This window comes from Enterococcus sp. DIV0167 (assembly GCF_050541555.1).
GTDB classification, from domain to species: domain Bacteria; phylum Bacillota; class Bacilli; order Lactobacillales; family Enterococcaceae; genus Enterococcus; species Enterococcus faecalis.
Map to the genome: position 1 here is coordinate 1715073 of NZ_CP172933.1, position 57671 is coordinate 1772743.

49 protein-coding genes and 1 other RNA gene (2 of these 50 cut by a window edge) are annotated in these 57671 nt (G+C 36.4%); 4 read left to right on the forward strand and 46 right to left on the reverse strand.

Features of this window, described 5'->3' with window-relative positions:
* The 29 genes from IGM09_RS08320 to IGM09_RS08460 form a co-directional block, all read right to left on the reverse strand.
* Positions 1-187, reverse strand: the start of a protein-coding gene (locus IGM09_RS08320) for an ABC transporter ATP-binding protein (protein WP_033625046.1). Its footprint begins 1520 nt before the window's first position; the window shows 187 of its 1707 coding nt (coding positions 1-187); the start codon lies at positions 185-187; its stop codon lies off the left edge, out of view.
* 100 nt (positions 188-287) lie between these two features.
* Complete coding sequence (locus IGM09_RS08325) at positions 288-839, reverse strand: ECF-type riboflavin transporter substrate-binding protein (RefSeq protein ID WP_002356937.1); 552 nt, start codon at positions 837-839, stop codon at positions 288-290.
* Between the two features lie 229 nt (positions 840-1068).
* A complete protein-coding gene (glmM, locus tag IGM09_RS08330) occupies positions 1069-2424 on the reverse strand; it encodes a phosphoglucosamine mutase (protein ID WP_002356936.1) in 1356 nt (451 codons plus the stop codon).
* The gene (locus tag IGM09_RS08335) at positions 2417-3580 is read right to left on the reverse strand and encodes a CdaR family protein (protein ID WP_002374494.1); all 1164 of its coding nucleotides are present in this window, start codon (positions 3578-3580) and stop codon (positions 2417-2419) included. The genes glmM and IGM09_RS08335 overlap by 8 nt, the downstream gene beginning before the upstream one ends.
* Entirely contained in the window at positions 3577-4461 is an 885-nt protein-coding gene (gene cdaA / locus IGM09_RS08340; RefSeq protein ID WP_002389035.1) for a diadenylate cyclase CdaA, read from the reverse strand. The genes IGM09_RS08335 and cdaA overlap by 4 nt, the downstream gene beginning before the upstream one ends.
* Before the next feature lie 196 nt (positions 4462-4657).
* A complete protein-coding gene (nifJ, locus tag IGM09_RS08345; RefSeq protein WP_025190559.1) occupies positions 4658-8389 on the reverse strand; it encodes a pyruvate:ferredoxin (flavodoxin) oxidoreductase in 3732 nt (1243 codons plus the stop codon).
* 257 nt (positions 8390-8646) lie between these two features.
* The gene (gene glnA, locus IGM09_RS08350) at positions 8647-9987 is read right to left on the reverse strand and encodes a type I glutamate--ammonia ligase (protein WP_002356929.1); all 1341 of its coding nucleotides are present in this window, start codon (positions 9985-9987) and stop codon (positions 8647-8649) included.
* Positions 9988-10029: 42 nt separating this feature from the next.
* The gene (locus IGM09_RS08355; RefSeq protein WP_002388239.1) at positions 10030-10413 is read right to left on the reverse strand and encodes a MerR family transcriptional regulator; all 384 of its coding nucleotides are present in this window, start codon (positions 10411-10413) and stop codon (positions 10030-10032) included.
* Positions 10414-10615: 202 nt separating this feature from the next.
* Complete coding sequence (hflX, locus tag IGM09_RS08360) at positions 10616-11857, reverse strand: GTPase HflX (protein WP_002356926.1); 1242 nt, start codon at positions 11855-11857, stop codon at positions 10616-10618.
* Between the two features lie 3 nt (positions 11858-11860).
* Entirely contained in the window at positions 11861-12790 is a 930-nt protein-coding gene (gene miaA, locus IGM09_RS08365) for a tRNA (adenosine(37)-N6)-dimethylallyltransferase MiaA (RefSeq protein ID WP_002362093.1), read from the reverse strand.
* A complete protein-coding gene (locus tag IGM09_RS08370; RefSeq protein WP_010713262.1) occupies positions 12791-13537 on the reverse strand; it encodes a glycerophosphodiester phosphodiesterase in 747 nt (248 codons plus the stop codon).
* A gap of 157 nt (positions 13538-13694) precedes the next feature.
* Positions 13695-14654, reverse strand: coding sequence for a GDP-mannose 4,6-dehydratase (locus tag IGM09_RS08375; RefSeq protein WP_029644919.1), 960 nt, complete (start codon positions 14652-14654; stop codon positions 13695-13697).
* A 92-nt stretch (positions 14655-14746) separates the two neighbouring features.
* Complete coding sequence (locus IGM09_RS08380; RefSeq protein WP_002401292.1) at positions 14747-16168, reverse strand: lipopolysaccharide biosynthesis protein; 1422 nt, start codon at positions 16166-16168, stop codon at positions 14747-14749.
* 72 nt (positions 16169-16240) lie between these two features.
* Positions 16241-17158: a hypothetical protein gene (locus IGM09_RS08385; protein WP_010707341.1), complete on the reverse strand. Its 918-nt coding sequence runs from the start codon at positions 17156-17158 to the stop codon at positions 16241-16243.
* Between the two features lie 22 nt (positions 17159-17180).
* Positions 17181-18005: a LicD family protein gene (locus IGM09_RS08390; protein WP_033625050.1), complete on the reverse strand. Its 825-nt coding sequence runs from the start codon at positions 18003-18005 to the stop codon at positions 17181-17183.
* Between the two features lie 2 nt (positions 18006-18007).
* A complete protein-coding gene (locus IGM09_RS08395) occupies positions 18008-19402 on the reverse strand; it encodes an O-antigen ligase family protein (RefSeq protein WP_002401289.1) in 1395 nt (464 codons plus the stop codon).
* Between the two features lie 15 nt (positions 19403-19417).
* A complete protein-coding gene (locus IGM09_RS08400; RefSeq protein WP_010713260.1) occupies positions 19418-20398 on the reverse strand; it encodes a glycosyltransferase family 2 protein in 981 nt (326 codons plus the stop codon).
* 1 nt (position 20399) lies between these two features.
* Positions 20400-21458, reverse strand: a complete 1059-nt coding sequence (locus IGM09_RS08405; protein ID WP_002378507.1) for an NAD-dependent epimerase/dehydratase family protein — start codon at positions 21456-21458, stop codon at positions 20400-20402.
* Between the two features lie 12 nt (positions 21459-21470).
* Positions 21471-22175: an IspD/TarI family cytidylyltransferase gene (locus IGM09_RS08410; protein WP_002378508.1), complete on the reverse strand. Its 705-nt coding sequence runs from the start codon at positions 22173-22175 to the stop codon at positions 21471-21473.
* Positions 22176-23312: 1137 nt separating this feature from the next.
* On the reverse strand, positions 23313-26972 hold the full coding sequence (locus IGM09_RS08415) for a GW dipeptide domain-containing protein (RefSeq protein ID WP_430619669.1): 3660 nt from the start codon (positions 26970-26972) through the stop codon (positions 23313-23315).
* Positions 26973-27291: 319 nt separating this feature from the next.
* The gene (locus IGM09_RS08420; protein WP_033625052.1) at positions 27292-28134 is read right to left on the reverse strand and encodes a LicD family protein; all 843 of its coding nucleotides are present in this window, start codon (positions 28132-28134) and stop codon (positions 27292-27294) included.
* Between the two features lie 15 nt (positions 28135-28149).
* Positions 28150-28908 carry a glycosyltransferase family 2 protein gene (locus IGM09_RS08425; protein WP_033625053.1) on the reverse strand — a complete coding sequence of 253 codons (759 nt, stop codon included), beginning with the start codon at positions 28906-28908 and terminating at the stop codon, positions 28150-28152.
* Between the two features lie 134 nt (positions 28909-29042).
* The gene (locus IGM09_RS08430; protein WP_002356909.1) at positions 29043-30440 is read right to left on the reverse strand and encodes a sugar transferase; all 1398 of its coding nucleotides are present in this window, start codon (positions 30438-30440) and stop codon (positions 29043-29045) included.
* A 105-nt stretch (positions 30441-30545) separates the two neighbouring features.
* Positions 30546-31847, reverse strand: a complete 1302-nt coding sequence (locus tag IGM09_RS08435; RefSeq protein WP_113826058.1) for an EpaQ family protein — start codon at positions 31845-31847, stop codon at positions 30546-30548.
* Between the two features lie 28 nt (positions 31848-31875).
* Positions 31876-33879, reverse strand: a complete 2004-nt coding sequence (locus tag IGM09_RS08440; protein ID WP_002383759.1) for a DUF7657 domain-containing protein — start codon at positions 33877-33879, stop codon at positions 31876-31878.
* Positions 33880-36021, reverse strand: coding sequence for a glycosyltransferase family 2 protein (locus IGM09_RS08445; RefSeq protein WP_033625054.1), 2142 nt, complete (start codon positions 36019-36021; stop codon positions 33880-33882).
* 11 nt (positions 36022-36032) lie between these two features.
* On the reverse strand, positions 36033-39176 hold the full coding sequence (locus tag IGM09_RS08450) for a glycosyltransferase (RefSeq protein WP_033625055.1): 3144 nt from the start codon (positions 39174-39176) through the stop codon (positions 36033-36035).
* Positions 39166-40383 carry an ABC transporter ATP-binding protein gene (locus IGM09_RS08455; RefSeq protein WP_002356901.1) on the reverse strand — a complete coding sequence of 406 codons (1218 nt, stop codon included), beginning with the start codon at positions 40381-40383 and terminating at the stop codon, positions 39166-39168. The genes IGM09_RS08450 and IGM09_RS08455 overlap by 11 nt, the downstream gene beginning before the upstream one ends.
* 12 nt (positions 40384-40395) lie before the next feature.
* On the reverse strand, positions 40396-41190 hold the full coding sequence (locus tag IGM09_RS08460) for an ABC transporter permease (protein ID WP_002356900.1): 795 nt from the start codon (positions 41188-41190) through the stop codon (positions 40396-40398).
* A gap of 246 nt (positions 41191-41436) precedes the next feature.
* Between IGM09_RS08460 and IGM09_RS08465 the strand changes: the two genes are divergently transcribed.
* Positions 41437-41778 carry an EamA family transporter gene (locus IGM09_RS08465; protein WP_002356899.1) on the forward strand — a complete coding sequence of 114 codons (342 nt, stop codon included), beginning with the start codon at positions 41437-41439 and terminating at the stop codon, positions 41776-41778.
* A gap of 73 nt (positions 41779-41851) precedes the next feature.
* Here the strand turns inward: IGM09_RS08465 and IGM09_RS08470 are convergent, their stop codons facing one another.
* From IGM09_RS08470 to map, 12 genes are all read right to left on the reverse strand, one after another.
* A complete protein-coding gene (locus IGM09_RS08470; RefSeq protein ID WP_010713253.1) occupies positions 41852-42202 on the reverse strand; it encodes a DUF2304 domain-containing protein in 351 nt (116 codons plus the stop codon).
* On the reverse strand, positions 42202-42927 hold the full coding sequence (locus tag IGM09_RS08475; RefSeq protein ID WP_010713252.1) for a glycosyltransferase family 2 protein: 726 nt from the start codon (positions 42925-42927) through the stop codon (positions 42202-42204). The genes IGM09_RS08470 and IGM09_RS08475 overlap by 1 nt, the downstream gene beginning before the upstream one ends.
* Before the next feature lie 53 nt (positions 42928-42980).
* Complete coding sequence (gene rfbD, locus IGM09_RS08480; protein WP_002356895.1) at positions 42981-43823, reverse strand: dTDP-4-dehydrorhamnose reductase; 843 nt, start codon at positions 43821-43823, stop codon at positions 42981-42983.
* A 92-nt stretch (positions 43824-43915) separates the two neighbouring features.
* A complete protein-coding gene (gene rfbB / locus IGM09_RS08485; protein ID WP_002359895.1) occupies positions 43916-44944 on the reverse strand; it encodes a dTDP-glucose 4,6-dehydratase in 1029 nt (342 codons plus the stop codon).
* Positions 44945-44968: 24 nt separating this feature from the next.
* Positions 44969-45541, reverse strand: coding sequence for a dTDP-4-dehydrorhamnose 3,5-epimerase (gene rfbC, locus IGM09_RS08490; protein ID WP_002356893.1), 573 nt, complete (start codon positions 45539-45541; stop codon positions 44969-44971).
* Between the two features lie 12 nt (positions 45542-45553).
* Positions 45554-46420 carry a glucose-1-phosphate thymidylyltransferase RfbA gene (gene rfbA, locus IGM09_RS08495; protein ID WP_002364387.1) on the reverse strand — a complete coding sequence of 289 codons (867 nt, stop codon included), beginning with the start codon at positions 46418-46420 and terminating at the stop codon, positions 45554-45556.
* A gap of 121 nt (positions 46421-46541) precedes the next feature.
* Positions 46542-47255 carry a glycosyltransferase family 2 protein gene (locus IGM09_RS08500; protein ID WP_033625056.1) on the reverse strand — a complete coding sequence of 238 codons (714 nt, stop codon included), beginning with the start codon at positions 47253-47255 and terminating at the stop codon, positions 46542-46544.
* A gap of 3 nt (positions 47256-47258) precedes the next feature.
* A complete protein-coding gene (locus tag IGM09_RS08505; RefSeq protein WP_033625057.1) occupies positions 47259-48086 on the reverse strand; it encodes a glycosyltransferase in 828 nt (275 codons plus the stop codon).
* Positions 48086-48874: a glycosyltransferase family 2 protein gene (locus IGM09_RS08510; protein ID WP_002359892.1), complete on the reverse strand. Its 789-nt coding sequence runs from the start codon at positions 48872-48874 to the stop codon at positions 48086-48088. The genes IGM09_RS08505 and IGM09_RS08510 overlap by 1 nt, the downstream gene beginning before the upstream one ends.
* Before the next feature lie 121 nt (positions 48875-48995).
* On the reverse strand, positions 48996-50132 hold the full coding sequence (locus IGM09_RS08515; RefSeq protein WP_002366956.1) for an MraY family glycosyltransferase: 1137 nt from the start codon (positions 50130-50132) through the stop codon (positions 48996-48998).
* A 110-nt stretch (positions 50133-50242) separates the two neighbouring features.
* Positions 50243-51151 (reverse strand): YihY/virulence factor BrkB family protein, encoded by a 909-nt coding sequence (locus tag IGM09_RS08520; RefSeq protein ID WP_010713249.1) that lies wholly within the window; start codon positions 51149-51151, stop codon positions 50243-50245.
* Between the two features lie 15 nt (positions 51152-51166).
* Entirely contained in the window at positions 51167-51931 is a 765-nt protein-coding gene (gene map, locus IGM09_RS08525; RefSeq protein ID WP_002389095.1) for a type I methionyl aminopeptidase, read from the reverse strand.
* 174 nt (positions 51932-52105) lie between these two features.
* Between map and IGM09_RS08530 the strand changes: the two genes are divergently transcribed.
* The gene (locus IGM09_RS08530; RefSeq protein ID WP_002356885.1) at positions 52106-52549 is read left to right on the forward strand and encodes a flavodoxin; all 444 of its coding nucleotides are present in this window, start codon (positions 52106-52108) and stop codon (positions 52547-52549) included.
* Between the two features lie 78 nt (positions 52550-52627).
* On the opposite strand, the gene IGM09_RS08535 is transcribed toward IGM09_RS08530, so the two are convergent.
* Both IGM09_RS08535 and IGM09_RS08540 read right to left on the reverse strand, forming a co-directional pair.
* Complete coding sequence (locus IGM09_RS08535; RefSeq protein ID WP_002356884.1) at positions 52628-53101, reverse strand: TspO/MBR family protein; 474 nt, start codon at positions 53099-53101, stop codon at positions 52628-52630.
* Between the two features lie 157 nt (positions 53102-53258).
* The gene (locus IGM09_RS08540) at positions 53259-53831 is read right to left on the reverse strand and encodes a TetR/AcrR family transcriptional regulator (RefSeq protein WP_002356883.1); all 573 of its coding nucleotides are present in this window, start codon (positions 53829-53831) and stop codon (positions 53259-53261) included.
* 250 nt (positions 53832-54081) lie between these two features.
* On the opposite strand from IGM09_RS08540, the gene IGM09_RS08545 reads away from it, so the two are divergent.
* Complete coding sequence (locus IGM09_RS08545) at positions 54082-55320, forward strand: aminopeptidase (protein WP_002362125.1); 1239 nt, start codon at positions 54082-54084, stop codon at positions 55318-55320.
* 71 nt (positions 55321-55391) lie between these two features.
* On the opposite strand, the gene IGM09_RS08550 is transcribed toward IGM09_RS08545, so the two are convergent.
* The 3 genes from IGM09_RS08550 to tadA form a co-directional block, all read right to left on the reverse strand.
* A protein-coding gene (locus IGM09_RS08550; RefSeq protein WP_113826046.1) for an IS3 family transposase occupies positions 55392-56536 on the reverse strand; the annotation gives its coding sequence in 2 pieces (ribosomal slippage) (positions 55392-56263 and positions 56263-56536; 1146 coding nt in all).
* A gap of 153 nt (positions 56537-56689) precedes the next feature.
* Positions 56690-56776, reverse strand: an RNA gene (ffs, locus tag IGM09_RS08555) — signal recognition particle sRNA small type.
* Positions 56777-56815: 39 nt separating this feature from the next.
* Complete coding sequence (gene tadA, locus IGM09_RS08560; RefSeq protein ID WP_002384292.1) at positions 56816-57337, reverse strand: tRNA adenosine(34) deaminase TadA; 522 nt, start codon at positions 57335-57337, stop codon at positions 56816-56818.
* A 77-nt stretch (positions 57338-57414) separates the two neighbouring features.
* On the opposite strand from tadA, the gene IGM09_RS08565 reads away from it, so the two are divergent.
* Positions 57415-57671, forward strand: partial view of a PucR family transcriptional regulator gene (locus IGM09_RS08565; protein ID WP_033625058.1) — the 5' end (the start) only. The gene runs 595 nt beyond the window's last position; 257 of the gene's 852 nt are visible here — the first part of the coding sequence; its start codon is at positions 57415-57417; the stop codon falls past the right edge of the window.

Sequence of the window (57671 nt, forward strand, 5' to 3'; positions counted from 1 at the left end):
CTTCATAAATATTGGGAATTAACCCGTTGATACATTGCGCCAATGTTGATTTACCACTACCACTAGGCCCAACGATTAAAACCTTTTCTCCTTCATAGATGGTTAATTGAATCCCCTTTAATGTCGGTTCAGATTGGCTATGATATTGAAAGGAAAAATTATTAAAAGTAATGATTGGTTTTTTCATTCGGCCTCACCTCAGTTTCTCCATAAAAGAAAGGGTCTGAGCATTAGCAAAGTAATTACTAGGGCAGACCCTTAACCATTTAAATTATTTCGACAGTTTCTTAATCTTTCGATAAACTGCCTTTCTTTGTTCTTGTTGATGCATAAGCTTTCATCAACAATGTTCCAATAATCCCCACAGCGACAATATTTGAAACAGTCGCGAATACGCCTTGTGTAAATACTTTACTTGCGGGTTCACTATAAATCAAAATATCCAAACTAGGCGCGATTAAGCCCCAAACGACGATATTGCCAAAGGCTTGGAAAATATTGAAACGCACCATGTCATTTGTTGTAAATTCACCATGTTGAAGATCCATTTTACGACCAGCGAAGCCAAAAATAATACCAATAATTCCTGAACAAATAATCCAGCTCCACCAAGCGCTACCATACGTGGTAAAATCTTTTAATGTGTGACCGATCAAACCAATTAGCCCTCCAGCTACTGGTCCAAAAACAACTGACATTAAAGCAAGAAATGGATACGACGTTTCTAAGTTCGTATTAGGAATCCCAGTTGGAATCACAACGAATCGACCTAAAATAACAAAAACTGCAGAGCCAATTCCAATTGCTACAATTGTCTTGACGGACATTTTTTCTTTCATTTCGCTCCTCCATTCTATAACTCCATTGATTTACAGCCGCTCCCTTCTTGATTTTATCAAATAAAAAAAGAAGATACGCGGTGCATCTTACTTCTAAAATAGTACCCTTTTAACCGCTCTATGTCAATGATAGACGGAGCTTATTAGCTATTTTCTTTTTTTGATTTCCAACAAAGAAACCAGACACTTAACGCAAGCTAGCATTAAGTGTCTGGTTTCTAATTGGTTCTTATTCAACGCCGATTTCTGCACGTACTACTTCAGCAATTTTATCAACGTAATAATCAACTTTTTCTTGTGTTGGCGCTTCGGCCATCACACGTAACAATGGTTCTGTTCCAGAAGGACGAACTAAAATACGACCTTCGCCATTCATTTCTGCTTCTGCTTGTTCGACAACTGCTTTGATTGCCGGAACTTCCATTGCACCATTTTTATCTGTGACACGAATATTGACTAATTTTTGTGGATAAATCGTCACTTCATCCGCTAATTCAGATAATTTTTTGCCCGTTTGCTTCATAACATTCAACAATTGAATCCCTGACAGCATGCCATCACCTGTTGTGTTGTAATCTAAAAAGATCATGTGACCAGATTGTTCGCCACCAAAATTGTAATCATTTTTACGCATTTCTTCTACAACATAGCGATCACCCACTTGCGTTACCACATCTTTTAAGCCAATTTCTTCTACAGCTTTATGGAAACCTAGATTACTCATCACTGTTGTAACAATTGTATCTTTTTTCAAACGTTTTTTCTCAGCTAAATATTTGGCACAAATATACATGATTTTATCACCATCGATAATTCGTCCTAATTCATCGACTGCAATAATTCTATCACCGTCGCCATCGAAAGCCAAACCAGCATCTGCGCCTTTTTCAACAACCATTTCTGCCAAAGCTTCAGGGTGAGTGGAACCCACACCATCATTGATATTCAATCCATTAGGACTTGTTCCCATTGTATAGAAATCTGTCTCTAAATCCGCGAACACACGATTGACTGCTGTTGCAGTTGCTCCGTTGGCAGCATCTAAACAAACAGTCATATCTGCTAAATCGCCAGGAATACTTTGAACTAAAAATTGCGAATATTTTAGTAAGCCTTCTGGAAATTCATCTAATGAGCCTAAGCCTTCTGCAGAAGGTCTTGGCAGGGTGTCTTCTTCTGCGTCTAACAATGCTTCAATTTCTGCTTCTTGATCGTCTACTAATTTGAAGCCATCTGCCCCAAAGAACTTAATCCCATTGTCTTCCGCAGGATTATGTGAAGCTGAAATCATTACGCCAGCGGATGCTTTTTGTAAACGAGTAAGATATGCTACACCAGGTGTTGAAATCACCCCTAATTGGAAAACTTCAATTCCGACTGATAATAATCCAGCAATCAATGCTTGTTCCAACATCTCACCTGAAATACGTGTATCGCGGCCTACGAGAACACGAGGTTTTCTTGAACTATCTTCATGTTGACTCAACACATAACCACCGTAACGCCCTAATTTAAAAGCTAATTCAGGTGTTAACTCCTTATTTGCAATTCCTCTTACACCATCTGTTCCAAAATATTTACCCATTTTGATTCTCCTTAGTCACTTGATTCTCTGTATTTTCAGTTGAACCAGCAGTTGTACTTTCTACTGTTGATCCCTCACTTGTTGTTTCAGAAGTATTTGATTCTACTTGACTGGATGTACTTGGTTGTACTGCTTGGCTACCTGAGCCAACCGTTGTTGAACTTGCAGGTTCCCCTGAAGTTTCATTTGTATTTGATGACTGTTGTTGATTGTACACGGGGCTCAAAGAAACGTCAACCTCATCTGGTGTAACTACGTATTCTCCATTAACGGGAATAGTCACTGATTGTTTTGTTTCTTTGCGAATATCAGAAATATCTACCGGTACTTCAATTGATTCTAGCGTATCTAAAATTGATTGCGGGCCACTGACCCTAACTTGGTACGTTGATAAACTATAATTGTAATGAGCGATCCCAGCTGGTGGCGTACCTGTCATACTAACATTCAGTGGTACATCTTTTGTTGGCGCAGTTAAGCCTACTGTTACTTTGACTTGTGGTGCTGGATTTTCGATACTTAGGACTTGACCTTTGGCATCTAGCGCTTGGACATTTACCGTTTGTTTAATCGTATCAATTGTTTGTTTGGCACTTGAGACTGGCGCAATCACTTTGTCAATTGCTTTCGCTGTTTCTTCTCCAGTTGTTACTTCTACAGTTTTTGGATCTACAGAAATATTTTTTACTTTGTAGCCTTCTTTTTCAATGTTATCAGAAAGTTGTGCTTCTACATCGAATTTTTTTGTTACTCTCTTTTCAATCGTTACAGTCACTGTTTTCGGTTCAATTTCAGCTGTAACAGCTGAACTTAGTCCCCGAACTGTCAAAGGCACTTCCGAAGTCCCTAATGGCAATTTGGTTAAGTCTGCGACCACTTGGAAATTTCGTGTGTCAGCATTTGATTCCATATTTAATTGAATGCGGTTCGCACTACGTAAATGAACATTTACACTCTCTTCAAATCCAGAGACATAATATTTGTCTTTATCGTATTGGACTTGGACCGGAATATTATTCAATGTTTCACTATACGTTTGGCTTGAACCTGAATTGGAGGGATTATTGCCTGTTGCATTGGCATTAAAAAATAACAACAATGCAAACAGCAATGAAAGCAAACCATTAAACCAGCTTTTTTGGGAGGCTTTTCTCATTTGCGTTTAACCCCCTTTGTTACATCATCGATAAAATGCTGCAAAGCACTTTTTTTATCTTCCGATGATTCCGAAATTAACTCCTTACGCAAAATTGTTAAATACTCTTCTTGCGTTAGACCAGGAATTAATTCATTGTTCAACGTCAAACTAACGTCACCAGTTTCTTCAGAAACAACAATCGTAATGGCATCACTGACTTCACTGATACCGACTGCGGCTCTATGGCGCGTTCCAAATTCTTTTGGAATTAAATTGCTTTCTGATAGCGGTAAATACGCACTAGCAACAGCAATTTTTTCATTTTTGATAATCACTGCACCATCATGTAGTGGTGTATTTGGAATGAAAATATTAATCAGTAATTCACCAGTAATATCGGCATCCAAATCAATACCTGTCTCAATGTATTCATCTAAACCAGTATTGCGTTCAATGGTTATCAAAGCACCAATTTTCCGTTTTGACATGTACTGAATGGCTTTGTCAAAGGCCTGAATAATACGCTCATCTTCTTGTTGCGCACCTTTATTCGGGCGGAAAAACGAACTTCTCCCTAGATGTTCCAGCCCTCTTCGCACTTCTGGTTGAAAAATAACAACCGCGGCGATTACACCATACATGATGACTTGATTCATTAACCAAGATAATGTATGTAGACCAATTATCTCACTTAGAATGCGGATAATGATAAAAACAGCGACACCTTTTAATAGTTGGACTGCTTTTGTTCCACGAACAAGCATGATTAATTTGTAAACGAGGTACCATACGACTAGGATATCTATGATATTGATAACAAAATCCTTAGATAAGAAATCCGTTGAGATGACTTGCTGCCAATAATTCAAATCTAATAATTGATTCAATTGAAACGACATCATACCCCTCACTTCTCTCTCAAGATTTCCTAACAAGTATACCACATTATTTTCTTTCATCACAGAACGCAAGCGTAAACATCAAAAAAATTTAGGAACTTTTTCAAATAACTTGAAATTTTTCATCAAAAAATCGCATTTCTAACTAAAAAACGTGTCCAAGCAAAAAGCTCAGACACGTTTTTTTGATTTCTATTTAATCTTGCTCACGTTGTTTTCTCTTGGCTGCTCGTTCTGCGCGGCGGGCAGCCCTTCTTGCTTCCGCTTCCGGATCAACTACGCGTTCTTTTTTCACTCGTGGCTTCTCGTTCTCTAGCGCAGTTATTTCTGGTTCACTTTGTTTTTCTAGTTTTGCTCGAATTTTTTCTTCTTGACCAGCTAAACGAGCATAATTATAGAACCGTCTCTTAGCATCATTAATTGTTTTATTAAATAACAATTCCGCTGTATCTGGTTGACTAGATTCTAAGGACGCAAAGCGAACTTGTTGGCGCATAAACTCTTTCATTAATGAAAAATCTGGTTTTTTGAAATCCAGTGTCATTGGTTCTTTGCCTTTTTCTCGCAATAATGGATTATAGCGATATAAAGACCAGTAACCTGAATGAACTGCGTCTTTCGCTTCTTTCAACGTTTGACTCATCCCACCTGCTAAACCATGTGTAATACATGGTGTATAAGCAATAATAATCGATGGTCCAGGGAATTTTTCCGCTTCTTCAAAAGCTTTAATCGTCTGCATTTGGTTTGCACCTGAGGCAATTTGAGCGACATAGACATTTTCATAAGTCATTGCCATCATCCCTAAATCTTTTTTAGAGGCATATTTCCCACTGGCAGCAAATTTCGCAATCGCTGATGCAGGAGTTGCTTTGGAAGTTTGGCCACCTGTATTGGAATAGACTTCATTATCTAAAACTAACATATTTACATCCGCGCCACTAGCTAACACGTGGTCAATACCGCCGTAGCCAATATCGTAAGCCCAGCCGTCCCCACCAATCATCCACTGACTTGGTTTGACAAAAAGATCTTGATCGTCATAAATTGCTTCCAATAAAGGTTGATTTGTTTTTTCTTCAAGCAAAGCTGCACGTAATTTAGCTGCACGTTGTTGCGTACCTTCACTTTCGGACAGATGTGCTATCCAATCTTCCATCAATAAACGTAAAGAATCACTGGCTACAGAAAAAGCTTCGGTCATTTTACTAGCTAAACGTTCGCGACGCGCTTGCGTTGCTAACAACATGCCGTAACCAAACTCGGCATTATCCTCTAAAAGAGAATTTGACCAAGCTGGACCTTGTCCTTGTTCATTAGTAGTGTAAGGTGTCACACCCGCTGCAGCACCCCAAATCGATGAGCAACCTGTTGCATTAGCAATCAGCATTCGGTCACCAAACATTTGCGTCAATAATTTAACATAAGGCGTTTCGCCGCAACCAGAACAAGCACCAGAAAACTCTAATAAAGGTTTATTAAATTGCGAACCTAAAACAGTATTCGGTTTTGCTGGGTTTTCCTTTTGACGTAACGTCATAGCAAACGCCCAGTTCATAGCCTGCTCTTTTTCTTCTTCATAAGGTTTCATTACTAAAGCTTTGCCTTTAGCTGGACAGGCTTCAACACAAAGTCCACAGCCAGTACAATCTTTGACTGAGACTTGGATACGATATTTCAAGCCGTCGGCACCACGTAGATCACGCACAATGAATCCTTCTGGCGCTTCAGTCATTTCTTCTTCATCGGCTAAGAATGGTCGTATCGCCGCATGGGGACATACAAAGGCACACTCATTACACATGGTACACCGATCGCTAATCCATTCAGGTACTTCTAATGCCACCCCACGTTTTTCAACTGCCGCAGTTCCCAAAGGCATCCGCCCATCTGTCATCCCATTTTTCGCTAGTGTCGCAACAGATAACGCATTGCCTTCTTGACGATTAATCGGTTCAACAATTTCATGAACAAAATCACTAACATTTTCTGAACGTTTTCGCGGTTGAACTTCAAGCGTTCTCCACTCTGCTGGAACAGGTACCTGATGCAACAATTCAACGGTCTTATCGATTGCTTGAATATTTTTTTCGACAACTTTCATAGACTTATGACCATAACTTTTCAGTGCTTCTTCTTTTAAAATTGGTAACACTTGCTCAAAAGGCATAATTTGCGCTAATTTGAAGAAAGCTGTTTCCATTGCGGTATTAATTCGCCCGCCTAGTCCGACTTCACTAGCTAATTTCACTGCATTGATTGTATAAAACTGAATCTCATTTTCAGCTAGATACCGTTTTAATTGATTGGGTAAAAATCGTGCTAGTTGTTCATCATTCCAAATGGTATTTAAGAGGAAAGTACCGCCTTTTTTTAACCCTTTTACTAAATCATAAGTATGCAAATAAGCGGCTGTATGACAAGCCACAAAATCAGAATGTTCAATGAGGTACGTTGAACGAATAGGCGTCTCGCCAAAACGTAAATGAGAAACGGTCAACCCGCCTGATTTTTTTGAATCATAATAGAAAAAGCCTTGTGCATACTTGTCTGTATGATCACCGATAATCTTAATTGCTGACTTGTTCGCCCCTACTGTCCCATCAGAACCAAAGCCCCAAAATTTAGCTTGATAGGTTTTCGGATTCGTCAAATCAAGTGGTTTGCCAACTTCTAATGAAGTATAAGTTAAATCATCATCAATCCCAATTGTAAAACGCTTCTTCATGGCAGAACGTTCTTTCATTAATTCATCAAAAACCGCAACAATTTGATTTGGCAGCACATCTTTAGAACCTAAACCATAGCGCCCACCAATAATTGTTGGGCGAATGTCCGCTTCATACATCGCGCTTTGGACATCCAATAATAACGGTTCGCCACCAGCACCGGGCTCTTTCGTCCGATCCAAGACAGCAATTGCTTTAACTGATTGTGGTATTTTTTCAAGAAATGTTTCAACTGGAAATGGCCGATAAAGATGGACATTAAGAAAACCAACTTTTCTTCCTTGTTCTTGTAAATAATCAACCGTCTGTTCAATTGTTTGTGCAACTGAACCCATTGTGACAATCACTTCTTCTGCATCTTCTGCGCCATAATACGTCACCAAATCATAATTGGTTCCCCGTAACCGGTTAATTTCTGTCATATATTTTTGAACAATACCAGGTAATTTTTCATAATAAGGATTTATTGTTTCTCGTTGTTGAAAGTGAATATCTGGATTTTGGTTCATTCCACTAACGGAAGGGTGATTCGGATTCATGCTCCGACGACGGAATTCGGCTAATTTTTCTTGGTTTACTAAGGGTGCTAATTCTTCATAGTCAAGAACTGCCACTTTTTGAATTTCATGACTTGTTCTAAAGCCATCAAAAAAGTTCATAAATGGAACACTCGCTTCAATCGAAGCCAAGTGAGCCACTGGTGCCAAATCCATCACTTCTTGCACACTGCTTTCTGACAACATAGCAAAGCCTGTTTGGCGTGCGGCCATTACGTCTCCTTGATCACCAAAAATATTTAAAGCATTCGTGGTTAAAGCTCGGCTCGCCACATGAAAAACAGATGGTAATAGTTCTCCAGCTATTTTGTACATATTAGGAATCATTAAAAGTAACCCTTGTGAAGCCGTATAGGTCGTGGTAAGCGCGCCTGTTTTTAAAGAGCCATGGACCACGCCGGCAGCACCAGCTTCCGATTGCATTTCGACTACTTTCACAGGTTGACCAAAGATATTTTTCTTACCTTCGGCCGACCACTGATCAACAAGTTCAGCCATTGTTGAACTTGGTGTTATTGGATAAATGGCTGCTAATTCTGTAAAGGCGTAGGAAATATAAGCTGCTGCAGCATTCCCATCCATTGTTTTCATTTTCCGCATGTTTTTCTCATCCTTTATATCTAAAAAATAGAATAGTTGCACGCATATTCTTGTTTATTATAGCGGAATTTCACAAATTATGAAAGATTTTGTCAATTTTTTTGCTTAAAAATAAAAGAGAAATTGAGAAAAAACCACTTTATCCCCTATAAACAAACTATTTAACTGAATTAAAATTACTTTATTTTGTGAAATAGAAATTATCCATTCGTTCACAAACTAAAGAATGAAAGAGGGAGATAAGCGTTTCGACTTATCTCCCTCTTTCTAAACATTAAGATTATTAAAAGTAACAGCTTTTAGTACAACTCCAAATATTGTTCTCTTTCCCATTCAGAAACGGTTTGACGGAAGGCTGCCCATTCCATTCGTTTTGCTTCTACAAAATTGGCAAAAATGTGACGACCTAATGCATCAATCATTACTTGATCTTTACGTAATTCTTTGATGGCATTGTGTAAGGTTGATGGCAAATCTTCAATTTGTGCATGTTGACGTTCTTCCTCATTCATCACATAAATGTTACGATCAACCGCTGGCGGTGGCGTAAGTTCATTACGAATACCATCCAAACCTGCTTGTAATAAGACTGCCATTGTTAAATACGGATTCGCTGAAGGATCGACAGAACGTAACTCTAAACGAGTCGATAAACCACGAGACTCAGGAACTCGAATGAGTGGTGAACGATTTCTGCCGCTCCAAGCTACATAAACAGGTGCTTCATAACCTGGTACCAAGCGTTTATAAGAGTTCACTGTTGGGTTACATACCGCAGTATAGGCACGGGCATGTTTTAATAAACCACCTAAGAAATGATACGCAGTTTGGCTTAAGCCCATCTCTCCTGACTCGTCATAAAAAACATTACCTTCTTCATTAAATAATGACATATTGCAGTGCATACCAGAACCATTAATTCCAAACAAAGGTTTTGGCATAAATGTTGCATGCAAGCCATGTTTGCGCGCAATAGTTTTCACAACTAATTTGAACGTTTGAATATTGTCACAAGCATCAACTACATCAGCATATTTAAAGTCAATTTCATGTTGACCTGGTGCTACTTCATGATGCGAAGCTTCCACTTCAAAGCCTAAACTTTCTAACTCTAAAACAATATCACGGCGACAATTTTCACCTAAATCGGTTGGCGCAAAATCAAAATAGCCACCTTTATCATTCAAATCAGTGGTAATTTCACCATTCTCATCTAATTTAAATAGGAAAAATTCTGGTTCTGGTCCTAAGTTAAAAGAAGTAAAGCCTAATTCTTTCATATCTGCTAAGGCGCGTTTTAAATTACCGCGGGGATCTCCGGCAAAAGGGGTACCATCAGGATTGTAAATATCACAAATTAAGCGCGCAACTTTTCCATGGTCGCTTTCCCACGGAAAAATCATCCATGTAGATAGATCAGGGTATAAATACATGTCACTTTCTTCGATACGAACGAATCCTTCGATGGATGACCCATCAAACATCATTTTATTATCTAATACTTTATCTAGCTGACTCACAGGAACTTCAACATTTTTAATTGTTCCCATAATGTCGGTAAACATTAGTCGTAAAAAACGTACGTTTTCTTCTTCTGCAATATGTTTAATCTCTTCTGCCGTTTTGGCTTTTCTTGTCATCGGTCTGATCCCCATCCTTCATTTTTATTGGCTGCTGAAACGTTAAAGCCTTGGTACATTCGATTGGAACGGATTTTGCTGAGTAAGTCCTCCTTGCGAAAGGATTTCGTCGTATAAAATCTGACGAACATCTGCATCGGTTAACGGACGAGTCGCCTCGGCGGTGTTTTTTTGTTCCTCTAATTTCATTTCATACACACGCTTAATCCCTGCCATGTTCAATCCATCAGATAAATAATCTTTAATTTCTAACAAAACATCAATATCATTTAAAGAATACATGCGTCGGTTGCCCTCACTACGTTCTGGATGAATCAATCCCTGTTCTTCATAGTAGCGAATTTGTCGAGCGGTCAAATCCGTTAGTTTCATAACTGTACCAATTGGAAAAACTGACATGGAACGGCGTAACTCTTTTTCTCTCATCTCCATCCTCCTCTCTTAGTTATTTCTTAGAATAACAATAGAATGACAAATTGTCAAGAACTTATGTTAGATTTTCTAACATAAAACAAAAAACCTGATAAATATGGACTTTTCCATCTTTTCATGGCTGATTTTCTCCTGCTAACCAAAAAAATAGAAATGATTTGTTTTTACAAATCATTTCTAATCAACTTATCATTTTTTATTCTTTTTCGGATTCAGCCAACCATTTAGACTCTTTTTTCGCAAAACCTTTCACGATATACCGATTTTCATTTTCAGCATATTCTTCTGAAATCATTAGTGTCATCCGGCGAAGTTCACTTAATAGTTGTCCGTCAGTTGGGCTAATTTCTAATTGATAAGGCTCGAGTAATTCCATCATTTGGGCACGGATAGCTTGAACCAGTCGTTCTTTATCTTCAGAAATTTTAGTTGAGATCAATACATTGGGAAATAAGGTTGGGACAAATTCTTTGCTGTCCACTTGATCTCTTTTATTATAAACCGTCAAGCACGGAATATTTTCCAACGCTAATTCTTTAATCAATGTTTGAACTGTGCGTTCATGTTGTAACCGATCTGGCGCACTTGCATCCACCACATGGAGCAGTAAATCCATCGTCCGACTTTCTTCCAATGTCGACTGAAAGGCTTCAATCAGTTGTGTTGGTAAATCTTGAATGAAGCCAACCGTATCGGTCAGCGTAACTTCCATGCCTTGAGGCAATTGCCATTTTTTAGTTAAAGGATCTAACGTTGCAAACAATTGATCCTCTGAATAAGTTCCTGCTGTCGTCAACATGTTGAGAATGGTTGATTTGCCAGCATTGGTATAACCAATCAAGCCAATTTGAAATAGTTCTGAATTTTGTCTTTTTTGGCGGCTTCGTTCACGATGAGCAGTGACTTCTTTTAACTCACGACGGATGCCTAAGATTTTATTCCGAATGTGTCGGCGGTCCGACTCTAATTTCGTTTCACCAGGTCCACGTGTCCCAATACCTCCTCCAAGTCGGGACAACTGTTTTCCTTGACCAGCCAAGCGAGGCAATAAATAATCCAATTGTGCTAATTCAACTTGTAACTTTCCTTCTTTGGAGCGCGCACGCAAAGCAAAGATATCCAAAATTAATTGTACACGATCAATTACTCGCACAGCTAACGCTTCAGATAACAGTTGATTTTGACGCGGTGTGAGCTCATGATTAAAAATCACAAGATCCGCTTCATAGGCATCTGTTAATTGAATTAATTCTTCCAATTTCCCCTTACCGATTACGGTTTGTCGATCGACTTGTGGTCGTTTTTGCGTTAAAACAAACACCACTTCGCCATTAGCGGTTTCCGTTAAATTCGCCAGTTCTTCCATTGATGCAGAAAATGTCTGATAATTTTTTTCCGTCTCAACTCCTACTAGAATCACTTTTTCATGAGTGGTCATCGCCTACTCACTCTCCTTCTGTTGTAGCCATTCCGCTACTTCTTTTTCCAACTTGGGCAAATCTGTTGGCTGCTGAACCAAATCCCACCAATGCGCAGCCATTCGATTTCTAAACCAAGTCAATTGACGTTTGGCATATCGCCGCGATTGCTGTTTGACTGTTTCAACCGCCATCTCTAATGATTGTTCACCGGAAAAATACGGGAAAAATTCTTTATAGCCAATACCTTGAGCTGCTTGTGCATGTGGTTGCTGAAACATCTGTTTTGCTTCTTCCAACAGCCCTTCTGTCATCATTTGATCCACCCGCTGATTAATACGTTCATATAATAAAGCGCGGTCTGTTTCCAAACCTAACAAATAATAATCATAGAGACGAGCTGGTTTTTCCTTCGGGGTCAAAATACTATAACCGGTTTTATCAAAGACCTCTAACGCACGAATCACTTTTTTGCGATTATTAAAATGAATGCTGTCAGCCGCTAGAGGATCCTTTTGTTGTAATAACTGCCATAAAGCTTGGTTCCCTTTTTCTTCCGCAAATAAATTGTACGTTTCTCTAATTTCAGGCGAGTCATCTATCTCACGACTTCCTAGTTGAAAATCATAAAGGAGTGATTGAATATACAAACCTGTTCCTCCAACGATAATTGGTAGTTTCCCTTTTTCAGTAATTTCTTTGATTTTTTGACGACCCTCTTTCTGAAAATCAGCGGCAGAATATGTTTCGCTGACTTCACGGCAATCAATTAAATAGTGAGGAATTCCTTCTTTTTCTGTTTCTGTGACTTTAGCGGTGCCAATGTCTAACGAGCGATAAACTTGCATGGAGTCACCGCTAATAATTTCACCATTAAATTTTTTTGCTAAAGCAATACTTAATGCTGTTTTCCCCACCGCAGTGGGTCCTACAATAACTAATACTTTCTCCAATTATGTTTCTCCTTCTTCTTGCCAATTTTGACGAGCAAATTTTGCTTCTTCAGGAAAATCCGTATGAACACCCGCCAATTTTAGCTGAAAACAATTTTCCGTTTCTTCCATCCGATTAACAGTCCACGGCCGCAGCGGTTTGCCAATTGTGATAAGTTCTTTTTCATGAGCCAACACCCAAGACATTTTTGGATGTAAACTATCGACAAGCGCGAATGCCGGTCCCGCTTGACTTAAATCCTCTGCAGATTCATAAATAAAGGCAATTTCTGTCTTAGGATCAGCTTTTTTTAATTTAACTAAACTCGGAAAATAAAAACTAGAATATAAATAACGAAACGGCCAGTTTTTTCGCTTCATTTGTTGGACGACTTTTTTCTCAATTCCTTCATAATGGATAATGTCCGTTTTAAGTTCAATATTCAAAAAACCATTGAATTGTTCTTCTACAAGACAATTTAAAACATCTTCCAATGTTGGAACACATTGAACAGAAGGATTTTTCTGAAACCAGCTTCCAGCATCTAGTTGTTTTAATTCGTTTAATGTTAACTGTTGGATTTCACCATGACCATCTGTCGTACGATCCACCGTTTCATCATGCATAACGATTAAATAACCATCTTTAGATAAGTGAACGTCTAATTCAATTCCTTCAGCACCAACACGAACAGCCTCTCTGAAAGCAATACACGTATTTTCAGGATGGGTGCCTTTACTTCCTCGATGTGCAATAATATCTGTCATGCTCTCACTCCAATCTTGTTTATTGTACCATTGGAGTGAGGTGGGTTCAAATATAGGAAAAAGAAAAGAAAGAGCAAGACATCAATCAAAGCGACTGATGATGTCCCACTCTCTAAGTCTTATAAACAATTTAGTCTCAAATCCGTCTTTTATTCTCTTAATCTTTTAGTTCATACTTAACATATTTATCCAAACCGGATTGAATACTATAGTTCGGTTCATAACCAATGGCACGTAATTTAGATATATCCGCTAAGGAATCTTTGATGTCCCCAGCTCGCGCTTCTTTGTATGCAACTGGCAAAGTGACTTTCATAATATCATTTAAAGAAGAAATTAACTCATTTAAATCGGTTGCTTTTCCAGTCCCGACATTATACACTTCCCCAAGTGATTGGTCAGAATGAGCGACAAGATTCAATGCTTGAACCACGTCCTCAACAAAGACAAAATCACGGGATTGTTTTCCATCGCCAAAGATATTGAATGTCACTTCTTGATTGGCCAATAAGCGTTTGTAAGAGTCCATCACAATCGAAATAACGCCAGAATAAGGCGAATTAGGGTTTTGGTTTGGCCCATAAACGTTAAAGAAGCGAACAGCGCTTGTTGGAACATCATATAAATGACAATAGTTTAAAACATATTTTTCAGAAGCAAATTTATCGACTGCATAAGGCGTTAATGGACGAATTACTGATTCTTCCTGTTTTGGTAAAGTTGGCTCATCACCATAAACCGCTGCAGAAGAAGCAAACACCAAACGTTTTAAATCTTTCTGGTATTTCCGAATTAATTCCAGTAATTGTAACACACTCTCAAAATTCACTTGGTGTGTTTCCACTGGACGTGCTACTGAATCTGCTACACTAGCAATCGCTGCTAAGTGAAAAATGTAATCGAACTGATACTCTTGTAGTACTTTTTCCATTAATTGTTGATCAGTCACGCTACCTTCAATGAACGTGATGTTTTCAGATGCGTTTAAATTTTCAGTTTGGCCCATTGATAAATCATCAACGACCACAACTTGATTGTCTTTACTATAATAATTTGCTAAGGTTGAGCCGATAAAGCCGGCGCCGCCTGTGATTAAAAAGTTCCTCAAGTTTCCCACTCCAATTAAAATAATACATTAATTTTACCATTTTTAGGTGTCAAAGACTACAGTTTGTTTTTTTCAATAAAAAAGGAGAGAAAATAACTTTCTCAACCTTTTACTAAATATTTTAAATTCTTTGCGTTATTCACAAAACTCTTATGAATGAATAAGAAATAGATAATGTACACAATTCCATAAGAAATGAAACTATAAATACTACCGCCAAACCAAAGATTACTAAAGATAAACAATAATGTAACCAACGTTTCCAATACAGTACTATTACCTATTTTAACGTTCATATCTTTGCATAGAAAAATTTCCGCTAAATTACAACGAAATGCTAAACTTACTAATATCAACCCAACAGTTAAATTCAAGTTCCCAACAACGAAAATCACAAACAGCGACAGGATTAACGACAAGGCAAGTGTCAATACGTTAACAAATAAAATTGTTTTTTCTTTTCTCAACGTTTTTAAATACGTATTAATTAGTAAAGACATCCGACCTTCATAAATAACTATAGGAAATAGAATTCCCATAAATTTCAAACTCTCGCTATATTCGGGTAACCACATACCTAAAACAAATTTGACGGGTACATATAACAGCAGAATTGCATACGTCAACGGAACAAAAACACCTCTTAATGTGACAAATAAAGACGGCAATCGCTCTTTATTTGTCCGTCTTAACAACGGAAACATTACAATTCCAACAGCATTAATAAAAGTTAAAAACATATTTGATAAACTTAAAGTAAAGGACAATTTACCAAAGGTTTCGATAGTCCAACGCTGTTGAACAAAAAAGCGAATGGTTCCCATTATTAGCATACTTGCTATACTACTGAGCATTAGTTTACTACCTATGTTAATATTATCAACTATTTCAGGAGTAACTTCCTTCAAACTCATCATGTTCACACGCAACATGTCTTTAACTCTAAACATTCCCCAAACCGTAATAATCAGTTTAGAAAGTATATCCATAATGATTAGCCAATAAAAATCTCGTCCTCCTAATGCAAAGTAAATTGCAATGAACAGGACATATAAATAGCGATCATTTCTGGATAATTGAGCATATTCCTTAATACGATTTGTTGACTGAAAAACATACAGAATAAACGTTTTTGCAATTGTAATTACTGAAACAATGGCCGTCAATATCAAAATAATCCCTTGATATTCTTTCGGCATGAAAAAGTAAGCCCAAAGAATGACAAAAGCAGAAATACAACATTCAAAAATCGCTAAATACCAGAATTGAGAACCGAGATTTCTTTTATCTAAATTTTCGTATTCTTCTCCCCCGATTTTTAAATAGATACCATCAATCCAGCCTAAGTGAAAAAAACCAACATAGGAAGCATAGAAAACATATAATTGCCAATAACTATATTCTCTAACCCCCAGCAATTTTGGAACAAATAAGTTTAATAAAACGGATATCCCCAGGGTAGCAAAATTAGCAGCGACTGTATAGTATAGATTTTTTACAACTGATTTAGCTTTCTCATTCATTTATTGTACCTCTTATTCTTTTATAAGTTTAAATCAAAAAAATATTCATCAAAGATTTTCATTTTTCGTACTTTAAATAAAAAAATTATTTAACCAACCTTTGAATGAATACTTCTCTTTAACAGTTTCAGCAACTGGTTTCATAGGTACCTTTAAAAACGTTAATATCTCAGACATATTTTGTTTATTTAGTAAGAATATATTTTCTTTTTCATAGAAATCCATGTTTAAAACTGTGCGATTATTCGTAATTAACTTTTTATTAAGAAATAATGCCTCTAAAGGTCTTAATGATATTCCATGTTGATTTTCCTGTACAACATCTAGAATAGCCGATGTATTTGCTTCATACTTAATGAGTTCACTATAAGAGATAGGCTTCTTATAGTCATAGTTTGAATAAGAATTTTTCGAAGAATCTACTACATAGATAAAAGGATTCAAATTACACTCTACAAAGTACGCTTCTAACTCTAATAAATAAGAGAGACGCTGTTTATCTACACCAATAAAACAAACATCAGATTGATACTTTGGATCTTCCTGACTAGCAACAACCTTTGTCTCGTCTATAAATTGGTTATTAAAATGCATTTGGTATTTTTCACAATCACCTATATCAAAGGACCAAAGCTCACAGTTTAAATCAGCGTAATAAGAAACCGGTGTATCTTTTTCAACAGGATTACTATACCATATAGCAATCCTGATATGCGGATATTTACGATTTAAATATTTAATTACCGGTCGTGAAAAGTAATGAGAATTCAACAAAATAAAATCTATTTCAGAGAGATTATTTTTCCACTCTCCATAAAAAAATCTTGCAAATGTAGTGTCTATTCTTTTATCTAATTGATTTAATAATTTAACAATAAAAGGACGTTTAGAAAAATATTTTTCTACATGTACACCTAATTTTTGCGCATCAGTTGAAAACAGAACTGATTTTTCATCTAAAGTAATAATCATCATGCGATTATAATCCATTATTTTTCCTACCTTTTTTACTTTATTTCCAATAAAAAGTATACGGATGGTGCGTTACTTGTTCAGACATAGGTGGTAATTCCATATAATTTCCATAACGTAATGATAAAAATAGTTTTCTGTCTTTGATTGCTCGAACTTTATTGCCAGCAAATAACACATCTTCATAATGATCAAACCATTCTTTTGGAAAAACACCCCATTCTTCGTTGATAAATTCAATATAACCACATTCGATAGATGATTCAATCGGATAAGTAGTTACTTTATCCATAAATTTACGTTTCCAAAAATCATAATCTCCCTGTTTAAGTAATTTTCGGTACCTTGGATATAGAAGTACTCGTTTTAAGTATGCTTTCCATCGAGATTTAGAAATGGCATAAGAATTATTTAAGGTAGCTAACATATTTTCTCTATATGACTCGCATTGACGACCAAAATCTAAACGTTCAGAAGATGTGGTTGGAAAACCATCAATCGGAAAAATATCGACAAACACACCTAATTCTGGGTCCTCACTATTATAAAATTGCTTCGATTTAACACATGTTCTAGTATCAACTAATTTTGCAAACGTATAGCGATAGTTCTTTCTTGTTTCCAAGCTCAATAATAGATAATTTTTATCTTTAGATAATATATTAATTAGATGATCATAATTAGGTCTCGTTAAGACAATATCCAAGTCATCATCCCAAGGGATGTATCCTTGGTGCCTTTCAACACCAATTAAACTACCGTAGTAAATAGAATATTCAATATTATTTTGACGACATATATTATCAATATATACTAATATTTCTGTGCTCGTTTCTTGTATTTCTTTAATCGTTAATGGTTTCATTTTTATCTCCAAAATAAGAATTTATTATTGTTTTTTACTAATTGACTAGATACAGAACCTAAATATAGCCAAAATAAAAAGGTACCAATTTTATTAACTAAAATTAATTCTGTTAGAAACATTGCCGAAACTAAAATAGTCAGTACAATTAAGACATTTCTCAAAAAATTATCATTAAAAATATTGATTTTTTTTGAAAATAAAACTTGCAATGTTGTTAGGATTTTATTAATTAAAAACAGAATTAACGGAATAGTCCCTGCCAGCCCCGTTGTCGCTAAGGTATAAAAGAAAAAATTATGCGAAGTTTGTTGTTTAACCGCAATCAAAGTATTAGGTAAATAGTGTTGGGCATATGTTACCAAATTTCTAGGAGAGGTACCAAACCAGATATTTGACTGAAATATCTCAAACGAACTTTTCCAAAGTCCAAAACGATTATTAGAAATATCTGTCTTGTTTTCTACGTCTGGTCTATCCAAAGAAACATCTGGTCGATTTTTTGAAACGTTCGTTGTAGATTTGTATTCTACGTTATTCCACAAATCTAAAATAGCTAACATTCCTCTTTCAATTAGCTTCGTTGCTATATAGGCAAAAAAGACCATACCAATACTTGTAATAATAGAATATAAAAGTTGTAAACCTAATTTTTTTTCAGTCGTTTTTTGATACACCACAAAAAACGAACCCACAAAAATAATTACCATTAGCTCTACAAAAGCCGTCCTTGATCCAGATAAAGTTATATATATCCATTGTATCAAAGTATTCATTATCAATAACCATTTCCACTTTTTCAAAGTAGTTTGAAAAAGCAATGACACCGATAAAATTATTGAAACAACAGAAATGGTAGCTGCAAAGTTAGGGTCGGCAAATACCCCATATAAACGATTTTCAAAAAAGCCAATTCTTAAGCCATTATAAATTTTATCCAAAGGCGCTGTATATGAATACTGTATAAAAAACATACAAATAGCGATAACTACTAACAATCCCCAAACTATTAAAAGAATTTTTTCTAATACTTTAAATGTTTTTTTATCTTGTTCTTTACCAATTTGATAAATAACTAATAAAAAAATAGCCTGCCATATAACTAATTTTAGGTTAGCTATAAAATACGTTTGGTAATGAATGAGTGTTACAAAAAAAAGCATGACTATAAAAATGACTAACATCGGATCAAATTGTTTAAATCTTTTATTTTTTAGAATAAAAAACATCTGATTTAGAATATAAACCATCGCCCAAATTGATATCAACCCAAACACCAGAGTATCTACCTTACTTGGTAACAAGCTATAAAGACTAATTGTTCTTAATAAAAGCATAAATTCAAAAATTATTAAAAACGGTAATTTCGTTTTTTCCAAAAAGTTATTTACCCACATAATACTACTCCTAATTTATTCATTTTTTGTTTTCCTATGTTTTTCTTCCAATATAGCAATCATCTTATAATATGGTACTCCGATTTGAAGTGCGATTGCTCCGACTTTTCTAGGCATAGTAAAATATTGATTTTTCATTATAAATTTAAAATTTTTTCGTAAAAAAGTAACAATTTCTTTTTGAACTTTTTTTTCTTCATTATTTAACTTACTATTCATCATTTTATCTAATACTATAAAATTTGCCCAACATACACGTGTATGAACAACATTAGATAATTCAGGATACCAGTCTAAGATATAATTTTCATTTTCTTTCCAAACATTGATTGTATCTAAATCTTTCTTAGAAAAAAGATTGCTTGAAATACTATTGGCACGGTGAAAATAATAATATTTTTGTTGCGTATCAATAACAATTTTCTCTGTATGCTCTAGGATAGATAAAATAACTGCACCGTCTTCTGTAATCATGCCTACAGGGTATCGGATATCTTCAAAAATTTCTTTTTTATATAACTTATTCACAGCATGAACAGATACAACTTTAGCTTCTAAAATCATTTTCATTGCTGCTACTTTATCTAGTACTATATATTGCTGTTGTTTTTCTACAGGTTCTTTTCCCTCATAAACATCATAAATACCACAGATTGATAAATCGGCATCTTCTTTTACGATATTTGTATATAATAGTTCATACATATCATCTGCAATGTAATCATCACTGTCTACGAAACCTAAATACTCACCTGTCGCTATTTCAATTCCAGCATTACGAGCATCGCTCAGCCCTCCATTTTCTTTATGGATAACTTTTACCCGTTGATCTTGTTCAGCAAACTGATCACACATTGCTCCAGAACTGTCTGGAGAGCCATCGTCCACCAGAATTAATTCGAAGTCAGTAAACGTTTGAGCTAAAATAGAGCGTACACATTTTTCTAAATATTTTTCTACATTGTATACAGGAACAATAATACTAATTTTGGGCATATCAATTTCCGCTACCTTCTAAAATTTTAATTGTATGTTTTAATGGTTCTTCCATACTGTCGTACAGAGGCCGCCAACCTAATGCGTAGATTTTTTGATTGTCTAGTAGTGCTTTTGTTGCTTTAGAAAATCCTTGTTTTTCTTGGGCGGTGGCTTCACCATGAATCACTTTTGTTCCAGCCACATTGGCTAATGTTTCCGCAAAAGTACGTAACGTAATATCGCAATGTTCGTTTGAAACATTGTAAGCTTCCCCCTTTTGCCCTTTAACTAATAAAAATAAAAGAGCAGATACAATATCTGCAACGTATGCATAAGAGTATAGTTGGGTCCCTGCGCTTTTTAACACAATGTTTTCTTTATGAACTGCATTCATAATAAATTGAGAAGAAGCTTTACTATCCGAAAGTAACATCGTAGGCCCGAAAGTACGACTAATTCTTGGAATAACAACATCAATACCATATTTCTGAATATAGGCTTGACATAATGATTCACTTGCTCTTTTTCCTTCGGGATAACCGGCCCGTAGCGTGTTACAGTCAATATAGCCGCAATAGTCTTCCGTAAATTTATCAAGATCTCCACGATTTTCTCCATAGATTTCAACAGTTGATAAAAATAACACTTTTTCACTATTCGCTTTGACCGCATAATCTAAAATATGCTGCGTACCAGCAATATTGGTCATAATCGTTCCAATTGGATCACTGGCATATGATTTAGGATGTGTATTACTAGCACAATGCAACACATAGTCACAAGCTTCTGCTATCTGAATTTCTTCTGTGACATCTCCGATAACTATATGGAATAACGGATCTTCTAGATAACTAGTAAATCGCTCTTCTAAACGCGACAATGTTCGTCCCATCGCCCAGATCGAAATATTCGCATTTCTCGTTTTATTTTGGTACATAAGCACATCAATTAAAAAGGTCCCAATCATGCCTGAAGCACCAGTTATAAAAACAGATTTATTAGTTACTTTCGTCCAATCTGGTGTCTTCTCTAAAACTCGTTCAACGTCTGATAAATAATTATCGTCTGTAAATAACATGGTATCCCTCCACTACTCTTCTTTCATTTTCAAGAAGCCTTTAAATAACTGTAAGTCATCTTGTGTGGTTAACTTAATGTTTTTATCTGAGCCTAAAGCAAAATACAATGTTTCGCCTAAATCCACCATCATAGTATTTGTGTATGACGATTCAGAAATACCAATATTCTCACGGAATGCTTTTTCGTAAGCCCAAGTTAATTTTTCAAATTTATAGGCTTGTGGTGTTGACACGCGACGTAATGTTTCACGATTAATATATTGTCGAGTTGTTTCCTCAGTTTCTTTTACAAAAATTTGTTCATTATATGGCAACGAAGTCACTGCATTTCCATATTCTTGACACTTAACAATTACATCAGATAAAACTAATTCATCAACTAATGGGCGAATCCCGTCATGGATAACAATAGTATCTTCTGGATTTGAATGTTCTTTTAAGAAATTAACCCCATTGTTAATTGATTCTTGACCAGAATTTCCTCCTGGAATAATCCATTGTAATTTGTCAATATGGTACTCTTTTGCATAGGCATCTAGTGTTTGTTCCCAACCTTTTTTACACACAACTAAGATTCGATCAATGAGTGGATGCTTTTGAAAAGATTCCAATGTGTAGATAATTATCGGTTTTTCCTCTACCATAATAAATTGTTTAGGAATCTCCTGCCCCATTCGTTTACCGACCCCACCGGCAATAATTAAAGCTGTAATCATTTGATACAAAATCCTTTCTCTAACTAGTCAACAACTAGTTTTATTTCAATTTTGTTTAACTTATATATTCATCAACACAGCCAAAACTGCATTCAATCTTTTACATTTTCTCATAACTAACAGTAAGTTTCAATAATTTATCGTAGACCTTAATCGAACTGTAAATATTTGATTAAGAAAAAACTCATTGATGAATATAAATCTGGACAGGTTTCGGAAAGTTTGACTTTTTATTAAGTGTATTTTCCACTTTATTTTTAATTGTTGTTCTTGACAAAAATTGATAGGAATTGCCAAACCAAGTGTTTCTTTACTTCGATGATCGTTATACTAATAAATGTAGCTCCCAATGATCTTCTTCAATTATTGTTAACTTTCAAAAATAGTATTTTCTTTAAGAGCCTGTCCATAATACATTCTTTAACAAACCCTACCTTAGTTGAAATAAAAGATACGACGATAAGAATACTCCTTGATTCATTGACTTTATGTTTTAAACTAGTCGTATAATTCCAATTGTTATACAAGTCCACAACTAATATGAATTAAATTTTCAGATAATAACTTTCCTTGAAATATTTTCAAAATAAAGGAATTCAATAGTACATATTATTGCTTTTTGATGAGGAACCAACGTATGAGATAGTCGCTAAATAAATTTTTTAATCTATGTTTCCATTGTCTCTCTAATAGTCTCACTTTGTTAGGGAAATCTGCCATTAAAACCTACTCTCTTGCATGAATTTCAAAAGAGTACTCCTTAAATTTGCGACTACGGCGCACTTCCCTTTCCAAAATTCTTTAGAAGAATAAGAAGGACCTTCACCGAATTCTTCAATCTCTTAGTCCTTTAAGACTTAGAAATTGAAGAGATCGAAACGAAGTGTAGTGTACGATGATTTCATCTATTCATGCTTCACAGTGAAACATTGCAACTTTTAGCGCTTTAGCTCTTTTGACGGCCGGACTGTGACGAGACGTATGTCGAGAAAACACCATAGAAGTTGTTGAGAACAATGCAACGCATAGTGTTGCTACTGTTTCCGCCGTTTATCAATTTTTAAGCCTGGGACAAAAATCTGAAGTGATTTTTGTCCCAGGCTCTTTCTGTGTGTGATTCAATAAGTATTTTCACTATTATTTTTTTAATGCTCGACTATCTACCCAGCCGATTGTTTTGCCATTCAATTGAAATTGGTATGCGGTCAGACCATTAGATAATTTTGCAGACTGGATAATGGTTACGACTTGGTTGGCATATTGAGAAGCACGTCCTAAGTTCTCGCCATCTTCGGCAGTATTGTTCGCTTTACTAAAGACCCCATGTCCATTAGAAATTGACGCGTCTGCGATAATGCCTTGTTTGTTCATTTTCGTGTAAGTCGCTGTATTGAGAGTAGGGGTAAACGCCTGCTTATTCATCCAGCCAATTGTTTTGCCTCCAATCGCAAATCGCAAAAATTCTGCACGGCTAGTTTTCGCATACCCTGTAATATGGGCGGATTGACCTGCGTATATGTCCCCTTTACCCATACTAGAAACTCCTGGACCGACATTGTAAATTCCGTTGTATACATCATGTTTTTTTGCTTCACTCGCTACTTTTACTTTTGCGTTGTAATCGTAGTTTTTTTGACTAATTAAATCATCAAAGATTGTTCCAAATGCTCGACTATCTACCCAGCCGATTGTTTTGCCATTCAATTGAAATTGGTATGCGGTCAGACCATTAGATAATTTTGCAGACTGGATAATGGTTACGACTTGGTTGGCATATTGAGAAGCACGTCCTAAGTTCTCGCCATCTTCGGCAGTATTGTTCGCTTTACTAAAGACCCCATGTCCATTAGAAATTGACGCGTCTGCGATAATGCCTTGTTTGTTCATTTTCGTGTAAGTCGCTGTATTGAGAGTAGGGGTAAACGCCTGCTTATTCATCCAGCCAATTGTTTTGCCTCCAATCGCAAATCGCAAAAATTCTGCACGGCTAGTTTTCGCATACCCTGTAATATGGGCGGCTTGACCTGCGTATATGTCTCCTTTGCCCATACTAGAAACTCCTGGACCGACATTGTAAATTCCATTGTATACATCATGTTTTTTTGCTTCACTCGCTACTTTTACTTTTGCGTTGTAATCGTAGTTTTTTTGACTAATTAAATCATCAAAGATTGTTCCAAATGCTCGACTATCTACCCAGCCGATTGTTTTGCCATTCAATTGAAATTGGTATGTGGTCAGACCATTAGATAATTTTGCAGACTGGATAATAGTTACGACTTGGTTGGCATATTGAGAAGCACGTCCCAAGTTCTCGCCATCTTCGGCAGTATTGTTCGCTTTACTAAAGACCCCATGTCCATTAGAAATTGATGCGTCTGCGATAATGCCTTGTTTGTTCATTTTCGTGTAAGTCGCTGTATTGAGAGCAGGGGTAAACGCCTGCTTATTCATCCAGCCAATCGTTTTGCCTCCAATCGCAAATCGCAAAAACTCTGCACGGCTAGTCTTCGCATACCCTGTAATATGGGCGGATTGACCTGCGTATATGTCCCCTTTACCCATACTAGAAACTCCTGGACCGACATTGTAAATTCCATTGTATACATCATGTTTTTTTGCTTCACTCGCTACTTTTACTTTTGCGTTATAATCGTAGTTTTTTTGACTAATTAAATCATCAAAGATTGTTCCAAATGCTCGACTATCTACCCAGCCGATTGTTTTGCCATTCAATTGAAATTGGTATGCGGTCAGACCATTAGATAATTTTGCAGACTGGATAATGGTTACGACTTGGTTGGCATATTGAGAAGCACGTCCTAAGTTCTCGCCATCTTCGGCAGTATTGTTCGCTTTACTAAAGACCCCATGTCCATTAGAAATTGACGCGTCTGCGATAATGCCTTGTTTGTTCATTTTCGTGTAAGTCGCTGTATTGAGAGTAGGGGTAAACGCCTGCTTATTCATCCAGCCAATTGTTTTGCCTCCAATCGCAAATCGCAAAAATTCTGCACGGCTAGTTTTCGCATACCCTGTAATATGGGCGGATTGACCTGCGTATATGTCCCCTTTACCCATACTAGAAACTCCTGGACCGACATTGTAAATTCCATTGTATACATCATGTTTTTTTGCTTCACTCGCTACTTTTACTTTTGCGTTGTAATCGTAGTTTTTTTGACTAATTAAATCATCAAAGATTGTTCCAAATGCTCGACTATCTACCCAGCCGATTGTTTTGCCATTCAATTGAAATTGGTATGTGGTCAGACCATTAGATAATTTTGCAGACTGGATAATGGTTACGACTTGGTTGGCATATTGAGAAGCACGTCCCAAGTTCTCGCCATCTTCGGCAGTATTGTTCGCTTTACTAAAGACCCCATGTCCATTAGAAATTGATGCATCTGCGATAATGCCTTGTTTGTTCATTTTCGTGTAAGTCGCTGTATTGAGAGTAGGGGTAAACGCCTGCTTATTCATCCAGCCAATTGTTTTGCCTCCAATCGCAAATCGCAAAAATTCTGCACGGCTAGTTTTCGCATACCCTGTAATATGGGCGGCTTGCCCTGCGTATATGTCCCCTTTACCCATACTAGAAACTCCTGGACCGACATTGTAAATTCCATTGTATACATCATGTTTTTTTGCTTCACTCGCTACTTTTACTTTTGCGTTATAATCGTAGTTTTTTTGGCTAATTAAATCATCATACTGTTTTCCACCACTAGATGTAAATCGTCCAGTGTAATCAGCATTAATATCAAACACACCTACGCCGATATCAACACCTGGAATCGTTAATAATGAAGACCATTGCCATGCCGCATAACCTTCATTTTTGTGCCATAACTGATCTGCAGTCGGTTCAAAAGGATACTGAGCAATCCAAATATTTTCAGTCCCTAGTTGTGTAGGCGATAAAACTCCTTCTGTAAACCATGCTGCCATTGAATAATGTAATACATTCGTAAAACCTCTTGCTTTTAATTGATTAGCAAAAGCAATTGAATTAGCTGTCAATTGTCCATTATTCATGCTACCTTCTTCTGCATCATTAATCATTAAAGTGTCTTTTGGTAATCCAGTATTAATTGCTGTATCGGCAAAGTAGTTTGCTTCTTTTATTGCCTGATCTTTTGTTGTAAAGTGACTATAGTGATAGGCGGATACTTTTATTCCCACTGCATTTGCATTTTGAACTTGTGCAAATCTTTCTGGATTTTGATAAGTTGTCGCTTCGGTCATTTTAACGACCACTCCGCCTATCCCATAACTTTTCATAGTTTGATAATTTGCTACACTTAAACTACCATTCCAAGAAGATACATCGATAAAGTTTTTAGGCGGACGATTTGCCTCTGTTATGCTAATAGGATCACCATAGGCATATGCGGCTCTTTTTCTTCTCGTTCCTTTCATTCCTGATCCCATAGGTTTGTTCATATCCTCTGTTATTACGATTTCGTCTTCATCTTTATTATTAGCTTCTGAAGAACTAGTCGTTTCCGAAGTTTCTTCAGCATCTTTTGATTGCCAAGTGTCTTTAGCATCACTCGTGTCCAAACTATTTTTTGTTTCCGAAGGAACTGAAGATGAGGTGCTAGAAGAACTTTCTGTCGAAGTTTCCCCGCTAGATGACGTAGAGTTTAGTGTTTCTGCTGTATCCGTAGAAATTACTTCTTCTGCACTTTCACTACTTGATGCATCGATTGCATACACTATTGATGAACTAGGAACCAATGCTGTCAACATTAGCATTGTAATAACAGATATTTTATTTATTCTCTTCATTATTTATTTAACCCTTCTTTTTGCGTATTGTTTACAATTAATCCTCATTTAATTATAGTATGTAAATTTTACTTGAAACCAACAATTTTTTACTTTTCAAATTGAAATTTCTCAAAACTGATTAGAATGAGCACTAGTTTCAAATAATTTTCTAATAAATTTTAGCTTACGTCAAGAAAATCTTGCTAACTTTTTTTTACTATTTTATTTCTAAACTTTATCTTTTTATTACATTGATTATGTTATTTATTTTTTTACAACAAAATGCTGAACGCTATTTATAGATAACGTTCAGCCTCAGTATAAATAATTGAAGTTTTTAAAGATATTCTGTGTACGATTTTTTAGTATCAACAATTAGCGCTTCATGATGAGGTTGACGATCTTCCTCTGGTGGCAATTGCATATAATCCCCAAAAACCTGTGTTAAGTAGCGCTTGTAGCCCACTGGTATTGGCATTTTTGTATCTTCAAACGGAACAAAAATAGCAGATTTAAAATCTTCCAAATGATAAATATTACCCATGTAGCGTGGTCCGACACATAATTCTGTAACATAAGGAGTGGAGCCGAAGGAATACTTAGTCATTCTTTTTTCAGCAAAGCGCCAAATATGATAGCGAACCTTTTTCGATGGAAAGATATTCAATAATACCCGACTCCCCGTTGCTAAAATGCCACCATGTTTTTCTGGTACCACTTGTGAACAGAATAAAGCATAAATTAATGCCCAAATTTTTTGTTTCTTCCTTTGAAAATTTCCTTTTGGCGCACCATCTAAAGGAAAAATATCGATAGGAATACCATGAGGAATCGCTAATCCATCTTGATAGGTTTTAATAAACGTTGTCTGTGCATCCCTAATTGTCATAAATGAATTATGATCATTATAAGTTTTTGAAGCAACTAACAATGGATAACGTTCTGTATCTGCATATTTAGGCCAAAGCACTTTTAATTTTTCATAATCTGGTCTTGGCATAAAGAAATCTAAGTCATCATCCCATGGAATAAAACCTTGACTGCGGATTGCTCCAATACAACCGCCTCCACAAAAATAACAGGTTAGATTATGTTCTTCACAAAAAGCCACAAAATATTTTGACATGCGTAAAACGACTTGTTGAATTTCTACTAATTGCGTCTGTGTTGTTTGTTCCACTTTTCCTTTTCCTCCCTATTCATTCTTTGCATATTTAAATGTTGTATAGAATAAAAAACGCATTAAGTAGAATGAACTTTTAATAACTGAAAATTGTTCATTTTGACGCAAAATTTTCCAAACCCAACTGATTGTATTCCATTTGTTAGAAGATGTAGAGGTGGTTAGCTTACGATAAATGGCTAATTTTTCGTTAATAAAATAGACCGTATTTATTTCTTTCAAAATGTTTAACCAAGTAGCATAGTCTTCATGTTTTAAATCCGGCATTAAATGGCGTTTAAGCAGATTAGATTCGACTACGACCGTTAAGCAGCCGATAGTATTTGTTTTTAAAAGATCTTGATAGGTTTGTGGTCCCTCACTAAAATTACGATCATGAGTAATGTTGCCATTTTCATTACATACAAAATAAGAACTACATGTAAATAAAAGTTTTTTTTCTTCCATCCACTTGATTTGAACTTCTAATTTATTAGGAAGCCATAAATCATCACTATCTAAAAAGGCAATATATTGTCCCTTTGAAGCTTCAATTCCTTTATTTCTGGTCTTTGCAATGCCCATGTTCTGTTCATTTTTCAGTAAAAAGATTCTTGAATCTTTTTCCATAAAGGCAAGTGCAATATCAATAGAATCATCTTTACTTCCATCATCAATGAGTAATAATTCCCACTTCTGGTAGGTTTGTTCCAGAACGCTTTCAATAGATTTTGATAAAAATTTGCCCGCGTTGTACATAGGCATAATAATTGAAACAAGTGCTGTTTCCATTTGTTCACTCCTCGTTGCATTTTATGTAAGAATGTAACAGTTTATATTATCGCATAGCTCTTTTATTATTTCAACGTTCCTTGTTTCCAAAAAAAGTTTGAGACATAAGCTTAAATAACTTATGTCTCAAACTTTTAACGGTAAATTCTAATAGCATTCTCTTTACAATAATCCATCGTCAATTCTTCACGTTCTTCAGACTCATCCAATCCTCTTGATGATACTTTATCAAAGAGAATTTTGATGGTTTGAAGCAGAATTTTCATATCCAACAGTAATGAATAATTCTTGATGTACAGTAAATCAAAGTTCAATTTACTATTGTAGTCAGAAGCATACTTCCCATAAACTTGGGCATAGCCGGTAATCCCCGCACGTACATTGTGACGTAAATAGTAATTCGGGTTTTCCTGATTAAATTGATCAACAAAGAATGGTCGTTCAGGACGTGGTCCGACAATGGACATATCTCCGCGAATAACATTGATTAGTTGTGGCAACTCATCAATACGTAAAGCACGCAAGTATTTACCAACTGTAGTGACGCGACTGTCGTTACTTGTAGATAAGACTGGACCTGATTTTGCTTCCGCTGTTGCCGACATCGTTCTAAATTTTAAAATCGAGAACTCACGTTGATCTAATGTAATCCGAGTTTGTTTGTAAATCACTGGTCCCGGTGAGGTTGCTTTGACTAAAATCGCTGCAATAAGCATTAAGGGGGAGGTAATCACAAATAGGCAAACAGAGACTAAAATATCGAATAAACGTTTAATAAAATTCTCTTCTGGTTGGATTTCAAAATTTGAGACTTCGATAATACTTTCATCTTCAAAGTTCATCATGTTTGGTTTTAACATAATTAGATTTTCAAAACTTGTATCTAAAAAGATTTTTTTCTTGTGTTTGACAATTAATTGATACAATTTTACTTTTTCGTTCTCATCAACATTACTTGAAATATAAACAATATCGATTTCATCGATAATTTTTTTTAAGTTTTCATAGTAATTGCTGACAACAACACTCGTTACTTTATGCTTGTTATTTTTATCAGACATAAAGTTTTGAATTGACCGCATAACTTGATTTTCTTTACCTAGTAAAACAACTTTTCGCTCATTGCTGACCTTTAAGTAAAGATAATAAACAAGAATTCGCCAAAGACTTAGAACAATAATTCCGATTATAAAGGAATATCCTAAAACAGAACGCGGGAACGTAAACCAACGTCCGGCAAATGTCACAATCATAATCGTTAAAGTCATTAAAATTTGACCAATCACCGTGACAAAAATGATGTCACTAATTTTGCGATTATAAAAAATATACGCACCTAACAACAAATTCAAAAAGATAAAAAAGATTGAAATGTAAATTGCAGATTTTTCATAAGCCACAAAGTTAAATGAAGGAATTTCTCGGCCAAATTTCACCATAAACCCTAAGATGATTGATAAATTATAGAGCAAAACGTCTGCTAAAATAATTACAATTCGTCTTGCATTACTCCATTCACTTTTTGATGTCATTAAAAACTTCCTCTCTTCACTTCCAGTAATTACATTATTTGTAATAACATGCAACCCCTATATTACCATAATGTCAGCGGACAAGAAAGTTCTATAGGATGAAAATTATCTGCGATGTCTTTGGACACGACTTAATTCTTCAGGTTGGTCCCAGCCCTCTTCGTCAACAGGTGCTATCGGGCGCTCTTCATTGCTAACAGGACTTGTTTGTTTCACTCGTTTTCTTCTTTTAGGTGTCGTTGGTCTTTCATGTCTTCCTCGTTTTTTCTCTGGCCGGAAGTAGAAGGCTAGCCCAAGGAAACTATAAACTATCGGCATCCAATGAGGCGCTAATAAAATATCTTCCATAAATGAATGAATCCAGATTAAAAGGAAGCCTAAAAGTAAACTAACTTGCAAACGATCCAATGTTTTTTTGCGGAAACCAATCAATAAAATCATACTGACTAAAAAACCAAATAAAATCAGATAGCCAATGACACCGAAATTACTTAACGTAAATAGAAAAGCATTATGTGTCCCCAGCGGTTTCCATGAGGCCACAAAAGGCTCCATACCGACTTTAATATGTTGAGGATCAGATAACCATTTAGCAAAAAACTCATGCCAAATTCGTTCTCTTCCTGTAAATAAATCAACAGTATCCGATTCCGCACATAAGTAAAACAACAATGGTCCCAATGCAACTACTCCGACAAAACCAAACAGCCAAACTTTCGAACGTTGCAAGAAACGTTTTGGTAAAAGATTGTCCACCAGAATAAAACCAACTAAAATGGCAAACGAGGTTTTGGATTGACTGACCCATGTACCTAAAACACCACCAATGTATACAGGTAAAAGCAGCAGGTTAAAAACCTTGTTTCTGTATGCTTTGATCAAACTACTGGCCATCATTGTTGAAAACATCAACGTTGCACCAATCGTATTGGTATTAATCCAAATACTTTCTAGTTTATTTGATTCTTTAAAAATTTCGTCTGCTGGAATCAACTGAGGCAACTCCACGGATATCCGATACAAAGTCGCACTCAAAGCAACTAAAGAGACAATTAATAAAAGCGTTTGATCCACACGGTCAAAGACACAAACTTTAAAACAAAGGACCAACAAAATAATTAAAGGAATCATTGTATCTGTTTGCATTGTGCTATGACGGATTGATTCCGTAAAGTGAAACAAGAGCCAGGTGGCTAACGCCAACGCAACGGTTAGCCAGTCAATAAATTTTAATTTCGTACAATTTAATAGCAGTACAAGTATTACTGCTATTAATAATAAAATTGAACTATTGGCATACATATATTTTGTGACTGGCGCATCAATTCCTACGACCCACATCGTATACGAGCCGATCATTGTAACTAATAAAATAAGTCGACCGATTCTATTCAATACTTTTCCCATATTCAAACCTCATTCCATGAATGAATCACTAGTCGTTTATTCGATAAATATATGCCCCGTTCTGATCAGGTCCATATAATTTTTCAAAATGAATCGTTGGTGTGTCTAACGGTTCTAATGGTTTATAAACGACCGCATATTTAATCCCATATTCTTTTAATTTTTCTGGAGATAAACGAGCAATAATCGCATCTTTTTGCATCAACTCTAAAACAGGGGTCTGATTTCCTACTTCAACATTGATGTGCGCATAGCGATTATAAATAAATGTGTCTTTTCCTTTTGGATCTAATGGTTTCCAAGCCTCTAAGTCAGGTGTAAAAGCAACACCGTTAAATGTATGCACACCTAACATTGGCAAATAGCCATACATCAAGCGTTCGCCCACCCACAATTGGTTGGGGTCTTTTTTGTTAATTTCTTCCACTTCTACCGCTAATTTTTTTCCATAGACAGCAGAAACGCCACGAGAAATTGGATTTACAAAGGCTCCAGAAACCATAATGATTCCTAATAAGACAAGGACAAATAACGTGCGCCAACGTTTAAATAAAGCAACAATTAAAACGGTAGCGACAACCAAGACACCAATGATGTCCATTCGTGTAACATATAACCGTAAATTGCCCGTATATAAAACAAAGAAATACAGAACAACATTTAATCCTAGCGCCCCTAACCAGGCCATCATTGGAATTTTTGCTTGGCGATTCCATAAATAATCGATGAACCATAAACTCAATAACACAGCGGCAAACCCAAAGGATAACATCGCCCGTTGTTCTGGCACATAAGACCACAATGTCAACTTAGCAAAAATTGTTGGAAATTGCACGCTCATCCAAACTAAGTTAAATAAACAATACACGAATAAGACAAAACCGTAAATGTTTTCTTTGATTTTTTTATAAAAAATAAATGGTGAGAGCGGCAAAATAACAAAAAATAATTGATAAAAACTACTGATTTCCGAATTATTTGAATATGGAACATCTTGAAACGGCATTTTCCAATTTGTTAAAAATAACAAAATATCGCGTTTAGGCATATCGCCACCTAAACTTACCCGTTTTCCTGGATAAGCGGTATCCATTACTGCTTTTAAGGAATCCAATGAGCCATATAGCGATCCGCCAACAATAATCGCCGTCATCAAGAGTGCCCCACCTATCAGGACCCCATCCCACTTATCCAACTTAATTTTTTTACGAAATTCTAAAAAGAATAAAATTAAAAATAATAAAATCAAATAACCAAGTGGTACTTGTAACGCAGGATAAATAACTAAAACAAATCCTGAGGCCATAATAACAGCCGTTATCGCACAAATGACACGACGTCGAACACTACTATGATAATAGAAATAATTATAAATTCCCACTAAAAAACCTAAGCCAAAAAATACTAAATCTCCAACTGGCGAGACAAACCACCATTGAAGGGCCGAAGAAAACGGAATCCAAACACTTGCTAACAAAGCTAAATATTTATTCCGCCGTGTGACGATCAAGCCAATTTCAAAAGAAAATAAAATTAAGCCAATTAATTTAAGATTCCAATACCATGATAAGCCATATTCTTTGCCTAATAGTACATAGCCCCACGTAAAAGGTTTCGCTAACGTGGCCAGATTCCACGCTGGTGAATTATAGCCTACCACCATGTCTTGCCCATTTAACGTAATCACATCATTATGTGTTTTCAAACCTGTTTGTGTTTGTGAGAGGCTAAATGGGGTTTGAACGAGCCATTCATCCGAGCGAACACCTCTTGGTTCACCAGCAATTAATGAACTTTTTTGACCATCCGCATATTCAGAAACATACGCATCCCACATGTTTAATGAACTACCATGGACTTTAAAGGCTACCAGTAAAATAAAAATGACTGCCGCTAGCAGATAGCGCCAGCGTAACAAATGATCAACCAAGCGAGCGCTCTGCTCAGCTTGGTTGCGTAATGGTTGTTTTTCTTTTCTTGTAGTTAGTTGTTGTTCCATCTTTTCGCTCCATTTCGTCATCCGCAATTGCATCTAGTCAATTCGTAATGAAAAGTTGGGAATATCCCTTGTCAGATTAGGATTATAAAATGGATCATTTTCAATTGAAGGTCCCCATTTTTCTTCCATCATCACTTTTTCTTGTTCAAAACGTTTTTTCTTTTTGCCTTTATCATCATATCCACGAGTTTGAGATTCAAAATGATAAAGCTCTGCTTCATGAAGCCAGACATTGTCACGTCCTAAAGCTTGGACTTTCAAGCATAAATCAACATCATTGAAAGCTACGGTAAACGCTTCTTCAAAACCACCAACTGCATCAAAATCTGCTTTTTTCATAAGTAAGCATGCGGCAGTTACTGCTGAATAATTAACATTAATAGCTAACCGACCAAAATAGCCTAAGTCACCATGGGGATAACCATAATGACCATGTCCAGCGACACCACCTAATCCTAAAATAACGCCTGCGTGTTGGACCGTATTATTTGGATACAATAATTTCGCACCTACACAGCCAATCCGTTCTTGCTGAGCAAATGAAACCATCAAGGTTAACCAATTCTCTGTAATCACTTCGGTATCATTATTTAAAAATAATAAATACTCTCCGTGCGCTTTTTTCGCTGCACGATTGTTAATAGTTGAGAAATTGAATGGAATATCGATTGATTCAACGAAAAAGCGACCAGGTAATTGTTGTTCAAATTCTGCATATAATTCGTGCATTTTTGGATCTGTACTTCCATTGTCAGCCATAATAATCTCGTAATTTTGGTAGGTTGTTTTTTCAATAATCGATGAAACACAACGTTGTACGTCTTTATAGCCATTTTTAGTTGGAATAATAATTGAGACTAACTTTTCAGATTCAATGTCATAATAAATATCGTATAAGCCATTCGCCGCCCCATGCGTTGCATGACCATTAATACCTCGACGAACGAGCGCATCTTGCACGGCTCTTAGCCCCGCTTCAAAAGCATAACCTTTTGAGCCCTGATCCACTGCTGTTGAGGTTGGCAGCATCCGCCAATAGTAAAGAACTTTTGGAATATGTGTGATGCGTTCTTTTGTCGTTTTTTCAGTAAATCTTAAAACTAAATCGTAGTCTTGAGAACCTTCGTAACCTTTTCGAAAGCCGCCAATTTCTTCTAGAATACTCCGACGATACACACCTAAATGCGAAATGTAATTGGTTCCTAAAAGTAAATCAGGTGACCAATCTGGTTTAAAGGCTGGATCAGAACGATTTCCATCCATGTCAATCTTATCTTCATCACTATAAATTAAGTCTAGTTCTGGGTTTTCATTAAGCACTTTAACCACTTCATAAAAAGCATTGATTGCTAATTCATCATCGTTGTCTAGTAAGGCGACAAATTCTCCGGTAGCAATCGCTAAAGCAGAGTTGGTCGCTTCGGAAATATGACCATTTTGTTCACGAAAGACGACCCGAATTCGCTCATCCAATTGTTGGTACTCTGTTAAAATCTTTTTGACATTGGGATCTGTTGAGGCGTCATCGGCCATACATAATTCCCAATTAGTATAGACTTGATTCAAAATAGAATCAATGCACAACCGAAGCCATTTTTCTTCAACATTATACACTGGCATCGCAATGGAAATTTTAGGTTGGTAATGAAATGTTGCGATTTCTTGTGTCATCGCTTCTATGTCAAGTACTTCATTTCTAGCTAACCAGTTAGGATACGAAGCTTGATTTCTCAGTTTCTCAATTTTCGCTCGTTGAATGGTATGAGAAATACCATTTTTAGCCATATACTTAAATCCTTTTTTGGCTTTTATCCAAAGACGAGTCACTTTATCTTCTGTCCCTGGAATCACTGGATATTTTTTATTCAAGGGGAAATCCACCGTTACAACATGTGCTGATGATTGAAAATTAAAAGGGAGTACTTTTTTTTGTTTAATTCCTTCAAGTGTAACAACAAAGCCAGCTTCAATCGCAGGCTCTGTTTGATAAATTTGATTAACATCTTCACGTAAAACGCGCTGAATGTTATAAGCGGACACTTGGTTTTCATTATTAATTGTGAAAGTTGGGCTTTCTTTAGTGATTGTATCTAACGCCCAACCTGTAATGGTTAAATTATTTGTTGTTTTGTCGCGATAGATACTATCAAAGATCACCTTAATGTCTTCATTCATGTGCATTCTCCTTATAGATGTTTCGGATTTCGGTAGGGATCAACTAAAGCTTCCGCGGTCCATTTTTCCGCAAGTTCTTTATAAGATCCTTTTTTATCATGGTTTTGCATTTTTTCGTCTGCTTTCAAAATTGCATAGGACACATATACATTTCGTTTACCAGCGCTAGCAAATTGTAACGATAAATCGACACCCATCCATTCTTTTCCTAAGCTTTCGTTAATTCCTTCTAAATTTAGGTAAAGTTGTTTGTTGAATAGTAAGCAGTCTTCAGTTGCTGCTTGAATATTTCTTGGTAAAGCAATTCTGTAATAGTAACCTAAGCTTTTACCAGGGGTGCCTTTTTCAGGATAAAGTAATCGACCTTTGTCTGTATCAACTGATACTCCCACCGTTTCCACGCGATAGCGTGCGTCAACTACGCGGCCAGTCACTAAACCAGAGGTCTCTTGTTGACCAATGTTCATTAACTCTTTTAACCAATCATTTTTCGTTGGTACCAATCCAGCATTTAATAAAGCCACATATTCTCCCTTAGCAGCTTGAATCATGCCATGACGAGTTTCTGTTGAAACATAACGAAGACGGTCATTTTGGATATTTATTTGATTCTCGAAGCGTGCAGGCAATAGAATTTCATAATTTGTATAGGCAGTTTTTTCTAATAATTGACGTAAGTAACTACTCATATTCTCTGTATCATTCGTAATAATCAATGATACCATCGGCACATGATCATAAAGATAGTTAATTTTATAGGAACCATAAAATTCGGCAATCTCTACTTGTGCTTTTAAGCCACGGCGTTCCGTCGCCGCTTGGACCGCTTTTTGACCAGCTACATAGGCGTAACCTTTGCTTTCAGGGTTTAGAGCAGTCGATGATTCAATGGCACGCCAATGATACATCATACCAGGAATATGCTTGATTTTCGTTGCTTGTTCCGTTGCTCGTAATACGAAATCATAGTCTTGAGCACCGTTATATGCTGAGTTCAATCCGCCTACTTTTTCTAATAAATCACGTTTCACAACAACAAAGTGTGTAATGTAATTATGGTTTAAAATCAGTTCTGGATTCCAGTCCGATTTGTAAAACGCGTTGAAGCGACGACCATTTTCTGTAATTTTATCTTCATCAGTATAAAGAAAATCAATCGTTGGGTCTGTATTTAAAGCTTTGACCACTTCATATAATGCTTGTGGCGCTAATTCATCATCGTTATCCATGAAACCAACAAAATCGCCAGTAGCAATCGACAAAGCTGAGTTAGTTGCTTCTGAAATATGTCCGTTTTCTTCGCGATAAATAACTTTAATTCGTTGATCTAGTTCTTTATATTTTTCTAGCATGGGCTTAATATGTTCGCTTGGCGATGCATCATCTGCTAAACATAACTCCCAATTTTCATAGTACTGACTTTGTAAAGAAGAGACACATGCTGCAAGCCATTTTTCTTCGACATTATAAACAGGCACAGCGACAGAAATTTTAGGCTGAAATTGGAACGTTTTAATTTCCGCTAAAACTGCCTCCACGTCAACAGGGGCTTCTGCTTTTTCTTGTCGTTTAAAGTACCACTTCACTGAGCCCATCAAACCACGTGTTTGAATCGAACGCCATGCTCGATCAAATTTCGTACCTGGTTGAACCATGTTTGGACGCTCCACCACGTATTGAACCTTCTGACCTGATTTGGTGTCAATGTTTAACGTGTAGGCTGGTAAATCTTCTGGATCTTTAATCGTAATGACAAAACCATAATCTTGATCGCCTTCTAATTCAAACATATCAATAACATCCCGACGATATTCTGTTTCCACCGTATAAGTGACTGATTCACTAGCTTCTGCAATGCTGAATCTTAGCGGATAATTTGTTTGTTTGTCATACGCCCACCCTCTGATAACAGAAACGTTATTTTCTACATCGCGAGCAATATCATCGATGGTTAAATTAATCATTTTATCAAATTTAGTTAACGTGATTCGTTTATATTTTCCAGTAGGCATAGGGGCAGTCTCCGTCTGTTTATTCATTTCTTCTAAAAATTGATTTCTTTCATCTAACAGTGCATGAATAAAGGTATTTTCACGTTCTGAATAATTGCCTTCAAAGAAATAATCAATGGCCACTGTCAGGTCTTTGCCTGCCATTTGTGCATCGGTTACTTCGATTACAGGTACTTGCGTATCTAAGAAATAATAGATATTCTCTTGTACCAGAAAAGCATTCGTGGCTGCGACTGGGACTGTCTCGCCGTCTATCGTCATGGATAATTTGACAATTGCCCCCGTTAAACTTGGGAATAATTTTATCAGTTGGACGTCTTCTGGTATCTTCAGTTGGAACTGTTTTGTTTCAGGTTTTTGTAAATCAACTGGTTGATCCAACTCAGTCTCTTTTTCTTCGCCGCAATTAATTAAAATATGAACGTTTTTTTCATTGTATGAATTTACTGGTGTCACTCGCTCTGGCTGTTCTACTGGTTCAGCAGTCAAGGCAAAAAAGTACTGATACACTTCGCCAAAGGGACGCGCTTTAAAAGCTGCTTGTACTTCTACAGGTAACGCTTCATACGTCGTAGGAATTTCGTTGTAGCCAACTTGATTAAATGTAAAATCTTCTTTGGCAATGTATAAACCTACTTCTGCAAAAACTTTTTCAAATCCTTCTTGTAAATAGAATGATTTATGCGTAGCATCCAACAGCCCAGTTTCATTCCACGTTAAACGATTATTAAATAAATCAATTAAGACCGAATTATGCGCCAAATTAGGGAACGTGATTAAAATTTGACCACCTGGTTTTAAAAATGGTTTGACTTTTGCTAAGGCGCTTTGAGGATTCATTAAATGTTCCAACACATCTGCAAAAACGATATAATCAAACGTCTTACCAGCAAAGTATTCGACCCAATCATTTTCATCAATATTGCCATAAAAGGCATCTGTTGAAAATTGACTGACATGATCATAAAGTTCTTTGTCTAATTCAACAATTGAGACCTGGCACTTTTTTTCTTCCATCAAATAGCTAGTCATTCGCCCATTACCTGGACCAAATTCCAAGACATCACTATTTTCTTTGATTTGTGCTACGATTTTCCCAACACTGGTACTCTCGTCTGTTTCCATTTCAAAATCATACTTCATCTTTTGTCGTATCCTTCCATTTATGATCTAAGATGACAATTCCTTCTCCGGCATAACGACCGGTAATAAACATCGTCACGTATTTTGTTTTGTAGACTAATGGGACTGTTGCATGTTCCTCAAAGAAAGCAATATCAAAATAATATTCACCTGTTAATAATGACATTTTTTCATATTCTAAATAAAAAACATTCCGTCCTTTTTTCCAAGGAATTTGCACGCCATCTAATAACGTATTTAAGCCACAGACATAATGGTTGTCCACTGTTCGAATAGCGACCCCACAAACAGGCTTCTTAATTTGGTCATTTTTGACAGTATATTCAATTTTTACAATCACTTTTTCATCTTGCGTTACCATTTCTAAGGGTTCATAATCCGCGTTTAAAAGTTCCGCATGATCCACTTCAATAATATCTGGCGTTGGGGTTTCATCTTTCATGGTCGCTTCGCGGTCAACTGTTTTAATTGATTTCTTTTTCAAAAAGTTTTCGTAATTGGTAGTCACGTCCATCGTATCTCCATATTCAACGACTTTCCCGTGTTGCAACCAAAAAGTTCTATCACAAAAACGGCGGATGGAGTTTACATCGTGAGAAACAAATAAAATTGTTTTACCAGAATTTTTAATTTCTGTAAATTTTTCCATACATTTTAATTGAAACTCTAAATCCCCGACAGCCAACGCTTCATCGACAATTAAAATATCGGGATCCACGTTAATGGCTACCGCAAAAGCCAAGCGGACAAACATACCACTAGAGTATGTCTTAACTGGTTGATACAAATGATCGCCGATGTCAGCAAAATCAATGACATCTTGGACACGCTCTTCCATCTCTTCTCGGGAAAAACCCAAGACCATTCCATTTAAGAAAATATTTTCATATCCTGAATATTCAGGGTTAAAACCTGAACCTAATTCAAGCAACGCTGAAATTTTCCCATTAATCACCATGGACCCGGAGGTTGGCGTTAATACTCCTGTAATAATTTTTAACATGGTTGATTTTCCAGAACCATTTTCGCCGACAAAGCCAATCATCTCGCCTTTTTTAATTTGCATCGTGACATCGTCTAACGCATAAAACAAATCGTGGTAAGATTTTTTGGTTGGACTAAGCGCTTCTTTAAACCGATCGGACGGCTTTTTATACATGTTGTATGTTTTGGTAATATGTTGGATATCGATTGCATATTCTGACATGTCGTTCTCTCCTTATAGTACATCTGAAAAATGTGGTTTTAAGCGTCTAAACACGGTTGAGCCAATTAATAGTAAAACAATAGTAACTCCCCAGAAATATAAGCTATATTGCCAATGTTCCCAGAACCATGCACCGCCTAAATAAGATTCGCGGTATCCTTGAACAATATAATATAATGGATTGATTTTTAAGATTGTCGCAATCATTCCAGTTGGTTGCCATAAAATTGGCAATGTCCACATAACTGTTTGCATAATGATATTGATAAATTGCATAATATCAGGTAAAAATGGTTGTGTTGAAGCAGTAATCCACGTAATTGCTGTTAAAAAGACTAATAAACAAGCTAAGTAGTAAATTAATTGCAAACTGTACAAACTTGGATAATAACCGTTAGCTGTAGTAATTACAAAACCAATTAGAATGAAAAACAAGTGGGTGTACAAGTTCGATAAAATTTTAGACGTTGGTAAAATTTGTACATTAAACACGACTTTTTTAACTAAATAACTATATTCACGAAACACATTCGTGGCTGATAATAACGAATCTGAAAAGAAGAACCAAGGTACCATCCCTGTTACTAAATAGACAATGAATGGCATATTGTCGCCAGCTCTAGAACGAAGGCCTACAGAAAAGACAAACCAATACGTCAAAACAGTTACTAATGGCGTTAAAAACGCCCAGACAATTCCTAGTGCTGAACCAGCATACTTGGCCTTAAAATCATTAAATGAAAATTGTAATAACAATTTTTTGTTCTGAAAAATATTCTTGAAAATTGAAAATGTTTCTTTAAACATATACTTATTCCTTCCGTAATAAACTATTTTTATCTAAAATTTTTGGATACAAAAATGCCATTTTAAACAACATTTCTATTTTATCGATAAACGCCTAGCTTTTCAATAGTAGACCCCTTTTTATAAAGAAAAATTTAACTGATTTCGCTATATTAAAAAATCTTGTCCAATTTTTAGGAGATTATGCTACAATAATGGAGGTCTTGCATTTTTTGCACGGAAACTATTTTTGAGAGAAGGGAAATTATGGTTCTTTTTATTATTTACGTATTTCTGTCTTCTGCTGGTCTGGTCTTATTTAAACTAGGTTCTAGCAGTTTGAACATCCAACTCCAACAAACAATCTTTTCAATGAATATCTCACTTATTTCTTTATTAGGTTTATTTTGTTATTTAATTAGTTTTATTTTATGGATGTTAATTATTAGTCGTTCCGATGTTTCTTACATTGTTCCTTTAGGCGTTGCCTGTACAAACATTGCTATTTTAATCGCTTCAAATCTGATTCTAAAAGAGACGATCACAACGAACGCCCTTATTGGTGCTGTGGTTATTATTGTCGGCATTGTGATTATGAATCTTAAATAAAAAAGATCGCTATTCATTGAGCTGACCCTTAAAAATTAGACTTTCAGGTCCAACTTTTAAGGGTCACTACACATTAGCGATCTTTTTTATTTTCTTCAGATTTCATGATAGATAATTCCTGCAATAATGTTTTAATGCGATTTTCGTGTTTTGAAATCAACACAGAATTTTTAATTTCCATAATTAAAAGGACAATCACTGCAGCTGATAATAAAAAGTTTGACGTTGTTTCAAACCCAACGGCCATTGCTAACCATTCTGCCAAATGCGGGAAAATAGCAAAAATAATTAAGACAATTGAGATTAATAACCAAATCAAAGCATTTTTTAGGAGAAAAATATTTTTATTAATTCCTCGAATAATGTATAAGAAAAAGCCAATTGCAAATAAAAATAAAGCTAGCCATAACACGGTTGGTAGCATTAATCTCCCTCCTTCATAAAGGCAGCAATCAGAATTGCTGAGCCGACTTCCAGCATATACTTCACAGAAGCCAATGCACGAATCGAAGAAACACCACCAAGCCGTTCCATCATATTGACAGGTCTTTCAACAATCACAAAGTGTTTTTTTATTAAGTGAACAATCGATTCTGGCTCAGGATAATTTGTCGGATAACGCTTTGCAAAAAAAGCAATCACTTTCCGATTTCCCGCTCGATAACCAGAAGTCACATCATAAATTGTTTTACCAGAAGCCATTCGAATACAAAAGGATAACAAACGAATACCAAAACGGCGCATTTTCGTACTTTGAAAAGCCGCTTCGTTTCCAGGAAGGAAACGAGAGCCAATCGAAAAATCGCATTTACCCTCTGCTAATGGTTCCAGTAAGACAGGTAAACTATTGATATCATGTTGACCATCACCATCAAACTGAACCGCCACATCATACTCATTTTCTAAGGCGTATTTATAGCCTGTCTGTACTGCCCCGCCAATACCTAAATTCAACACTAAATGAATGGCATTAATTTGGTTGGCTTCTAAAATTTGTTTGGTTCTATCTGTCGAACCATCATTGATTACCACATAATCCAATTCATGTTGAAAATGCGTAACTTCCTGTTTAAATGTTTCAATGGAAGCAATCGTCCGCAAAATATTTTCTTCCTCATTGTAAGCAGGAATGATTAAAAGAACTTTCATAGAAGAACACCTTTCCACTTTCTCTCTACCCAAAAACCCTTTAGTTAAGTTTTTTATTGTTGAACATTTTCTAACATTTGTGCTAAGGCTTCTTGCCAAGTAGGAATTTTAAAGCCTAACGCTTCTGTTTTACTTAAATCCATGACAGAATATTGTGGTCTTTGCGCCTTTTGTGGAAATTGAGTTGAATCCACTGGCAGTACTTCCACTTCAGTATCTTTTAAAATTTCTTTAGCAAACTGATACCAGCTACAGCTGTTTTCATTAGACAAATGATAAACACCAAATGGCGCTTTTTCTGCAATAACAAATGCCATAAATTCGGCTAACGTTCTTGTCCAAGTTGGGCGGCCAAACTGATCGTCCACTACCGTTAGTTGGTCTCTTGTTTCCGCTAATTTTTGCATGGTAAAGACAAAGTTATGACCGTATTGACCAAATACCCATGATGTTCGAATAATATAATAGTCGTCCAGGATTTCTTGTACCGCTTGTTCCCCTAATAACTTCGTCCGACCATACTCATTTAAAGGATTCGGTTGATCATCAATCGCATAGACGCCTTCTTTTTTAGTTCCATCAAAAATGTAATCTGTACTTACGTAAACAAGTGTCGCCCCCACTGCTTTAGCAGCTTCTGCAACATGACGTGTGCCATCTACATTCACTTTTTCATCTAATTCCTTGCCTTCGTCTTCTGCTTTATCAACAGCTGTATAAGCAGCACAATGATAAATGACGCTTGGTTGAATTTCTTTCACTTTTGCCAACGTACTATCCGCATCAGTAATATCTAATTCTGTTGAATCCGTCGAAACATACTCAATTCCTTGTTCGTCTAATAGGTGACGTAATTCTGTGCCCAATTGGCCATTTCCACCAGTAATTAAAATCATTTTTTTCGCTCCTTCTTGAAAAAAAGGCAGGGCAAAGTAGCTTTTGTACTTTGCCATCGCCTTTCGACTGTTATCTCACATGTCAGAAAAAATTACTGACCATTTTGTGCATATTTTGCTTCAACAGCTTCTTTATCTGCACGCCACCAGTCTTCATTTTCTGTATACCACTTGATTGTTTCTGCCAAGCCTTCACGGAAATTCGTGAATTCTGGTTCCCAACCTAATTCTTCGCGTAATCTGGTTGAATCAATCGCATAACGTAAGTCATGTCCTGCACGATCGTTGACATGCTCATAGGCATCAACAGGTTGTCCCATTAATTCTAAAATTAATTCCATCACTGTTTTATTGTCTTCTTCACCATCGGCTCCGATTAAATATGTTTCGCCAATTTGCCCTTTTGTTAAAATTGCCCAAACAGCCGAAGAATGGTCGTTTGTATGAATCCAGTCACGAACATTTTTACCAGCACCATAAAGTTTTGGTGTAATGCCGCTTAAGACATTGGTAATTTGACGAGGAATAAATTTTTCAATATGTTGATATGGACCATAGTTATTTGAACAATTTGAAATTGTTGCTTGTAAGTTGAAAGAACGAACCCACGCTTTGACTAACAAGTCAGATCCTGCTTTTGTTGAAGAATAAGGACTTGAAGGATTGTAAGGCGTTTCGGCAGTGAATTTTTCCCCTTCGCCTTCTCCATGTCCTGGTAAATCTTCTCTTAAAGGTAAATCGCCATAAACTTCATCAGTCGATACATGGTGGTAACGAACATTGTTTTTACGGCAAGCTTCGATCAATGTGTACGTCCCAATCAGATTGGTTTGTACAAATGGGAATGGGTCGTTTAATGAGTTGTCGTTATGCGATTCAGCAGCATAGTGAACGACCGCATCTGTTTCAGCGACTAAACGATTAACTAATTCAGCATCAGCGATATCTCCTACGACTAATTCCACACGATCACTTGGTAGACCTTCAAGATTTTTTTCATTTCCTGCATACGTTAATTTATCTAATACAGTTACATGAACTTCTGGATGATTCTTTACAACATAATGAACAAAATTTGAGCCGATAAAACCAGCTCCACCTGTTACGATGATTTTTTTCATAATTGAAACTCTCCTACTTTTTTCTTAAATTTCGCCATAGATAAACGGATTTTCCGCTTCAAATTCTTTTAAGGTTGGATGTTTTTGATCCTTTTCTGACGTAATCGCTTTTTCTGGCGCAATTGGCCAATCAATAGCTAACGCTGGATCGTTAAAAGCAATACCGCCGTCTGCTGCCGCATTGTAGTAATTGTCACACTTGTACATAAAATTCACGTTCGGTGTCAAGGTGACAAAACCATGAGCAAAACCTTTTGGTACTAAAAGCTGACGGTGATTATGTTCTGATAAAATGTAGCCTTCCCATTGACCATAGGTTGGACTCCCTTTACGAATATCAACAATCACATCTAATACCGCACCTGTTACAACGCGAATTAGTTTTGTTTGCGCAGCTTCGCCTTTTTGAAAATGCAATCCACGCAAGACACCTGCTTCTGTTGATAATGAATGATTATCTTGGACAAAATCAAAGTCTAATCCATGTTCTGCAAATTTAGCTTTGGAATAACTTTCTGTAAAAAAGCCACGATGATCACCGAAAACATCCATTTCGATAATTTTGACATCTTGTAATTTTGTATCAATAACTTTCACGTTTCTTCGCTCCTATTCTGCTGCTAAACGTAGCAAGTATTGGCCGTAGCCATTTTTCTTCAATGGTTGTGCCAATTCTACCAATTGTTCTTTTGTAATATAGCCCATTCGATAAGCAATTTCTTCCAAACAAGCGACTTTTAAATTTTGACGTTTTTCAATTGTTTCAATAAATGTTGACGCTTCTAATAAGGATTCGTGTGTGCCTGTATCTAACCAAGCAAAGCCACGGCCCATTACCTCAACAGAAAGTTTATTTTTTTCAAGGTAGACTTTATTAACGTCTGTTATTTCTAATTCCCCACGTTCTGACGGTTTGATCCCTTTTGCAATTTCAACCACTTCATTGTCGTAAAAATACAAACCTGTCACTGCGTAATTTGACTTCGGTTGTGCTGGTTTTTCTTCAATAGAAAGCGCCCGCATCTCTTCATCAAATTCTACCACGCCGAAACGCTCTGGATCATTTACATGGTAACCAAAGACTGTTGCCCCTGACTCTTTAGAAGCCGCTCGTTGCAACATTTTTGATAAGCCGCCACCATAATAAATATTGTCCCCTAAAACTAAGCAGACACTGTCATCACCAATAAATTCTTCACCAATAATAAATGCTTGCGCCAAACCATCTGGGCTTTCTTGTACCGCGTATTCGATATGAATGCCTAAATCATGGCCATCGCCGAATAAGCTTTCAAAACGTGGTGTATCTTCTGGTGTAGAGATAATCAAAATTTCATTAATTCCCGCCAACATTAACGTTGACATTGGGTAATAAATCATTGGTTTGTCGTAAATTGGCATTAATTGTTTTGATGTTGCTTTTGTTAACGGATATAAGCGTGTCCCGCTTCCGCCTGCTAAAATAATTCCTTTCATGAACAATCTCCTTAAATACTTCTATTTTTAGTTTCTATAAAACCAAATATCCTTCCCTATTATCGCATTAAGCATAGGGTTTGTCATGTTTTTTACGTAAATTTTACAAATCTGTAAAGGTTTAGCGCTGTTCCTTTAAACGCTGATGTAAAGCTTTTAATAAATTCACACGCCAATTTAATTTTTGTTGGAAACTTGTTTTGGTAATAATAGGGCTGACATTCGCTCCATGTCTTCGGTAAAGCACTAATGGTTCTTTAATGAGACCCGTTTGCTTCTTCCGTGCAGCTAATAAGCCAATCCACATATCATGCATAGGAACTTCCGGCGGAATGGGTAAAATGACGTTTTTCATCTCTTGACGAAAGGCCATACCTGCCCCAATATAGCCACTTTTTATCGCATTTCGCCAAAATCCTGGTTTGACTTTTCGAAACTTAAAATAAGAGGGATTGGTAACTTGTAAATCCGCATCAACAATTTTCAAGTCACTAATAACCACTTGGATGTCAGGGTGCGTTTCAAAATATTCTGTCACCGTCGTTACTTTATTTGGCAACCAAACGTCATCTTGATCTGCTAAAAATATTACTTTGCCTTTCGTATGCGTAAGCGCAAATGCAAAATTAGCAATCACTCCTTGCCCTGGACCTTGTAACAATTGAATTTGGGGATAATTCGCTGCATACGTCCTCAAAATTTCCAACGTATGATCAGTAGAACCATCATCTGAAATAATTAGTTCATCTTCTTCACTGACTTGTAAAAGAATACTATCTAATTGTTCCGCGAGATATTTTTCTCCATTATATGTCGCAATACAAACTGAGATCATAGATTATCCTTTCATTAACTTGAGAAATTCTGCCAATGTTTGCCGCCAAATTTGGCGATTTTTGACAGTTAAAAATTGCTTACTACTGCGTAAAAATAAATGGCGTCGATGATGGGAAAACTTTTCTTGATCATATCGACGATAAAATAACGTTTCTGCTTCAATAATAGAGCGATAACGTTGAGGACTCATTGTACGATAATCTAAAACAGACAATTCTTGTTTTAGGTGGATTGGTAAGACTTCAATCTTTTTATTGGCTTGATTCAATTGATAAAAGAACCAATGATCTAAATAATCCAAAGGAAATTCTTCCGAAAATCCTTCCAACCAGCGCAGTGTTTCTGCCGTAATGACTGTACCAGAATTGATAGCCATCAACGGTTGGTTGGCTATCCCTGCTGTTGGCTTTGCTCCTTTAAGTCCAACATATTGATCACTATAAACTGGCGAAATTTGTTGTCCATTTGCTTCTACAATTGGAACATAGACTGCCACAGTCGGATCTAATGGCATGATGATCAACGTATCAAAATAAGAGGCTGGCACTTCTGTGTCTTGGTCAAGGAGCAACAATAATTCACATTGATTCGCTTGACTAAAAGCAATCGCTTCATTATAAGCGGTCGCTAGGCCTGGATTATCAGGATTATGTCGATAAGTAACATTTTGTTGTAAAAATAATGCATCTTCTTGAGGAAGTGGGCTGTTGTCATAAATAAATAAGTGCAATTCGGGATGATTTACCACTTCTTTTAATAACAAATAATTCGGCGTATCAGCTATTTTCATTTGATATAAGACGATGACTACCGCTAATCTTTGACTCATTAAAAGAACCTCCAGCCCCATTTGTTAAAAAATTTCCCCATTGATTGCATAAAGATTTTAAACAATTTTCGACTTTTATGGGCGCCCTTTTCATACATGTGAACAACCGTTTCAAAAGGCGTATAGAGAATCCGATAGCCTGCTTTGCCAAAACGTAAACATAAATCGTTGTCTTCAAAGTACATGAAGAAACGTTCATCGAACCCACCAATTTCAACGAATTTTTCACGATCAATCAACATAAAACAGCCTGAGCCCATTTTAATATCCGTTGTTTCTGTATCCGACAAATCGCGACATTCATAAATACTCAAACGTTTATCAAAAATTTTCTTTACAAATTGAAAGGGAATAAAACGTAACATATAATCGAAGACATCTAATTTTTGACGAACTAAATATTGCGTCGTGCCATCTTCATTTAACACTTTAGGGCTAACGACTGCAATGTTCTTATCTATTTTGATACGGTCTAATAGACGATCAAGCACGTCTTTAGTAACCAAAACATCGGGATTAAAAATAATTGCATATTTTGTCGAAGCATTGAATAACACTTGATTATGACCATGACCAAACCCTTGATTTTCTTCAGCGCGATGGATAGTAATAAATGGTTCATATGTTGTTAATTTTTCAAGATACGCTGTTTCAGAATGGTTGTCATAGATATGAATATCATAAATACTATCAGTACCTAGTTCAGCTTTTAATTGGTCTAGTACATTAAAAATGTAACGACTATTATAAGTGACAATCGAGATTGTTACCATTTCTTGCATGCTCATTTCTCCTTACTACTGAAACATCGTCTTAAAAAAAAAGCATATGTTTCACACATATACTTTTTTAAGTTTAATGGAATTATATCATAGGTTTACGCTCTCGCAAAGCAACCTAAAGATTTCTTTACTTTCTCTTAGAATGCTTGCCAAGTCGCTTTTTCATTTGCTCCTGACGATATTCACGATTCCCTAAAATCCGTAACAAATACATCAACGGTTGATGTCCTTCGCCAACTAGACCGATTAGTTCAATGAATAGTTCTAAGCCAATTAAACAAAAGACAATTAATAAAATTGATGCTACTGTACTTGAATAGCTGAACAATAAAGAAACAAAGGAAAAAACTAACGCTAACGCATAAATAGTCATGACCGCCCCTTTATGGGTAAAACCTAAAGATAACAAGCGGTGATGCAAATGCATTTTATCTGCTGAGGAAATGGGCTTCTTGTTCAATAGCCGTCGAATAATTGCATAAACCGTATCCGTAATTGGCACACCTAAAATCACCATTGGCGTAATTACCGTAATAAACGTAGCATTTTTCAAGCCCTGTAACGACATTACTGCAATCATAAACCCGAGGAATAACGCCCCGGTATCTCCTAGAAATATTTTAGCCGGATAAAAATTGTATGGGAAAAATCCCGCAATGCTCGCAACTAAAATAAAAATAACAATTGGAATATAGACCGTTTTAGCATGTAGGAAAAAATACCCTGTAATACCAATCGTGGTTAATCCAATAATGGATACGCCTGATGCTAAACCATCCAAACCATCAATTAAATTTACTGCATTCGTAATCGCTAAAATCCACAATAAAGTTAGTGGTAAACTAAACCAGCGTAAATCAATCATTCCAACAACTGGCAACGTCACAAAATCTATCCGAATTCCAGCAACAAAATAAATAACTAATGCTGCTAACAAAATACCGATTGTTTTTTTCATTGGAGTAATCTCTTTAATATCATCAATGAGGCCTGTCAAAACAACCATTCCACCAGCCAAAATAATCGGCCAAATATAATCTTGTGGGATAATCGAACGAAAAATCAATAAACATGAACTAGCAAAAGCAATGTAGATTGCAAGTCCTCCTGCTGTAGGCATATTTTTGGTATTGATTCGTCGCTCTCCTGGTGCATCATAGGCGCCAATCCGAAACGCTAGAAGCTTAACAAGTGGTGTTAATAGCAAAGATAAGATAAATGTCATAAATAAACGTATCAAAACTTCATAAATAAATAGTGACATAGTCGAACCCACTTTCTTCTCGTTCAGGGTATATTATACCGTAAACTGAAGCATTTACAAGCTGAAACATGTGTTCTGGCAACGGTTTAGACTTTTTTAAAGAAATCCATTTATTTTTTCCTTTTAAACCATCTAAACAAGCGTTGTTCAAAACTTGGTTGTTTTTTTTCTTTATCTCCAGATAAGTATTCATCAACGACAGCGTTGACAATCGCTCCTAAAATAATAATCGTGGCAGCAAAATTCAACCATAACATCAAGATGATAAAACTCCCGATGATTTGATAACTTGCGATTCTAGAACTAAAATATTTTACGTACAAACCAAAAATTTGTGATAATAGCATCCAACCGACTGTCGAAAAAATAGCCCCTGGCAAAATAGAACGTAACGATAATTTCCGATTAGGAACGACCGCATAAATCAAACACATAATCACTAATAAAACAACGGTCGTTAACGGCCATTTTAACGCTTGGAAAGTATCGATCACAGATGTTGAGTAATGGAAAATTGGTTGCAATAATTCAATAATGTACTGACCCAGACCTAAAATTACTACTACACCAACAATCGCTACCATAAATAACAAAATAACTAAAAATGAGACCACTCTTACGAGAATAAAATTTTTCCTTTGTTCGACACCAAAAGCTTTATTCATCGCATTTTGTAGTGCATTAATACTTTGACTGGCACTCCAAAATGCTGCTAAAGCGGAAACAGAAAGCAACCCGCCTGAACGTTGAGTCAGTAGTGAACGAATCGCTGGTTCTAAGTTCTTATAAACATCTTTCGGAATCGCCTCTGCAATATAAGGCAACACAGAATTAGGGTCGATTCTTAAATAAGGTAAGACATTACCTACCGCAATCAGTAATGGAAACAGCGAGAGTAATAAATAATAGGCAACAACCACTGAGCTGTTGCCTATTTCGGCTGTGACCATGTGACTTTGCGTTGTCTCAATAAAACGCATCAAAGATTGATTCTTTTTGATGTTGTCGAGAAACTTCATCACACACTCTCCTTATTAATAAGTCAATTCTTCGCCTTGTGACGTTAAGATTCTTGGACCTTCTTTCGTAATCGCTAATGAATGTTCATATTGACAACTTAGACCGCCATCTTCAGTATAAGCAGTCCAACCATTTGGGTCCATTTTCATGCGCCAAGTTCCTGTGTTAACCATTGGCTCAATGGTAATAACCATTCCCTCTTTTAAACGTAGTCCTTTACCTGCTTCACCATAGTGAGGAATCATTGGACTTTCATGGATAGTTGGGCCAATGCCGTGGCCTACAAAATCGCGAACTACCCCGTAGCCTTCTCCTTCTACATACGTTTGAATTGCATGACCAATGTCGCCAATTCTATTTCCTACTTGTGCTTGGTCAATCCCAAGATATAGCGCTTTTTTGGTTACTTCCATCAAGCGATCAATTTCAGGTGTTGATTCACCCACGACATAAGACCAGCATGAATCAGAGATTGCGCCCTTTAAGTCGACACACATATCTACTTTGATTAGGTCGCCATCTTTTAATACTTTTTTACGAGGAAATCCGTGGCAGATTTCGTCGTTGATACTACAACAAGTAGCATATTTGTAGCCTTCATAGCCAATTTGAGCCGCCACGCCACCATGACTTTCAATAAAGTCTCTCACAAATACTTCAATATCCCAGCTTGTAATGCCAGGTTTAATAAACGTCCGTAAATGACGGTGAACATCCGCTAATAATTCCCCTGATTCATCCATCATTTCAATTTCTCGTGGTGATTTTAATGTAATCATACTATCTCTCCTAAACTTGTTTCATTCAAATTATTTTATCACATTTTTGGCAAAAAAGATTGTTCAAACACCAATTTTCAAAAAGTCCCTTAATAAAAGCACTCGCTAGTCTTTTATAAGAAATGCGCATCTGCTATAATAAGTGACAGAATTGTATGAGGGGGAAGAAAGTTTATGACGTTAGCTAAAATTGTGTATGCAAGCATGACTGGGAATACAGAAGAAATTGCCGACATTGTTGCAGAAGCATTTGAAGATTTAGAATTAGAGGTCGAAATTGATGAGTGTACGCAAGTCGATGCCGCTGATTTTGAAGAGGCCGATATCTGTGTAGTAGCTACATATACGTATGGCGATGGCGATTTACCTGATGAAATTGTCGACTTTTATGAAGACTTACAAGAGATTGATTTATCAGGAAAAATCTTCGGCGTTTGTGGTTCAGGAGACACGTTTTATGATGATTTTTGTAAATCGGTGGACGACTTCGAAGCAGTCTTTACTCAAATTGGGGCAAAAAAAGGCGCCGACAGCGTTAAAGTTGATCTAGCCGCTGAAGAAGACGACATCCAACGTTTAGAAGAATTTGCGAAAAAATTAGCAACTGCCGCAGAATAACTACGTTGAAATAAATAAATAAAAAAAACACCAGAGAAAAATGGCTAGTTCCCATTTTTCTCTGGTGTTTTGATATTCCTAATTTAAAAATAAAATACTGTAATTTAAAGCAGCCGCAAAAGTAACCCAAAGAATATAAGGAATCATCAACCAGCCACGCGTTATTAATTTATAACGCAAGTAGTCCCACTGTTGAACTATTAATAATAGCCATAACAATGAGATATCAATCACAGATAATAAATTATTTTGTAAAGAAAAAAAGAAAAATGTCCAGAAAAAGTTCGCAATAAATTGTAAAATAAATAGCGTAATCATCCGTTTTTTCTGTTGTTTATTTGGATGAACTAAGATGAAATAAAAAGTAATGCCCATAAAAATATACAACACCAACCACACCGGTCCAAATAACCAGCCTGGCGGAGCAAAACTTGGTAATCTCAACGCTTGATAATATTCTCTCGCATTTACTGAAAATAAGCCCGACAAGAGCCCTAGTCCGGTAATTCCTACAATACTTAGCCATAAACGCTTATCTTTCACTCGGTTCATGTTTTTTGCCCCTTTCTATTTCTCTTCTTTACTGTAGCATGGTTGCGAATAATCTACCATTAATACACTTAACAAAAAAAGACCGTTCTTTTAAGAAACAGTCTTTTGCTGTAACCTCACAGAAGTTATCAGCATGAGGTTACACTTTTTTTAATTTTTATAGGTCAATATCAATTGGTTCATCTCGTTCAAGAATTGCTTCAATACTATCTTTCATTAAATGAATGATTTGTTCTTCTGAAGGATGAATAATTCCAGAAGTCATCAACGCAGCCACACCAGTAGCGACCACCCATGTTCCCATGTGTAAAGAGTCAATTTGAACATCGTTTAAATTAGCATACTCAGGATCAGCTTTTACCGCTTCAGTAAAATAGTGATAAGAGAATTCTTGCATTTTTTTGCCGCCACCATATTCTTCTAAATAAAGCGCACGGTATAACTTACTTTCACTTGTCGCAAAATGAATATAGTTTAAAGCCAAATCAACAATTGTATTTCCGGTATGTTTTACTGGAAAGACTTCTTTCGCTAAGTATTTATGAATTTTTTGGAATAAAGCATCGCGTAAATCATCCATGTTTTTAAATTCCAAATAAATCGGTTGGGTGGAACATTTCATTTTATTAGCAATATTACGTGCAGTGAACTTCGAAAATCCTTCAGTGGCGACTACTTCATAGGCAGCTGTTAAAATCTGCTCTTTCGTAATGGTTTTTTTTCTTGCCATAATTCCCTATCCCCTTTATTCATTCATATACAACGCTTCCAAATAAATGCTTATGGTTATTGTAACACGATTTTTCTATTATGCAAAATTAGAACAACTCTTTGTACAAAAGTTCACTGAGCGGGAGCACGACAACTTTTACCCCAACTTAAAATAACAGTTGATAAAGGCTTTATTTCGTTGAGTTCCCTGCTCTTCCGTGTTATGATATGAGCAGTCATTACCCATCAAAATGAAGGAGGAATCACGAATGACCTTAGAGAATTTTAATGAAAATCTAAAGAAATATGCACGTTTAATTGCTGAAACGGGTGTCAATGTTCAGGACAATCATACGGTTGTTTTACAAATCAGTGTCGATCAAGCGCCCCTTGCCCGCTTAATTACGGAAGAAGCTTATCGCTTAGGTGCGGCCGAAGTAATTGTTCAATGGAGTGACGAAACCATTCAACGTGAATTTTTAGCTCATGCTGCAACTGATCGTATTGAAAATGTTCCTCAATATAAAATTGATCAAACCGATGATTGGATTGCCAAAGGCGCAAGCCGAATTAGCGTGGTTTCTTCTAATCCTGATGCATTAGCTGGCGTGGATGCACAACGTGTAGCAGCTTTCCAAGCGGCTAATGGGAAAGCATTGGTCAACCTACGAAAAGCAACACAAGCCAACAAAGTAAGTTGGACTGTTGTAGCTGCTGCTAGTGAAGGCTGGGCAGCTAAAGTCTTTCCAGAATTAGCAACAAGTGAAGAACAAGTTGATGCACTTTGGAATGAAATTTTCAAAACAACACGAATTTATGAAGAAAACCCAGTTATTGCTTGGGATATCCATGATAAAAAATTACAAGAAAAAGCGGCTGAATTAAACGAACAACAATTTACTGCTTTACACTACACAGCTCCTGGGACAGATTTAACGATTGGTTTGCCTAAAAACCATTTATGGGAAGGCGCTGGTAGTTATAACGCTCGTGGGGAAGAATTTATGGCTAATATGCCAACAGAAGAAGTTTTCACCGCCCCAGATAGTCGCCGCGTTGATGGTTATGTTTCTAGTACAAAACCACTAAGTTATGCTGGCACAATCATTTCGGGAATGAAATTTACATTTAAAGATGGAAAAGTTGTTGACTTCTCAGCTGAACAAGGCGAAGAAGCATTGAAAAATCTCTTAGCTATTGATGAAGGTGCCAAACACTTAGGAGAAGTTGCTTTAGTACCAGACCCTTCACCAATTTCACAATCCGGTTTGATTTTTTATAATACATTGTTTGATGAAAATGCCTCTAATCATTTAGCCTTTGGTTCGGCCTATGCCTTCAACTTACAAGGCGGCACGGAGATGAGCGAAGAAGAATTAGCTGAAGCTGGTTTAAATCGTAGCCAAACACATGTGGACTTTATGGTAGGATCTGACAAAATGAATATTGACGGCATTAAGGAAGACGGGACGATTGTTCCAGTTTTTAGAAATGGCGATTGGGCATAAATTTAAAAAGAAGCAAGCCGTTATTTTGGAACTGACCTAAGATTGTGAGACAGGAATAAAAAAGCATTTTCCTAGACTGCTGATTTCCGATAGTCTATCGGCGATTGGTAGTCTAGTTTTTGTTGAATTCGACTTTCATTATAATAAGTAATGTATTTTTTTACAATTTCTATTACAATAGATGTAGGTTCACTTGTGAGCCCATCTAAGTAGAACGTTTCAGACTTTAGTGAGGCATGAAACGATTCGATGCAGGCATTATCTGAAGGTGTCCCTTTGCGGGACATACTCATGGTAATGCCTTTTGCTTTTATTTGATTCTGGTAGTCAAAAGAAGTATAAACAGAGCCCTGATCACTATGCAATAGACAATCCGTTGTTTGGGGCAATTGATCAAGTGTATCCAGAACAAAAGCCGTATCTTGCTTATCACCGATGGTATAGGCAATAATTTCACCATTGTATAAATCCATAATTGAAGACAAATACAATTGCTTTTGACCAAAAGGCAGATAAGTAATATCTGTTACCAATTTCTTTAAAGGAGCGTCTGAAGAAAATTGTCTATTTAGCTTGTTCTCGACAACCGTGTAAGGTTGTCCCACTTTACTGCGTTTCTTCATTTTCACGCGACAATTCCAATGATATTTCTGCATAATCTTTTGTACGGTGTTTTTGTTTACTTTGTATTCCTGATTAATCAACGCAGTAATCTTTCGATAGCCATATCGAAACTTATGCTGGAAGCAAAGTCGACGAACGGCTTCTTCAAGAGGTGTTAACTTTCCTAAGTCTTTTCGATGAGTCCAACGATAATAAGTAGCTCGCGAAACGCCGAAAAGTTGACACAATGCAGTAATGGTTATTTTTCCTTTCATTTTTTTAACTAATTCTACAAATATTTCTGGCTCCACGTCCTTTCCAATTCTTTGTACTTTTTTAGCACCTCAATATGCATTTTTAAATAGTTATTTTCATTTCTAAGCTGTTGTTCATTTGATAGAATTTCTGGACCTTTTCCATAAGCATATTGTTTTCCAACGGGTTGAACCAGACGATGATTCTCGCCATTACGGTACCAACGCCACCATGTTTCAATTTGTGTTTTGTTTTTAATGCCTAATTCTGCCATAATCGTTTTTACAGGAATATTCTCTTTTTTCATCTGTATAGCCATTTCTTTGATGTGAATCGGATAAGACACTCGATTTCCCATTGAAAAAGCACCCCCTAGTTAAATTCATTTTAACGTGAATTCAACAAGAGGTGCTTTTTTATTTTGTCTCAGTTTATTGGGTCAGTTCCTTTTTTACGGCTTGCTTCTTTTTATTTCAAATAAAAAAAGGCTTCTCAGCCTTGATACGTTCCTTATTCAATCAGACACATGGCGGCACTTGCTTAGTGCTGCTTCCTTCCGGATCTGACACAATTCACTAGCCCGCCATTGTCCTAGCCTTTCGGCAAAACCTAGTATAACGTATTTTTATTCTTTTGACTAGTCTTTCTTTTGATTTTTTAAAAGTTTCTCTTCTTTTTTCTTTGCCCGTAACCTTTTAAAGAACTGAACTAGCAATAAGCGACACTCTTCTTCTAAAACGCCTGCTTCGACATAGGCCACATGATTGAAGCGTTCATCTTCTAATAAATTCATCAAAGTCCCAGCAGTGCCTGCTTTAGGATCAGTTGCGCCATAATAAACTTCTGGAATTCGTGCTAAAAGCATCGCCCCACTACACATTGGACAAGGTTCTAAAGTTACAAATAATTGGGTTTCTTCTAGACGCCAATTTTCTATCCCGCGACACGCTTCTTGGATTGCATACATTTCTGCATGCGCCGTTGCTTCTTGCCGTGCTTCTCTCAGATTATGCCCGCGGCCAATAATTTCCCCTTGCCGAACAATTACAGCTCCAATAGGCACCTCAGCCAAACCTTCTGCTTTTTTCGCTTCTGCAATGGCTTCTCGCATAAAAAATTCTTTTTCTTCTTGTGTTAACGTTGTTTCTTTTTTTCCCAATTAATTTCCACCTTTCGGCTTTTTCCCACTAAACTTCTGTCTTGCTTCATGGTACAATAAATCAGTGAGGTGTGTCTATGATTATTGAAAATTTATCTCAGCTTTATCCCAAAGGCTATTTATCAAAAACAATTGGTTCCGAAGCCACCTATTCAATTCCTGTTGACGACCAATTTTTCATTGTGAATAAAGCTTTCTTAAGTATTAAAGAACAGCATTTGTTGGAAGCGCTTTTCCCGATTTCTGAAAACCCAACAATTACTGGTAACCATCCTTGGTTCAGTTACTTATTTCAACAGGCAAAATTACCTGCCGAAGGGACCTTTCGTATGTT

Coding starts and splice junctions, on each gene's coding strand:
- IGM09_RS08325 (WP_002356937.1), bottom strand. CDS start 839: ATGAAAGAAAAAATGTCCGTCAAGACAATTGTAGCAATTGGAATTGGC.
- glmM (WP_002356936.1), bottom strand. CDS start 2,424: ATGGGTAAATATTTTGGAACAGATGGTGTAAGAGGAATTGCAAATAAG.
- IGM09_RS08335 (WP_002374494.1), bottom strand. CDS start 3,580: ATGAGAAAAGCCTCCCAAAAAAGCTGGTTTAATGGTTTGCTTTCATTG.
- cdaA (WP_002389035.1), bottom strand. CDS start 4,461: ATGTCGTTTCAATTGAATCAATTATTAGATTTGAATTATTGGCAGCAA.
- glnA (WP_002356929.1), bottom strand. CDS start 9,987: ATGACAAGAAAAGCCAAAACGGCAGAAGAGATTAAACATATTGCAGAA.
- IGM09_RS08355 (WP_002388239.1), bottom strand. CDS start 10,413: ATGAGAGAAAAAGAGTTACGCCGTTCCATGTCAGTTTTTCCAATTGGT.
- hflX (WP_002356926.1), bottom strand. CDS start 11,857: ATGACCACTCATGAAAAAGTGATTCTAGTAGGAGTTGAGACGGAAAAA.
- IGM09_RS08370 (WP_010713262.1), bottom strand. CDS start 13,537: ATGACAGATATTATTGCACATCGAGGAAGTAAAGGCACCCATCCTGAA.
- IGM09_RS08380 (WP_002401292.1), bottom strand. CDS start 16,168: ATGAATGAGAAAGCTAAATCAGTTGTAAAAAATCTATACTATACAGTC.
- IGM09_RS08385 (WP_010707341.1), bottom strand. CDS start 17,158: ATGGATTATAATCGCATGATGATTATTACTTTAGATGAAAAATCAGTT.
- IGM09_RS08390 (WP_033625050.1), bottom strand. CDS start 18,005: ATGAAACCATTAACGATTAAAGAAATACAAGAAACGAGCACAGAAATA.
- IGM09_RS08395 (WP_002401289.1), bottom strand. CDS start 19,402: ATGTGGGTAAATAACTTTTTGGAAAAAACGAAATTACCGTTTTTAATA.
- IGM09_RS08400 (WP_010713260.1), bottom strand. CDS start 20,398: ATGCCCAAAATTAGTATTATTGTTCCTGTATACAATGTAGAAAAATAT.
- IGM09_RS08405 (WP_002378507.1), bottom strand. CDS start 21,458: ATGTTATTTACAGACGATAATTATTTATCAGACGTTGAACGAGTTTTA.
- IGM09_RS08410 (WP_002378508.1), bottom strand. CDS start 22,175: ATGATTACAGCTTTAATTATTGCCGGTGGGGTCGGTAAACGAATGGGG.
- IGM09_RS08415 (WP_430619669.1), bottom strand. CDS start 26,972: ATGAAGAGAATAAATAAAATATCTGTTATTACAATGCTAATGTTGACA.
- IGM09_RS08425 (WP_033625053.1), bottom strand. CDS start 28,908: ATGGAAACAGCACTTGTTTCAATTATTATGCCTATGTACAACGCGGGC.
- IGM09_RS08430 (WP_002356909.1), bottom strand. CDS start 30,440: ATGACATCAAAAAGTGAATGGAGTAATGCAAGACGAATTGTAATTATT.
- IGM09_RS08435 (WP_113826058.1), bottom strand. CDS start 31,847: ATGGGAAAAGTATTGAATAGAATCGGTCGACTTATTTTATTAGTTACA.
- IGM09_RS08440 (WP_002383759.1), bottom strand. CDS start 33,879: ATGCAATTGCGGATGACGAAATGGAGCGAAAAGATGGAACAACAACTA.
- IGM09_RS08445 (WP_033625054.1), bottom strand. CDS start 36,021: ATGAATGAAGACATTAAGGTGATCTTTGATAGTATCTATCGCGACAAA.
- IGM09_RS08450 (WP_033625055.1), bottom strand. CDS start 39,176: ATGAAGTATGATTTTGAAATGGAAACAGACGAGAGTACCAGTGTTGGG.
- IGM09_RS08455 (WP_002356901.1), bottom strand. CDS start 40,383: ATGTCAGAATATGCAATCGATATCCAACATATTACCAAAACATACAAC.
- IGM09_RS08460 (WP_002356900.1), bottom strand. CDS start 41,190: ATGTTTAAAGAAACATTTTCAATTTTCAAGAATATTTTTCAGAACAAA.
- IGM09_RS08465 (WP_002356899.1), top strand. CDS start 41,437: ATGGTTCTTTTTATTATTTACGTATTTCTGTCTTCTGCTGGTCTGGTC.
- IGM09_RS08470 (WP_010713253.1), bottom strand. CDS start 42,202: ATGCTACCAACCGTGTTATGGCTAGCTTTATTTTTATTTGCAATTGGC.
- IGM09_RS08475 (WP_010713252.1), bottom strand. CDS start 42,927: ATGAAAGTTCTTTTAATCATTCCTGCTTACAATGAGGAAGAAAATATT.
- rfbD (WP_002356895.1), bottom strand. CDS start 43,823: ATGATTTTAATTACTGGTGGAAATGGCCAATTGGGCACAGAATTACGT.
- rfbB (WP_002359895.1), bottom strand. CDS start 44,944: ATGAAAAAAATCATCGTAACAGGTGGAGCTGGTTTTATCGGCTCAAAT.
- rfbA (WP_002364387.1), bottom strand. CDS start 46,420: ATGAAAGGAATTATTTTAGCAGGCGGAAGCGGGACACGCTTATATCCG.
- IGM09_RS08500 (WP_033625056.1), bottom strand. CDS start 47,255: ATGATCTCAGTTTGTATTGCGACATATAATGGAGAAAAATATCTCGCG.
- IGM09_RS08505 (WP_033625057.1), bottom strand. CDS start 48,086: ATGAGTCAAAGATTAGCGGTAGTCATCGTCTTATATCAAATGAAAATA.
- IGM09_RS08510 (WP_002359892.1), bottom strand. CDS start 48,874: ATGAGCATGCAAGAAATGGTAACAATCTCGATTGTCACTTATAATAGT.
- IGM09_RS08515 (WP_002366956.1), bottom strand. CDS start 50,132: ATGTCACTATTTATTTATGAAGTTTTGATACGTTTATTTATGACATTT.
- IGM09_RS08520 (WP_010713249.1), bottom strand. CDS start 51,151: ATGAAGTTTCTCGACAACATCAAAAAGAATCAATCTTTGATGCGTTTT.
- map (WP_002389095.1), bottom strand. CDS start 51,931: ATGATTACATTAAAATCACCACGAGAAATTGAAATGATGGATGAATCA.
- IGM09_RS08530 (WP_002356885.1), top strand. CDS start 52,106: ATGACGTTAGCTAAAATTGTGTATGCAAGCATGACTGGGAATACAGAA.
- IGM09_RS08535 (WP_002356884.1), bottom strand. CDS start 53,101: ATGAACCGAGTGAAAGATAAGCGTTTATGGCTAAGTATTGTAGGAATT.
- IGM09_RS08540 (WP_002356883.1), bottom strand. CDS start 53,831: ATGGCAAGAAAAAAAACCATTACGAAAGAGCAGATTTTAACAGCTGCC.
- IGM09_RS08545 (WP_002362125.1), top strand. CDS start 54,082: ATGACCTTAGAGAATTTTAATGAAAATCTAAAGAAATATGCACGTTTA.